The organism is Streptomyces sp. NPDC046977 (genome assembly GCF_040644455.1).
Lineage (GTDB): Bacteria > Actinomycetota > Actinomycetes > Streptomycetales > Streptomycetaceae > Actinacidiphila.
Genome location: NZ_JBEYWO010000018.1, coordinates 115,343 through 173,013 on the forward strand (window position 1 = coordinate 115,343; position 57,671 = coordinate 173,013).

Annotated in this window: 48 protein-coding genes (2 of these 48 running past the window's edge); 26 read left to right on the forward strand and 22 right to left on the reverse strand. The window is 71.7% G+C overall.

Annotation, left to right across the window (positions count from 1 at the left end):
- From glgB to ABZ883_RS25315, 3 genes are all read left to right on the forward strand, one after another.
- Positions 1-2,098: the 3' portion of a 1,4-alpha-glucan branching enzyme gene (gene glgB / locus ABZ883_RS25305; protein ID WP_360909766.1), read on the forward strand. The gene continues 578 nt to the left of window position 1, outside the view; the window shows 2,098 of its 2,676 coding nt (coding positions 579-2,676); the start codon falls outside the window, past its left edge; its stop codon occupies positions 2,096-2,098.
- Positions 2,099-2,302: 204 nt separating this feature from the next.
- Positions 2,303-3,199, forward strand: a complete 897-nt coding sequence (locus tag ABZ883_RS25310; RefSeq protein WP_360909768.1) for a DUF4231 domain-containing protein — start codon at positions 2,303-2,305, stop codon at positions 3,197-3,199.
- A 56-nt stretch (positions 3,200-3,255) separates the two neighbouring features.
- Entirely contained in the window at positions 3,256-4,146 is an 891-nt protein-coding gene (locus ABZ883_RS25315) for an alpha/beta hydrolase (RefSeq protein WP_360909770.1), read from the forward strand.
- Positions 4,147-4,153: 7 nt separating this feature from the next.
- On the opposite strand, the gene fxsT is transcribed toward ABZ883_RS25315, so the two are convergent.
- The 7 genes from fxsT to ABZ883_RS25350 all read right to left on the reverse strand — a co-directional run bounded on the left by fxsT (position 4,154) and on the right by ABZ883_RS25350 (position 15,644).
- Positions 4,154-8,071 carry an FxSxx-COOH system tetratricopeptide repeat protein gene (gene fxsT, locus ABZ883_RS25320; RefSeq protein ID WP_360909772.1) on the reverse strand — a complete coding sequence of 1,306 codons (3,918 nt, stop codon included), beginning with the start codon at positions 8,069-8,071 and terminating at the stop codon, positions 4,154-4,156.
- Positions 8,055-9,401: a TIR-like protein FxsC gene (locus ABZ883_RS25325; RefSeq protein ID WP_360909774.1), complete on the reverse strand. Its 1,347-nt coding sequence runs from the start codon at positions 9,399-9,401 to the stop codon at positions 8,055-8,057. Before ABZ883_RS25325 ends, fxsT begins: the two co-directional genes overlap by 17 nt.
- Positions 9,402-9,523: 122 nt before the next feature.
- Positions 9,524-10,309 (reverse strand): AAC(3) family N-acetyltransferase, encoded by a 786-nt coding sequence (locus tag ABZ883_RS25330; RefSeq protein ID WP_360909776.1) that lies wholly within the window; start codon positions 10,307-10,309, stop codon positions 9,524-9,526.
- Position 10,310: 1 nt separating this feature from the next.
- Complete coding sequence (locus tag ABZ883_RS25335; protein WP_360909778.1) at positions 10,311-12,674, reverse strand: FxsB family cyclophane-forming radical SAM/SPASM peptide maturase; 2,364 nt, start codon at positions 12,672-12,674, stop codon at positions 10,311-10,313.
- Between the two features lie 34 nt (positions 12,675-12,708).
- Positions 12,709-12,906 carry an FxSxx-COOH cyclophane-containing RiPP peptide gene (gene fxsA / locus ABZ883_RS25340; protein ID WP_360909780.1) on the reverse strand — a complete coding sequence of 66 codons (198 nt, stop codon included), beginning with the start codon at positions 12,904-12,906 and terminating at the stop codon, positions 12,709-12,711.
- Positions 12,907-13,427: 521 nt separating this feature from the next.
- Positions 13,428-14,153 (reverse strand): poly-gamma-glutamate hydrolase family protein, encoded by a 726-nt coding sequence (locus ABZ883_RS25345; protein WP_360909782.1) that lies wholly within the window; start codon positions 14,151-14,153, stop codon positions 13,428-13,430.
- 126 nt (positions 14,154-14,279) lie between these two features.
- Positions 14,280-15,644, reverse strand: a complete 1,365-nt coding sequence (locus ABZ883_RS25350) for a cation:dicarboxylase symporter family transporter (RefSeq protein ID WP_360909950.1) — start codon at positions 15,642-15,644, stop codon at positions 14,280-14,282.
- Positions 15,645-15,786: 142 nt separating this feature from the next.
- Here ABZ883_RS25350 and ABZ883_RS25355 point away from each other — a divergent pair, with 142 nt between their 5' ends.
- Positions 15,787-17,427 carry a sensor histidine kinase gene (locus tag ABZ883_RS25355; protein ID WP_360909784.1) on the forward strand — a complete coding sequence of 547 codons (1,641 nt, stop codon included), beginning with the start codon at positions 15,787-15,789 and terminating at the stop codon, positions 17,425-17,427.
- Positions 17,424-18,107, forward strand: coding sequence for a response regulator (locus ABZ883_RS25360; RefSeq protein ID WP_360909786.1), 684 nt, complete (start codon positions 17,424-17,426; stop codon positions 18,105-18,107). Before ABZ883_RS25355 ends, ABZ883_RS25360 begins: the two co-directional genes overlap by 4 nt.
- A gap of 219 nt (positions 18,108-18,326) precedes the next feature.
- On the opposite strand, the gene ABZ883_RS25365 is transcribed toward ABZ883_RS25360, so the two are convergent.
- Entirely contained in the window at positions 18,327-19,352 is a 1,026-nt protein-coding gene (locus ABZ883_RS25365; RefSeq protein ID WP_360909788.1) for an ATP-dependent 6-phosphofructokinase, read from the reverse strand.
- A 176-nt stretch (positions 19,353-19,528) separates the two neighbouring features.
- Between ABZ883_RS25365 and pta the strand changes: the two genes are divergently transcribed.
- From pta to pyk, 3 genes are all read left to right on the forward strand, one after another.
- The gene (pta, locus tag ABZ883_RS25370; RefSeq protein ID WP_360909790.1) at positions 19,529-21,655 is read left to right on the forward strand and encodes a phosphate acetyltransferase; all 2,127 of its coding nucleotides are present in this window, start codon (positions 19,529-19,531) and stop codon (positions 21,653-21,655) included.
- On the forward strand, positions 21,652-22,803 hold the full coding sequence (locus ABZ883_RS25375) for an acetate kinase (protein WP_360909794.1): 1,152 nt from the start codon (positions 21,652-21,654) through the stop codon (positions 22,801-22,803). Before pta ends, ABZ883_RS25375 begins: the two co-directional genes overlap by 4 nt.
- A gap of 108 nt (positions 22,804-22,911) precedes the next feature.
- Entirely contained in the window at positions 22,912-24,336 is a 1,425-nt protein-coding gene (gene pyk, locus ABZ883_RS25380; protein WP_360909796.1) for a pyruvate kinase, read from the forward strand.
- A gap of 100 nt (positions 24,337-24,436) precedes the next feature.
- Here pyk and ABZ883_RS25385 read toward each other — a convergent pair whose 3' ends face one another.
- The 4 genes from ABZ883_RS25385 to ABZ883_RS25400 form a co-directional block, all read right to left on the reverse strand.
- On the reverse strand, positions 24,437-25,762 hold the full coding sequence (locus ABZ883_RS25385) for a hydrogenase expression protein HypF (protein WP_360909798.1): 1,326 nt from the start codon (positions 25,760-25,762) through the stop codon (positions 24,437-24,439).
- Positions 25,752-26,351 carry a DUF6114 domain-containing protein gene (locus ABZ883_RS25390; protein ID WP_360909800.1) on the reverse strand — a complete coding sequence of 200 codons (600 nt, stop codon included), beginning with the start codon at positions 26,349-26,351 and terminating at the stop codon, positions 25,752-25,754. The genes ABZ883_RS25385 and ABZ883_RS25390 overlap by 11 nt, the downstream gene beginning before the upstream one ends.
- Before the next feature lie 89 nt (positions 26,352-26,440).
- On the reverse strand, positions 26,441-27,064 hold the full coding sequence (locus ABZ883_RS25395; protein WP_360909802.1) for a DUF6230 family protein: 624 nt from the start codon (positions 27,062-27,064) through the stop codon (positions 26,441-26,443).
- Positions 27,065-27,702: 638 nt separating this feature from the next.
- A complete protein-coding gene (locus ABZ883_RS25400) occupies positions 27,703-28,659 on the reverse strand; it encodes a tetratricopeptide repeat protein (RefSeq protein ID WP_360909804.1) in 957 nt (318 codons plus the stop codon).
- Between the two features lie 189 nt (positions 28,660-28,848).
- On the opposite strand from ABZ883_RS25400, the gene ABZ883_RS25405 reads away from it, so the two are divergent.
- Both ABZ883_RS25405 and ABZ883_RS25410 read left to right on the forward strand, forming a co-directional pair.
- Positions 28,849-29,463 carry a TetR/AcrR family transcriptional regulator gene (locus ABZ883_RS25405; RefSeq protein WP_360909806.1) on the forward strand — a complete coding sequence of 205 codons (615 nt, stop codon included), beginning with the start codon at positions 28,849-28,851 and terminating at the stop codon, positions 29,461-29,463.
- Between the two features lie 303 nt (positions 29,464-29,766).
- A complete protein-coding gene (locus ABZ883_RS25410; protein ID WP_360909808.1) occupies positions 29,767-30,930 on the forward strand; it encodes a DUF3103 family protein in 1,164 nt (387 codons plus the stop codon).
- 91 nt (positions 30,931-31,021) lie between these two features.
- On the opposite strand, the gene ABZ883_RS25415 is transcribed toward ABZ883_RS25410, so the two are convergent.
- The 3 genes from ABZ883_RS25415 to ABZ883_RS25425 form a co-directional block, all read right to left on the reverse strand.
- Complete coding sequence (locus ABZ883_RS25415) at positions 31,022-32,722, reverse strand: methylmalonyl-CoA mutase family protein (RefSeq protein ID WP_360909811.1); 1,701 nt, start codon at positions 32,720-32,722, stop codon at positions 31,022-31,024.
- Positions 32,723-32,881: 159 nt separating this feature from the next.
- Positions 32,882-33,217 carry a DUF3817 domain-containing protein gene (locus ABZ883_RS25420; protein WP_360909813.1) on the reverse strand — a complete coding sequence of 112 codons (336 nt, stop codon included), beginning with the start codon at positions 33,215-33,217 and terminating at the stop codon, positions 32,882-32,884.
- Between the two features lie 76 nt (positions 33,218-33,293).
- Complete coding sequence (locus tag ABZ883_RS25425; protein WP_360909815.1) at positions 33,294-33,800, reverse strand: MarR family transcriptional regulator; 507 nt, start codon at positions 33,798-33,800, stop codon at positions 33,294-33,296.
- Between the two features lie 413 nt (positions 33,801-34,213).
- Here ABZ883_RS25425 and ABZ883_RS25430 point away from each other — a divergent pair, with 413 nt between their 5' ends.
- The gene (locus ABZ883_RS25430) at positions 34,214-35,839 is read left to right on the forward strand and encodes a M4 family metallopeptidase (protein ID WP_360909817.1); all 1,626 of its coding nucleotides are present in this window, start codon (positions 34,214-34,216) and stop codon (positions 35,837-35,839) included.
- Between the two features lie 57 nt (positions 35,840-35,896).
- On the opposite strand, the gene ABZ883_RS25435 is transcribed toward ABZ883_RS25430, so the two are convergent.
- Positions 35,897-37,114: an MFS transporter gene (locus ABZ883_RS25435; RefSeq protein ID WP_360909819.1), complete on the reverse strand. Its 1,218-nt coding sequence runs from the start codon at positions 37,112-37,114 to the stop codon at positions 35,897-35,899.
- Between the two features lie 84 nt (positions 37,115-37,198).
- Here ABZ883_RS25435 and ABZ883_RS25440 point away from each other — a divergent pair, with 84 nt between their 5' ends.
- Positions 37,199-38,173 (forward strand): DUF5937 family protein, encoded by a 975-nt coding sequence (locus tag ABZ883_RS25440; protein ID WP_360909821.1) that lies wholly within the window; start codon positions 37,199-37,201, stop codon positions 38,171-38,173.
- Between the two features lie 83 nt (positions 38,174-38,256).
- Here the strand turns inward: ABZ883_RS25440 and ABZ883_RS25445 are convergent, their stop codons facing one another.
- Together ABZ883_RS25445 and ABZ883_RS25450 are read right to left on the reverse strand one after the other, a co-directional pair.
- The gene (locus ABZ883_RS25445) at positions 38,257-38,553 is read right to left on the reverse strand and encodes an MTH1187 family thiamine-binding protein (RefSeq protein ID WP_360909823.1); all 297 of its coding nucleotides are present in this window, start codon (positions 38,551-38,553) and stop codon (positions 38,257-38,259) included.
- Positions 38,550-38,912, reverse strand: a complete 363-nt coding sequence (locus tag ABZ883_RS25450; protein ID WP_360909825.1) for a DUF3817 domain-containing protein — start codon at positions 38,910-38,912, stop codon at positions 38,550-38,552. Before ABZ883_RS25450 ends, ABZ883_RS25445 begins: the two co-directional genes overlap by 4 nt.
- A gap of 223 nt (positions 38,913-39,135) precedes the next feature.
- Here ABZ883_RS25450 and ABZ883_RS25455 point away from each other — a divergent pair, with 223 nt between their 5' ends.
- From ABZ883_RS25455 to ABZ883_RS25475, 5 genes are all read left to right on the forward strand, one after another.
- Positions 39,136-39,981, forward strand: coding sequence for a DUF2127 domain-containing protein (locus ABZ883_RS25455; RefSeq protein ID WP_360909827.1), 846 nt, complete (start codon positions 39,136-39,138; stop codon positions 39,979-39,981).
- A gap of 3 nt (positions 39,982-39,984) precedes the next feature.
- Entirely contained in the window at positions 39,985-40,623 is a 639-nt protein-coding gene (locus ABZ883_RS25460) for an AIM24 family protein (RefSeq protein WP_360909829.1), read from the forward strand.
- Positions 40,623-41,273 carry an AIM24 family protein gene (locus ABZ883_RS25465; protein WP_360909830.1) on the forward strand — a complete coding sequence of 217 codons (651 nt, stop codon included), beginning with the start codon at positions 40,623-40,625 and terminating at the stop codon, positions 41,271-41,273. The genes ABZ883_RS25460 and ABZ883_RS25465 overlap by 1 nt, the downstream gene beginning before the upstream one ends.
- A complete protein-coding gene (locus ABZ883_RS25470; RefSeq protein WP_360909832.1) occupies positions 41,270-42,049 on the forward strand; it encodes an AIM24 family protein in 780 nt (259 codons plus the stop codon). The genes ABZ883_RS25465 and ABZ883_RS25470 overlap by 4 nt, the downstream gene beginning before the upstream one ends.
- A 64-nt stretch (positions 42,050-42,113) precedes the next feature.
- Positions 42,114-42,590, forward strand: a complete 477-nt coding sequence (locus ABZ883_RS25475; protein WP_360909834.1) for a MarR family transcriptional regulator — start codon at positions 42,114-42,116, stop codon at positions 42,588-42,590.
- A 52-nt stretch (positions 42,591-42,642) separates the two neighbouring features.
- On the opposite strand, the gene meaB is transcribed toward ABZ883_RS25475, so the two are convergent.
- Both meaB and ABZ883_RS25485 read right to left on the reverse strand, forming a co-directional pair.
- Positions 42,643-43,599, reverse strand: a complete 957-nt coding sequence (gene meaB / locus ABZ883_RS25480; RefSeq protein WP_360909836.1) for a methylmalonyl Co-A mutase-associated GTPase MeaB — start codon at positions 43,597-43,599, stop codon at positions 42,643-42,645.
- A gap of 304 nt (positions 43,600-43,903) precedes the next feature.
- On the reverse strand, positions 43,904-45,079 hold the full coding sequence (locus ABZ883_RS25485) for an acetyl-CoA C-acetyltransferase (protein ID WP_360909952.1): 1,176 nt from the start codon (positions 45,077-45,079) through the stop codon (positions 43,904-43,906).
- Positions 45,080-45,251: 172 nt separating this feature from the next.
- Between ABZ883_RS25485 and mce the strand changes: the two genes are divergently transcribed.
- From mce to ABZ883_RS25520, 7 genes are all read left to right on the forward strand, one after another.
- Positions 45,252-45,680, forward strand: a complete 429-nt coding sequence (gene mce, locus ABZ883_RS25490; RefSeq protein ID WP_360909838.1) for a methylmalonyl-CoA epimerase — start codon at positions 45,252-45,254, stop codon at positions 45,678-45,680.
- Between the two features lie 178 nt (positions 45,681-45,858).
- Positions 45,859-49,755 carry a polarized growth protein Scy gene (scy, locus tag ABZ883_RS25495; RefSeq protein ID WP_360909954.1) on the forward strand — a complete coding sequence of 1,299 codons (3,897 nt, stop codon included), beginning with the start codon at positions 45,859-45,861 and terminating at the stop codon, positions 49,753-49,755.
- A gap of 103 nt (positions 49,756-49,858) precedes the next feature.
- Entirely contained in the window at positions 49,859-50,791 is a 933-nt protein-coding gene (locus tag ABZ883_RS25500) for a cellulose-binding protein (RefSeq protein ID WP_360909840.1), read from the forward strand.
- 115 nt (positions 50,792-50,906) lie between these two features.
- Positions 50,907-51,917: an ABC transporter ATP-binding protein gene (locus tag ABZ883_RS25505; protein ID WP_360909842.1), complete on the forward strand. Its 1,011-nt coding sequence runs from the start codon at positions 50,907-50,909 to the stop codon at positions 51,915-51,917.
- A 1-nt stretch (position 51,918) separates the two neighbouring features.
- A complete protein-coding gene (locus tag ABZ883_RS25510; RefSeq protein ID WP_360909844.1) occupies positions 51,919-52,689 on the forward strand; it encodes an ABC transporter permease in 771 nt (256 codons plus the stop codon).
- Positions 52,690-52,892: 203 nt separating this feature from the next.
- Entirely contained in the window at positions 52,893-53,981 is a 1,089-nt protein-coding gene (locus ABZ883_RS25515) for an ABC transporter ATP-binding protein (protein ID WP_360909846.1), read from the forward strand.
- On the forward strand, positions 53,978-54,850 hold the full coding sequence (locus ABZ883_RS25520) for an ABC transporter permease (protein WP_360909848.1): 873 nt from the start codon (positions 53,978-53,980) through the stop codon (positions 54,848-54,850). Before ABZ883_RS25515 ends, ABZ883_RS25520 begins: the two co-directional genes overlap by 4 nt.
- A gap of 16 nt (positions 54,851-54,866) precedes the next feature.
- On the opposite strand, the gene ABZ883_RS25525 is transcribed toward ABZ883_RS25520, so the two are convergent.
- On the reverse strand, positions 54,867-55,190 hold the full coding sequence (locus ABZ883_RS25525; RefSeq protein ID WP_360909850.1) for an ATP/GTP-binding protein: 324 nt from the start codon (positions 55,188-55,190) through the stop codon (positions 54,867-54,869).
- A gap of 214 nt (positions 55,191-55,404) precedes the next feature.
- On the opposite strand from ABZ883_RS25525, the gene ABZ883_RS25530 reads away from it, so the two are divergent.
- Entirely contained in the window at positions 55,405-56,430 is a 1,026-nt protein-coding gene (locus ABZ883_RS25530; protein ID WP_360909852.1) for an LLM class flavin-dependent oxidoreductase, read from the forward strand.
- A 54-nt stretch (positions 56,431-56,484) separates the two neighbouring features.
- Here ABZ883_RS25530 and ABZ883_RS25535 read toward each other — a convergent pair whose 3' ends face one another.
- Complete coding sequence (locus ABZ883_RS25535; protein ID WP_319659947.1) at positions 56,485-56,877, reverse strand: SCO5389 family protein; 393 nt, start codon at positions 56,875-56,877, stop codon at positions 56,485-56,487.
- A 186-nt stretch (positions 56,878-57,063) separates the two neighbouring features.
- Between ABZ883_RS25535 and nucS the strand changes: the two genes are divergently transcribed.
- Positions 57,064-57,671: the 5' portion of an endonuclease NucS gene (nucS, locus tag ABZ883_RS25540; protein WP_360909854.1), read on the forward strand. 55 nt of this gene lie beyond the right edge of the window; 608 of the gene's 663 nt are visible here — the first part of the coding sequence; its start codon is at positions 57,064-57,066; the stop codon falls past the right edge of the window.

Sequence of the window (57,671 nt, forward strand, 5' to 3'; positions counted from 1 at the left end):
GGTGGCGGACGGCGTGGTGGTGCGCGCCCTGCGCCCGTACGCGCAGGCGGTGGCGGTCGTCACCGGCGACGGGACGCGGGCGGCACTGCGCGACGAGGGCGACGGACTGTTCGCCGCGGTGCTGCCGCCGACGGACGCATCGGCCCACCGGCTGCTCGTGACGTACGACGGCCAGGAGCAGGAGGTCCACGACCCCTACCGGTTCCTGCCCGCGCTCGGCGAGTTCGACCTGCACCTGATCGGCGAGGGCCGGCACGAGCAGCTGTGGAAGGCACTCGGCGCCGAGCCGATGACCCACGACGGGGTGACGGGCACCCGCTTCACCGTCTGGGCGCCGAACGCCCGCGGCGTGCGCGTGGTCGGCGACTTCGACCATTGGGACGGCACGGCCTTCCCGATGCGCTCGCTGGGCTCCTCCGGTGTGTGGGAGCTGTTCCTGCCCGGCGTCGGCGAGGGGCAGCGCTACAAGTTCGACATCTGCGGCCCGGACGGCGCCCACCGCCTCAAGGCCGACCCCATGGCCCGCCGCACCGAGACGCCGCCCGCCACGGCCTCGGTGGTCACCGCCTCGCACCACGCGTGGCAGGACGCCGAGTGGATGGCCCGGCGCGGCGACGTGCCCGTGCACGAGGCGCCGTTCTCGGTGTACGAGGTGCACCTGGCCTCCTGGCGGCCGGGGCTGTCGTACCGCGAACTCGCCGAGCAGCTCCCGGCGTACGTCCGCGACCTGGGCTTCACGCACGTGGAGCTGATGCCGGTCGCCGAGCACCCCTTCGGCGGCTCCTGGGGCTACCAGGTCACGTCGTACTACGCGCCGACCGCGCGGATGGGCACCCCCGACGACTTCAAGTTCCTGGTGGACGCCCTGCACCGGGCGGGCATCGGCGTGATCATGGACTGGGTGCCGGCCCACTTCCCCAAGGACGAGTGGGCACTGGCGCAGTTCGACGGCGCGAACGTCTACGAGCACGCCTGGCGCGGCGAGCACCCGGACTGGGGGACGCTGGAGTTCGACTTCGGCCGCACCGAGGTCCGCAACTTCCTCGTCGCGAACGCGGTCTACTGGTGCGAGGAGTTCCACATCGACGGGCTGCGCGTCGACGCCGTCGCCTCGATGCTCTACCTGGACTACTCGCGCGAGGACGGCGACTGGGCGCCGAACGTGTACGGCGGGCGGGAGGACCTGGACGCGGTCGCCTTCCTCCAGGAGATGAACGCGACCGTCTACCGCCGCTGCCCCGGCGTGGTCACCATCGCCGAGGAGTCCACGGCCTGGGACGGCGTCACCCGCGCCACCCACGAGGTCGGCCCGACCGGCTTCGGCGGGCTGGGCTTCGGCCTGAAGTGGAACATGGGCTGGATGCACGACTCGCTGGAGTACGTCAAGCACGAGCCCGTGCACCGCAAGTACCACCACAACGAGATGACCTTCTCGATGGTGTACGCCTACAGCGAGAACTACGTGCTGCCGATCTCGCACGACGAGGTCGTCCACGGCAAGGGCTCGCTGGTGAACCGGATGCCGGGCGACTGGTGGCAGCAGCGCGCCACCCACCGCGCCTACCTGGGCTTCATGTGGGCCCACCCGGGCAAGCAACTGCTCTTCATGGGGCAGGAGTTCGCCCAGGGCGCGGAATGGTCGCACGATCACGGCCCGGACTGGTGGCTGCTCGACGAGACCTACTCCGCCGCCGGCGACCACCGGGGCGTGCGCGACCTGGTGCGCGACCTCAACACGGTGTACCGGGGCACGCCCTCGCTGTGGCAGCGCGACACCTCGCCGGAGGGGTTCGCCTGGATCGACGGCGGCGCGGCCGAGGACAACGTGTTCTCCTTCGTCCGCCTCGACGCGGCCGGCGACCCGCTGATCGCGGTCAGCAACTTCTCGCCGGTGGTCCGCCAGGGCTACCGGATCGGTGTCCCGGACGGCGTGGAGGCACTGCGTGAGGTGCTGAACACCGACGCCGCGGCGTACGGGGGCGGCGACGTCACCAACGCGGAGCCGCTGAAGTCCGAGCCCGTCGGCTGGAACGGCCGCCGGCAGAGCGTGCAGCTCACGCTGCCGCCGCTGGCCACGGTCTGGCTGCGGCCGGCGTAGCGGGCCGCTTCACGGGGAGAGTGCCGGGTGCTCGCGGCGGCACCCGGCGCGCTCCCCGCCCCGCACGGCACCACGCCCGCGCGCCTTCGCCCCCAAGCCCCCCGCGAACAGGCGCAGTTCGGCCGAACGCATACTGGGCGGCCGACCCCGATGCCCCCATACTGGGACGACGCGGGATTCAGCGAGTGCGGGGGGCCGCTGTCGATGGTGAGTGAACGCGATTTGCTCCCGGAACTGTTCCGGGCCGCGGACCGGGCGTCGCTGCGGGGCCAGGCGCAGACCGTACGGCTGTCACGGCAGCAGCTCGGCCTCCTCACGGTGGCCTCCGTCTTCAGTTCGTTCGACCCCACCGCGGGCCGCCTGCACTGGGCCTCATGGCTCGCGGCGATCCTGTTCGCGCTCGCCGCGTGGACCACCTGGGTGATCCACCGCCAGAATCCGCAGGCTCTCTGGTACGAGGGCCGGGCGCTGGCCGAGTCCATGAAGACGCTCGCCTGGAAGTACTCGATCAGGGCCGACCCCTTCACACCGCCCGGCGACGAACGCGCCCCGGACGCCCTGTACCGGCTCCAGCTCGGTGACGTCCTGCACACCTTCCGGCGCAGCAGGGCTCTTCCCTCCCACGTCGACAGGGACATCACGCCGGCGATGCGGCGGCTGCGGGACGCGCCGCTGCGCGTACGGCACGACGTCTACCTGCGGGAGCGCATCCGGATCCAGCACGAGTGGTACAAGGTGAAGGCGGCCCGCTGCGAGGTGAACGGACGGCGGGCCGGGCATCTCGCCATGGCGTTCCCGCTGCTCGGCGTCCTCTTCCTGATCATGCGGGCGGGCGGCTGGTCCCCCTTTGACACGCTGGGTTTCGTGTCGGCCATCACGGCATCGGTCGCGGCCTGGGCGCAACTGCGCCAGTACAGCCCACTGGCCGCCGCATACCGGGTGGCGGCCGATGAACTGGAGTTGATCCGTGTCCAGTTGACGTCGCTGGACCTGGACGACCCGCATGCCGAGCACCTGTGGTCGCAGCTCACCCGGGACGCCGAGGACGCGGTGTCCCGGGAGCACACCACCTGGCAGGCACGGCGCGAGATGCGCGTGTGAGGACCGGCGGCGGAACACGGGGAACACACGGGAACGCGGGAAGGGGGCCGCTCGGAGTGCGCGTGGTACGGGCGGGGGACGGCAGGCAACTGGCGGTGGAGACCCTGGGCGATCCCCGGGGCAGACCCGTCTTCCTGCTGCACGGCAGTCCCGGCAGCAGGCTCGGCCCGCTGCCGCGCAGTGCGGTGCTGTACCGGCTGGGGGTGCGGATGATCTCCTTCGACCGGCCCGGGTACGGCGGTTCCGAGCGGCTGCCCGGCCGGCGGGTCGCGGACGCCGCGGCCGACGTCGCGGCGATCGCCGATGCCCTGGCCCTGGACGAGTTCGCGGTGGTCGGCCGCTCGGGCGGCGGACCGCACACGCTCGCCTGCGCCGCGCTGCTGCCCGGCCGGGTGACCCGGGCGGCGGTACTGGTCGGGCTCGCGCCCCGGGACGCTCAAGGGCTCGCCTGGCATGCGGGGATGACCCGGTCCAATGTGCGTGACCACACCTCGGCGGACGCGGCGCAGCGGCGGCTCGCCGCCCGGCTGGAACTGCGGTCGCGCACCATCCGCGACGACCCGGCCAGTCTGCTCGCCCTGCTCCGGCCGGAGATGCCCGAACCGGACCAGCAGGTGATCGCGGACGCGGGCCTGCGCATGATGCTGCTGCGCACCTACGCGGAGGCGCTGCGCACGTCGGCCGACGGCTGGATCGACGACACCCTCGCGTTCAACCGGAGCTGGGGGTTCGGCCTGGACCGGATCGCGGTGCCGGTGCTGCTGTGGCACGGCGAGGCCGACGTGTTCTCGCCGGTGGCGCACTCCCGCTGGCTGGCGGAGCACATCCCCGGCGCGATCATGGTGGTCCAGCCGGGGGCCGCGCACTTCGCGGCCCTGTCCGTGCTGCCCCGCATCCTGGCCTGGGCTGCCGCCGGGGGCGGTCAGGCGCGCTCGGTGCCCGCCTGACCGCCGCTCACACCGGCTGGGGTTCCAGGTCCCGGTTGACCCGGAACCACTCGCGGGCCGCCCGGCTGAGGGGGTGCTCCTCGCCCAGCAGCCGTACGCACTCGGGCAGCACCCTGCCGCGGATCTGCTGTGCGCGGGCGTGCCGGCCGGACTGCCGCAGGGCGTACGCGAGGTTGATCTCGCAGGCCAGGGCATCGGGGTGTTCGGGCCCGTACCGCTCGGTGAGTCCCCGCAGGGCGGTCTCCAGGAGGGCCACGGCGCGCTCGCTGTCGCCGAGTTCGCCCTGCGCGTTACCGAGGTTGATCATGCAGTTCAGCGTGTACGGGTGGCGTGCGCCCACCGCGCGCTCCAGCCGGGCCAGGGTGTCGGTGCCGACCGCCACGGCCTCCGCCGCGTCGCCGCTGCCCCGCAGGTAGATGGCGAGGTTGTTGCGGCAGGCCAGGGTGAACGGATGGTCGTCGCCCAGCAGGCGCCGGTAGGAGGACAGCGCGTCGAGGGCCAGGTCGCGGGCCTTCACCTTGTCGCCGGCCGCCGAGTACTCGGCGGCGAGGTTGAGCGCGCAGGCCAGTGTGTCGGGCACGTCGGGACCGTACCGCTCCAGGTAGCGGTCGTAGGTCACCTGGGTGAGCCGCATCGACTCGGCGGCGCGGCCCGCCTTGCGCAGCGAGACGGCGAGGCTCTTGGAGTTGCGCAGCGTCTCCGGCACGTCGGGGTTGAGGACGTCCTGGAAGACGTCCATCACTTCTTCGAGCATGGCGACGGAGCCGGTGTAGTCGCCGATCTCCCGCAGGTCGCGGGCGAGGTTGGCCTTGGTGGACAGGGTGTACGGATGGCGGTCGCCGAGCATCGGGCTGCGCCGGTCGACGGTCTCCTGGTCCAGGCGCCTGGCGAGCTCGGAGTCCCCGGTGAGCCGGTAGTCGATGGCGAGGTTGTTGGCCGCGACGAGGGAGCGCGGGTGCTGCTCGCCGAAGATGTCCTTGAAGCCCGCGTAGATCTGCTCGTCGCGTTCGCGGGCCTCCTGGAAGCGGCCGAGCGCCCGCAGGTCCGCGGCGAGGCTGCCGCCGGTGATCAGGGTGTGGGGGTGGCCCTCCGGCAGCAGGGAGGTCTGCCGGGCGAGGGTGTCCTCGTCGTACTGCCGGGCCTCCTGGTACCTGCCCTGCGAGCGCAGCACGTTGGCGAGCTCGAACTGCAGGTTGAGGGTCTGCAGGTCGTCCTCGCCGAGGGACTGCTTCCAGTTGTGCAGCAACTGCTCGGCCAGGATCCGGGCCTGCTCCAGCGCGCCGCTCTTCCACAGGTAGCGGACGCGGTTGACCAGCAGCTGCCGCGGCTTCTCCTCGCGGCAGTCCTCGGCCTGCGACGGTGCCAGGTGCGGCCAGATCAGCTCGAAGCCGGGCCAGTTCGCCGGGTCGTTGATGGCGTCCTCGGGAGGCCGTGCCTCGGCGAGGATGCGGTGCACCTCGTGCATCGTCTCCTGCTGGTCGTCGTCGGACATCTCCGAGCGCACGGCCGCCTGCACCAGCCGGTGCACCTGGATACTGCTGTCGGCCGGGTCGACCTTGGCGAGCGCGAAGCGGTTGACGGCCTGGATGACCTTGCCGAGCATGTAGCGGTCGCGGAGCTGGGGGTCGTACGGGAGCAGCGCCTGGATCATGGAATCGCTCTCGATGAGGGTCATCGAGATCGGCTCCGCCGCGAAGAACGCGCACAGCTCCAGCAGCCGGACGGCGGCCTTGGACTGGTTGCGCAGCCGGCTGATGGAGATGCTCCAGGTCGCCCCGACCTCCCGCGGGTAACCGGCCGCCGTGGTGACCGACAGCGCCTTGGTGGTCTGCTCCTTGAGCTGCTGCACGTAGACGTCCACCGGCGTCGCGGTCTCGGCCAGCCACGCGGCGGCCACCTCGACGGCCAGCGGCAGGTCCCCGACCGCCTCCGCCACCTGCGCCGCGTCCTCGCGGCTCATGCCACCGACGCGCCGGCGCAGGTGCTCCACGCTCTCCGCGCGGTTGAAGACCTCGATCTCCAGCGGCTCGGTCGGACCGGTCGGCGGCTTGTTCCGGGCGGTGACCACGATGTGGCCGCGCCCTCCGGGGAAGAACCGGCGGACCCGCTCGGGGTCCTCGACGTTGTCGAACACCAGCAGCCAGCGCGCGAACCGCGTGCCGGTCATCAGCTCCTCGCGGGCCGCCTCGGCCGCCTCGGACACACTGTCGCCGACCCTGAGCTCCAGCCTGCGGGCGAGCTCGGCCAGGGAGGGCGCGATCCGGTCCTCCTGCTCGGCCTCGATCCACCACACGAGGTCGTAGTCGGCCTTGAAGCGGTGCGCGTACTCCAGCGCCACCTGGGTCTTGCCGACGCCGCCGAGACCGTGGAGGGTCTGGGGGAACGGCTGGACCGAGGGGTTGCCGCCGCCCAGGCGGTCGCGCAGCCGGTCCAGCACGGTGGAGCGGCCGGTGAAGAAGGTGTTGCGGGGCCGGAGGTTGGACACCTTGGGGTCGCCGACGGGATAGCGCGGGCCGCCCGCCATCGAGGCCTGGTTCAGGTCCGTGTCGTCGCGGCCGAGGGCGCGCAGCAGCGTGGAGGCGGCCGCCTCGTGGTCGAGCCGCACCAGGCTCACCGGGCTGCGCTGGGCCAGCGGCGGGCCGGGGCGCACGTCGCCGACCCGGATCGGCAGCAGCTGGTGCTGCTGGCCCGAGTGGTCGGTGCCGGAGTTCGACTCCCACACCCGCATGGCCCGGCGCGAGCGCAGATAGGCGGCCGAGAGCACGATGAGCGTACGGGAGGAGGAACCGGCTCCGACGGGTTGTTCCGCCGGGGCGGCATGGGTCTCCACGTCCCAGGGCACGACCCGGAAGCCGGCCCGGGTGAGGAGCCATTCGATCCAGTCCGCCCACATGCGGTCCTCGGGCACGTACGCCAGGACGAGACCGGACGGCGGTACGGGCCGGCGCCGGGTGAACTCCGCCGCCCAGCGCAGCCGTTCCGGCTCGGGGAGCGGGGGCAGCGAGGTGACGGCGCCGCCGGAGACCATGGCGGTCAGGCGCTCGCAGGCGGAGAGCATCGAACTGGACAGGCCGGGCGCGTCGCCGAACGTCGCCAGGATCTCCTCGTAGGCGTAGAAGGGCCGGTACGGGATCTCCACCGACCCCCAGTAGGCGATGCGCTCCTCGTCCCCGAGGCCGGCCGGGAGCCCCTCGAACTGGGTGCGGGCCAGCGCCCGCCCCGCGTCGGCCTTCTCCTTCTCGCCGTCGTCGATACGCATGGGCACGGGGAAGATGCGGATGCCGCGGCCGCTGTACCGCTCCTCGATGTCGCGGGCGACGGCGGCGGCACCGTAGATGCTCTGGTCGCTGAGGGTGAAGCAGACCACCAGCTCGTCGGGCATGTGGACGGTGCAGATGTCGGCGATGTCGCTGAGGCCGGTGCGGCTGTCGATGAGGACGTAGTCGTAGTGGCGCCGCATGTCCGCGCGCATGGCGTCCAGGAACTGGCCGCCCCCGAAGCGGTCGTAGAACACGTCCCAGTCGATGCCGGTCAGCGCGGTGGAGTAGTTGCGGTCCTGGCGGCCCGCGGACAGGTAGTCCAGGCTCCCGCCGTCGGGGAACCCCCAGTTGAGGGATATCGCGTGCGGGCGTACCCGGGCGAACTGGCGGTGCCAGTCGGGCGGGCGCGGCACATCGCGCAGCGCCTCCTCGCGGTACTCGGTGATCAGGTCGATCATGCCCGTGGTGGCCGCCAGCGCCGAGGAGTCCAGGAAGGGATGGAAGAAACGGAAGAGCCCCGGCGCTTCGAGGTCCCAGTCCACGGTCAGCACCCGGTGGCCGTTGGCCGCGAGGATCCAGGCGGTGTTCGCCAGGGCCATGGTGCGACCGGTGCCGCCCTTGTACGAGTAGAACGTGATCACACGTCCGTTACGGCTCTCGGTCATCCTGGCCCTCCGGTTTGTCGGGTTCCGTGGTGCCGCGGTCGTCGTACAGGCCGTACGGGGAGGAGCGTTCGGGTCCGTACGCTCCGGCGGAGGGGCCGCGCAGCCGGGGGCGCGCGCTGTGCGGCCCCTGCGGCGGGAACGCCGGGGCGTGGGCGGCGTAGTGCTTGGCGGCCAGCCCCACGGCCTTCGGCACGTCGTCGCTGAACGCCTCGAGGCTGGGGATGCTGTTGCGGAGGAAGCGCAGGCCGCCGGGGCCGTCGGTCCGGCCCGGTTCCAGGGCCTCGTCGGCGATGCGGCGCAGGCCCTCCTCGTGGCCATTGGAGTCGGGGTCCGCCCTGTTCCAGGGCACGAGGACGCTGATCCAGGGCCGCCGCCCGTCGCCGAAGCGGGTCAGCATCTCGCGCCGGTCCGGGGAGCCCATGGCCCAGCGGTCGAGCAGCAGCAGTCCGGGAGCGGTGGGCGTCGGGTCCAGCAGCCGGTCCATCTCCTCCTCGAACACCCCGACCGTGACCCGGTAGTCGAGGTTGCGCGCGAGGTCGGCCGCATGGTCGGCGAGCGGCCGGCTGCTCTGCGGGTGGTACGGGTTCCAGTCGCGGGGCGAGGGCCCGTAGCAGGTGCCGCTGCGGCCTTCCGGCAGCTCCTCCGAGTTGCAGCAGGCGAGTACCGTCACACGCAGCGGCCGGCTGGCGCCCGGGGGCCCGAAGGCGCTGGGGACGTGGTGGTAGTCGACGTGCCGCCCCTTGGCGATCTTGGTCTCCTCGACCACCTGCACGATGCGCTGCGCGAGGCGGTAGACGGCGCGCTCGTACTCGTGCTTGAGGTAGCTGAGCTTGATCAGCCCGTAGAAGCCCTCGGCGGCGTAGTCCTCACCGAAGTCCGCGTGGTTGAACTGCAGCCCCTCGGCCGGGCCGGGCATGTCGTTCGCGGCCACCGGCACCCACAGCGCGGGCACGATGCCGGATATCGGGCCCTCGTGCACGGCCCGGTGGTACACCGCGCGCTGCGAGAAGGCGTACCACTCCTTGCCGCACTGCTGGCTGCGGAAGTAGCGGGGCGAGTACAGCGGGACGAAGACCCTGCAGTGCGCCAGCGCCTCGGCCAGCGATTCCGGCCAGCCCTCACCGACGTTCATCCCCCGGTCCATGAAGCCCGCCTTGACCCCGGCGGGCAGGGTCGTCATCTGCAGGATGTGCGCGCACAGGTCGTTGTAGAGCTTGGCGACCCACAGGTCGGGATCGGGATCCGAAGGGTCGTTCCTGGGGGTGTGCGCGTAGCTGAGAAAGAAATAGGGCTTGTCCGAGGCGTCTCCCTGCCCCACGGGTAATGCCATGCGCCATCTCCCCCGCCCCGACCCACAGGTTCCCGTCCCGCCCCTCGTGAGGGAACCTCAGTGTAGGAACCGCTGTTTCTCCTGCGGAATAGCGCATGACCATCAATTTTCCGGACGAGCGGTCAACGAGGGTTTTCCGCAAGCCATTTGGCGATGACATCCACCGCGTCCGCGATGGGCACCAGATGGCAGGACGCGTCGCCGAACGACCCGTTCAGCACCGCGCACTCGCGTGCCACCACCGGGACGAGACGCGGGAAGTGACGGTCGTCGATGTCCGCCGCCTCGAACGACACCCACTCCTTGCCGCCGTCCGCGCTCCGCACCAGGGCCTGGTAGGGGCGGTCCGGCGGCGGGACGGCGCGGTAGTCGGCCAGGTGGTAGGCCGTGCACACCCACAGGTCCACGCCGATGAGCAGGGCCCGGCCCCGCAGGTCGTAGAGCCGGGCCGTGGGCGACTCCTCGCCCAGATGGCTCTCCAGCGCGTGGCCCTCGGTGATGGTGCGGGCCGCGGGGCCCACGGCGGTGAACGAGGTGTGCGGGTGCGCGCTGCGCAGCGCTCCCGGGGTGAGGCGGACCTCCTCGGCCAGCCTCCCCACACTGGGCGACACGGGCGTGGTCAGCGGGTCGAACGGCTCCATCGCCTCGCGGTACGCGGCCAGTTCCGCCGCGTTCAGGCCCGCCGTGCGCTGCCGGTCGAGCCGCGAGGTGATCGAGTTCTCCGGTGTCGCCGCGTACGCCACCAGCGTCCCCCGGTCGCCCAGCGCCGCCCGCAGCGCCTCGACCACGGCGCGGCCGCCGCCCTCGACCGGGCCGACCGCCCGCAACGAGCCCTGGACCAGCAGCACGTCGCCGGGTGCGACGCCGAGTGCGCGCAGGTCGTCGGTCAGGCTTTCCCGGGTGTGCACCTCAGTCCCCGTTCACTTCGCGGAGCCATGGCGCGACGGTGCCGGCCATCCGGGCCGCGAAACGCTCGCCGAGCGGGGTGAGCGAACCGCTGCCGGCGAGCCGGTCGATCGCCTCGGCCGTCTCGCGGGTCCAGCGGGCGAAGCTTCCGGCCGCCCCCGGGGCGCCCTGACGGGCCAGCACCCGCCAGTACTCGGCGACGGCGATGTGCGCGTACGTCCCCTGGAGCAGCCCCTCCAGCGGGCGCGGGTCGGGCCGCCACGGCGCGTGGAAGAGGCGGGTGTCGTCCGGGTCGAACAGGTCCATCAGGTCCAGCACGGCACCGAGCTTCACGTGCTGGAACTCGTGGGCCAGCAGCAGGGCCAGCGTGACCGGCGTCGCGGGCCGCGCGATGCCGACCGCGCCGAACGCCTGCCGGGCGGCCCCGCTGACGTCGCTGCCGTCGCCCGGCGGCACCAGCGGGGTGACGGTCCCGAGCCCGGCGGCCAGCCCCGGGACGTAGCGCGGCAGTTCGCGGTCGAGGAAGTCCCAGGCCGCGACCAGGTCCTCGTGCCAGGCCTTGACCTCGGCATCGTCCTGCCGGGTCACCGGCGGCCACTGGTGTTCGTCGCGTCGGGGATCGGTGTCCTCCAGCGCCACGGTCCGGCCGGCCGGGCCGACCCGGCGCACGGGCTGCCACCACGCGTCCGCCGGGCCCTGAGCGGCGATCCGCAGCGTCCGGCCCCCGGCGCTCACGCTGAACCCGGCGGCGTCCCCGGTCACGTCCGCCTCGTCGCCGTCGGCGGCGTCGACCAGCACGCGGCCGAGACCCGGCAGCCGTACCGCCCCGTCGCGTACGGGGACCCGCACGGTCGCGGGATACCGGCCCGCCGACCGCACCACGGAGGCGGCCGCCACCTCGGCGAGCCCGGCGACGTCCGCGCCGCCGTCGCCGCCCGTCTCCAGGCAGTGCCGGGCCCACGGCCTGACGTACGGATGGGCCAGCACGGTGTCCACGGCGTCCGGCGCGGCCTGGTCGGCCTCGGCCAGCACACGCCAGACGGCGGCGGTCCTGCTGTCCCGGGGGGCGCGCTCCCAGACCGCGGTGAGCAGGCCGCGGGTGATCTCCAGCTGTTCGGCGGCGAGCGCCGCGACCGTGTCCGCGTCGCCGTACCCCGCGGCCAGTTGGTCGATCCGGTCCTCCGTCAGCGGGGACCGGTCCTGCTGCCCGGGTAGCGTGGTCACCGAATTCTCCCGATCCACTTCCTCGTCCTCGGCGTCGCGGATGCCGAGGATCAACTCCATCAGGTCGGCGCAGTACGCGGACGGATTCGCGAATCCGTTCCCTGTGCGGTAGCGGTGCGCGTACAGTCCCCCGCCGCAGACGTCGACGACCGGGCACCTGCGGCACTCGTCGCTCAGTCCCGCCTTGCCCTGCCGGCGGGCGGCGATCCCGGGGTGGGCGGCCACCTCGTCCAGCGAGTGCGTGAACACGTCCATCCCGGTGGCCGGGGCCCCGTCGTACGCGGTCTTCAGCGAGTCGGCCTGCTCGAAGGTCCCGTCGGTCTCGATCACGACGAGGTCGACCGGGTCGGTGCCGATCGACTCCACGAGGCTGCTCTCGCCGCGCAGCATCCGGCGTACGGAGTCGAAGACCCGCACGGGCACCGGGCGGCCCTGCTCCGTCCAGCGCCGGTGGATCGTCAGCAGCCAGTCCGCGTAGGGCGCACGGGCGCCGCCGGGGCGCGCGGGCGGCGCGTCGTGGGTGGCGTGGGGCAGCAGGAAGTCGATACGGGGCGGTTCGAGCTCCATGAGGGCGTCGTACACCGCGAGAGGGTCGTTGTCCACGTCGATCGTGCAGAGCAGGCCACCGTACAGATGGCGGTAGCGCGGCTCACGGAGGAGGCCGATCGACCGCACCACGCGGTCGTAGCTGCTCCGCCCGTCCGCGAACCGCCGGTGGCGGTCGTTCTCGGCCCGGCCGCCGTCCAGGGAGACCCCGACCGAGATGCCGAACTCGTCGAAGACGTCGCAAAATCGCCCGTCCAGGAGGACGGCGTTGGTCTGGATGCCCAGATCCAGGGCGCAGTGTCCGTCCAGCGCCCGGCGCAACGCCTCGGCGGCCCGCCGAATGCGTGCCGGACCGGCCAGCAGGGGCTCTCCCCCGTGGAACACCACCTGGACGGAGTCCAGGTGGTGCGCCGCAGCATGGTCGGCGATCCGTGCCGCCACACGTTCGAACACGTCGTCCGGGGTCGCCCGGACCCGCTGCTTCCAGCTTGTGTCCGCATGCTCGTACACATAGCAGTGATCGCATGCCAAATCACACCTACTGTGCAATTTGAGGACAAACTGCGATAACGGCCTGATCGGAGCCGATGTTTCCATGACCGCGGCGCCCGGACTCCCCGAGTGAGCCGACCTACTTGCTGCTGAACGACTGGAAGGCCGCGACCGGCACGTTCCCGGCCGAAGCCGCGGCGGGCATCACGCGCCCGAGGGCCGGAGAGGCCACGGAGCTGCCGCGGGAGGCCAGCTCCGCCAGCGGGATCCTCCGCCGCGTCTGCGGTTGTGCGGTCACGGCGTCACGGTCGGCCTGCACGATGAGGGTGGCAGTCATAGCGGGGTCCTCGATCACTAAGGTGCGTTGGGGGGCGCACGCCATATGTCCGAAATACGGCAAAATCATCTCATCCCGGACAAAAAAGGGCGATGCAGCACGCTGGTGAACGATGCAGGCAGCCCCCAGGGCGCGTGTAAACGCGCCGCAAGGGCGTGAATTACGCCAAATGCAGCAGACGCACGTGCTCCCCCACCCCAACGCCGGGCTGTGTGATTATCTCCCGTGCGGGGAGCGGGAGTTGGCCATATTCGGGAACTCAAACCAACTTCTTGGAGCACTTCGCGCGCCGTCCCGTGCCCAGTGCCTCGCCGCACTCTCCGGCGCATCGATCCCCATGCCGTACGCGGGCGTCCGAGCCTTGCACACCGGCCCCCCCAACACGCCTCGAGGGGAGAGGGGCCGGGTGCTGTCCGGGTCCCCGGTTCCTCTCCCCACAGCGATGGTCGCACAGAAAAGTTCAGATTTGAACGATCTCTCTGTGGTGCTGCTCACGCCCGGGAGACCACGTCGACGTGCCGTCAGGACGCGGTGGCCGCGATGGCCGCACGGGCCGCGCCGACGAAGCTCCAGAAGACCGGCCGCGTCGTGCTCCCCCTCCCGGCACGGGTGTTGACGGCGAACATCGCGGCGCGCAGCGGGGCGGTGATCTCCAGTTGGGCCCCGCGGCCGCGCCGGGTGCGGTTGCAGATGTTCGCGGCGGAGCGGCCGGCGAGTCCCTTCGTCGCCGAGGCGTCGACGGCGTGGATGCCGGCCGCGGTGAGGGCCGCCCCCAGCCGTTCCGCGAAGTGGGTGTCCGCGCCGCCGACGAGGACGGCACGGGCGCCGTCCGGGAGGCCCGCCTGCGCGGGGGTGCAGCCGTGCAGCGCGAGCACGCGCAGGCTGTCCGCGGCCAGCGAGCGGGCGACGGGGTCGTCGCAGTGGGTGGAGGTGACGTGGAGGGCGCCGTTGCCGGTGAGGCGCAGGCCCTCGAACATCCAGTAGTCGTACACCGGGCCGCCGGCCGGGGTGGGCGCGAGGTCCGCGGGGTGGTAACCGGCGACGGCGAGGCAGAGTTCGGAGGTGCCGGCCTCGATGCCGCCCGCGTGCGGGGCGAGGACCACGGTGTCGCCCGGCCGTTCGGCGGCGTGGCGGCGGAAGCGCCGGGCCCAGTCGGTGCCCTCGGTCAGGGCGGTGTCGGCGTACAGCGCGGTGTTGGTGGCGTACCTGTCGGATGCCGCGGAGGCGTACCCGGTGTGCGTCGGCATGAGGCGATCATCACGCACCGGCGGCCCCGGCTCCTGCCGGAAGCCCGGGACCGCCGGAAGCGGAACCTGCGGTCCCGCCGGGCGACGGGGGGGAAGGGCCCGGCGGGACGTGAGGGGGGCGGCCGGTCAGGCCGCCGGGGCCGGCTCCTTCTCGGTGGACACCGGCGCGGACGGCTCGCCGTGGCCGTCGTCGACGAGCGTGGTCTCGTCGAAGGGCAGCTCGCCGGCGAACACCCGCTCGGCGCGCTCGCGGTCGAACTCCTTGGTCCAGGTGCCGATGAGGACGGTGGCGACCGCGTTGCCCGCGAAGTTGGTGACGGCGCGCGCCTCGCTCATGAAGCGGTCGATGCCGACGATGAGGCCGACTCCGTCGACGAGGGCCGGCTTGTGGGACTGGAGGGCGCCGGCCAGCGTCGCCAGGCCCGCGCCGGTGACGCCGGCCGCGCCCTTGGAGGCGATCATCATGAAGAGCAGGAGCGTGATCTGCTGGCCGATGGACAGCGGCTGGCCCATCGAGTCGGCGATGAACAGCGAGGCCATGGTCAGGTAGATCATGGTGCCGTCGAGGTTGAAGGAGTACCCGGTGGGCACGGTGATGCCGACGACCGGGCGGCTGACGCCGAGGTGCTCCATCTTGGCGATGAGGCGGGGCAGCGCCGACTCCGAGGAGGAGGTCGAGACGATCAGCAGGAACTCCCGGCCGAGGTACTTCAGCAGCTGGAAGAGGTTGACCCCGGCGACGAGGCGCAGGATCAGGCCGAGCACGACGACGACGAAGATCAGGCAGGTGACGTAGAAGCCCAGCATGATCGTGGCCAGGGCCTTGAGCGCGTCGACGCCCGCGGAGCCGACCACCGCCGCGAGGGCGCCGAAGGCACCCACCGGCGCCGCCCACATGATCATGGACAGCACGCGGAAGACCAGCTTCTGGATGTGCCCTATGCCGCGCAGCACCGGCTCGCCCGCGGAGCCCATGGCCTGCAGACCGAAGCCGACGAGCAGCGCCACCAGCAGGGTCTGCAGCACCTGGCCCTCGGTGAACGCCGAGACCAGGGTGACCGGGATGATCGAGAGGATGAAGTCCGGCAGCGACTCGGCCGGGGCGTCCTTGGCCTGGGCCTGGCCCGCGTCCTTCAGGGCGTCGGTCAGGTGCAGTCCGTCGCCGGGCTGGAGGATGTTGCCGACGACGAGGCCGATGGCCAGCGCCACGAAGGACATGGCGACGAAGTAGCCGAGGGCGAGCCCGCCGACCTTGCCGACCTTGGCGGCCTTCCGTACCGAACCGACGCCGAGCACGATCGTGCAGAAGATGATCGGCGAGATCATCATTTTGATCAGGTTCACGAAGCCGGTGCCGATCGGCTTCAGTTCGACCGCCGCGTCGGGGGCGACAAGGCCGAAGACGGCGCCGGCGATCGCGGCGACGACCACCGCGATGTAGAGGTAGTGGGTACGGTCCCTTCGACCCTGGCTGCGGCTCTGCACCGGCACTGACACCTTTGTCTCCTCGGTCCAGCCGGACGCCGTCCCGGGCGCCCGCCATCGGATAACTCCCGGTGACTATGCGCCCGCGCAGTGAGCCAGGTCACGTTTGCGTTCATTGAGTTCGCGGCCCGCGTGCACACTGGTGGGCATGCCGGTCCTCACCCCCTTCCGCAGCCCCGGATCGCGGCGGCGCGCGCGCCCGCGCAGCCTCGCGGGGCAGCTCTTCGCGATGCAGGTCGTCATCGTGGCCATGGTGGTCGCGGGCATCGCCGTGCTCGTGTACGTCAACGCCGGCGGCCGCGCGGTCGCGGCGGCCGAGGACCGGGTGACGGCGGCGGCGCGGGCGGTCGCCGACGCGCCCTCCGTCGCGGCGGCGATCCGTGGCCCGGACCCCACGCTCGCGCTCCAGCCGTACGCCGAGCAGGTCCGCAAGGACACGGGGGTCGCCTTCGTGACGATCATGAGCCCGGCCGGCATCCGCTGGACGCATCCCGACCCGCGCCAGATAGGCCGGCCCTTCCTCGGGCACATAGGCCCGGCGCAGCACGGCCGGACGTTCACCGAGACCTACACCGGCACGCTCGGCGCGTCCGTACGCGTGGTCACCCCCGTCCTCGACGGCGGCCGGATCGTGGGGCTGGTGAGCATCGGCATCACCGTCCAGGCCATCACCGGCCAGGTGCGCGACCAGTTGACCGCCCTGATCGGGTTCGCGCTGGCGGCGCTGACGGTCGGCGGCGTGGGCACCTACCTCGCCAACGCGCGGCTGCGCCGGCACACCCACGGCATGGCCGCCGACGAGCTGAGCCGGATGTACGACTACCACCAGGCGACGTTGCACGCGGTGCGCGAGGGCCTGATCCTGCTGGACGCGGACCGCAGCGTGGCGCTCTGCAACGACGCGGCGCGCGAACTGCTCGGGCTGCCCGAGGACGTGGTCGGCGCGTACGTCGCCGAACTGGGCCTGCCGACCTCGCTGACCGGCGCGCTGCTGGCCGCGGAACCCCGCGTGGACGAGGTGCACCTGACCGCGGAGCGGGTCGTGGTGGTCAGCACCGCACCGGTGCTCGGCGGCGAACGCCGGGGCACCGTGGTCACCTTGCGCGACCACACCGACCTCCAGGCGCTGACCGGCGAACTCGACTCGGTGCGCGGCTTCGCCGAGGCGCTGCGCTCACAGGCCCACGAGGCCTCCAACCGGCTGCACACGGTCGTGTCGCTGATCGAACTGGGCCGCGCGGGCGAGGCGGTGGAGTTCGCGACCGCCGAACTGGAGCTGGCGCAGGCGCTGACCGACCGCGTGGTGGCGGCGGTCGGCGAACCGGTGCTGGCGGCACTGCTGCTGGGCAAGGCGGCCGAGGCGAGCGAGCGCGGCGTCGAACTGACCGTCAGCGAGGACAGCCGCATCGACGACGGCGTGCTCCCCGCCGCGCTGGCCTCCCGCGACCTGGTGACCGTCCTGGGCAACCTGATCGACAACGCCATCGACGCGGCGATCGAGGGCGCCGGCCGCAGCCCGGCCCGCCCGCACGTGGGGGTGACCGCCCGTGCGGACGGCGGTGTGCTGCTGCTGCGGGTCACCGACAACGGAACCGGCGTGGACCCGGCCACGGTGCGCGAGGTCTTCCGGCGCGGCTGGACCACCAAGAGCGAGGGCCGCGGACTGGGCCTGGCCCTGGTGGAACAGGCGGCACGGCGGGCCGGCGGCACCGTGGACCTGGACCGGGCCGAGACCGGCGGGGCCGCCTTCACCGTACGGCTGCCGCTGCGGCAGGGGGTACCGGCGTGATCAGGGTGCTGGTGGTCGAGGACGACCCGGTGGCGGCCGACGCGCACCGGCTGTACGTGGAGCGGCTGCCCGGCTTCGAGGTCGTGGCCGTCGCGCAGTCCGGCGGGGCGGCGCTGCGCGCGCTGGAGCGGCACCAGGTGGACCTGATCCTGCTCGACCTCAACCTGCCGGACGGGCACGGGCTCCAGGTGGTGCGCAAGCTGCGGGCCGCCGGGCACACCGCGGACGTGGTGGCCGTGACCTCGGCCCGCGACCTGGGGGTGGTGCGGCAGGCCGTCTCGGTGGGCGTGGTGCAGTACCTGCTCAAGCCGTTCACCTTCCCGGCGCTGCGCGACCGGCTGGAGCGCTGGGCCCGCTACCGCGAGGACCTGGCGGGCGGCGAGGCGACCGGGCAGGACGAGGTGGACCGCGCGCTGGCGGCGCTGCGCAGCCCCGAGACCTCGGCACTCCCCAAGGGCCTGAGCGGTCCGACGCTGGAGGCGGTGACCGCCGCGCTGCGCGATGCCGGGGAGGGACTGTCGGCGACCGCCGCCGCACAGCAGGTCGGCGTCTCCCGCATCACGGCCCGCCGCTACCTGGAGCACCTGGTCGACGTCGGCAGCGCCGTGCGGGCCCCGCAGTACGGCCAGGTGGGACGCCCCGAACTCACCTACCGCTGGGCGAGCGCCCGCAGGAGCTGAGCGCCCCTGCGGTGCGGACCGGCGGGCCCGCGCGGCCTCGACGGCGTGCCGACGGAAAGCACCCGCAGGAGCACGTGTTGACGACCCGTCAGAACACGGACTCCGCCTCCGCCTGCGGCACCGGCCCGATCGCGGCCCCGCGCGACGCCGTCATGCTGCCGAAGGCGCGCGCGGCCTCGACGGCACACCGGCCGACAGCACCCACTTCATGACGGAACGTCAGAACACGGACTCCGCCTCCCGCATACGGTCCTCCGGGACCCGCTTGAGCACCGTCACCGCCTCCGCCAGCGGCACCAGTTCGATCGCGGTGCCGCGCAGTGCCGTCATGCTGCCGAAGGCGCCCTTGTGCGCGGCCTCGACGGCGTGCCAGCCGAAGCGGGTGGCCAGGACCCGGTCGTACGGGGTGGGGACGCCGCCGCGCTGGACGTGGCCGAGGATGACCGGGCGGGCCTCCTTGCCCATGCGCTGCTCCAGCTCGACGGCGAGCCGCGTGCCGATGCCCGCGAAGCGCTCGTGGCCGTACGCGTCGATCTCGCCGTGCACGTACGGCATCGTGCCCTCGGCGGGGTGGGCGCCCTCGGCGACGCAGACGACGGCGAACTTCTTGCCCCGCGCGAAGCGCTCCTCGACCATCGCCACGAGGTCGGCGGGGTCGAAGGCCCGCTCGGGCAGGCAGATGCCGTGGGCGCCGCCGGCCATCCCGGACTCCAGGGCGATCCATCCGGCGTGCCGGCCCATCACCTCGACGACCATGACGCGCTGGTGCGACTCGGCGGTGGTCTTCAGCCGGTCGATGGCCTCGGTGGCCACGGTGACGGCGGTGTCGAAGCCGAAGGTGCGGTCGGTGGCCGAGATGTCGTTGTCGATGGTCTTGGGGACGCCCACGACCGGCATGCCCGCCTCGGCGAGCAGCCGGGCCGCGGTGAGGGTGCCCTCGCCGCCGATGGGGATGAGCACGTCGAGGCCGTAGTCCGCGCACACCGTGCGCCAGTTGTCGGCGGCCTCGTGCAGCCGGGAGCGTTCCAGACGGGTGGAGCCGAGCACCGTGCCGCCGCGGGCCAGGATGCCGCTCACGGAGTTCAGGTCCAGGGTGCGGTAGCGGCCCTCCAGCAGTCCCTTGAAGCCGTCCTCGAACCCGATCACCTCGTCGCCGTGGTACGTCAACGCGCGATGGGTCACCGAACGGATGACTGCGTTGAGCCCCGGGCAGTCGCCACCCGCGGTGAGGACTCCGATACGCATGGCGCTCCGCGCTCCCTCCGGTAGCGTCCCAGGTCGCCTCTTTCGCATCGTAGATCCGTGTCTGACCCACCGCGCGTCTTACGCACAGCGGACTGTAATGTCAAGAGGCATCCCTCACCCGAATGGGTGCGGTGCGAGCGACCAGAGATGCTGCCCGGCAGGAACGGAGAGAGCGCGTGACGCGCAGCGTGTACGTAACCGGGGTCGGCCGGGGGGACGGCAGGCAGGTCGTCGAGCTCGGCGTCATGGAGCTGCTCACCCGCCAGGTCGACCGCGTGGGCGTGTTCCGCCCGCTGGTGCACGACACCCCGGACCGGATGTTCGAGCTGCTGCGCAGCCGCTTCCGGCTCACCCAGGACCCGGCGACCGCCTTCGGCCTGAGCTACGAGGAGGCCGCGGCGCTCCAGGCCGAGCAGGGCCGGGACGCGATGATCGCCGTGCTCGTCGAGCGCTACCACCTGGTGGCCCGGGAGTACGAGACCGTGCTCGTGCTCGGCTCGGACTTCCACGAGACGAACCTGCCGGGCGAGATGGGCATCAACGCCCGCCTCGCCAACGAGTTCGGGGCCTCGGTGGTCCCGGTGGTCGGCGGGCGCGACCAGACCGCCGAGTCGGTGGTGGACGAGGTGCGCAACGCCCACCAGTCCTACAGCGGCTTCGGCTGCGACATCGTCGCCATGATCGCCAACCGGGTGCCCCGGGAGGCTCTGGACGAGGTCGCAGGGCGGCTGCGCCGGCTGCTGCCGGTCCCCGCGTACGTACTGCCCGACGAGCCCGCGCTGTCGGCGCCCACCGTCTCCCAGATCGTCGAGACCCTCGGCGCGGAGGTGCTGCTCGGCGACGCCGGCGGGCTCTCCCGCGACGTTCTCGGCTTCGTCTTCGGCGGCGCGATGCTGCCCACCTTCATCCGTGCGCTGACCCCCGGCTGCATGGTGATCACCCCGGGCGACCGCGCCGACCTCATCATCGGTTCGCTCGCCGCGCACTCGGCCGGCTCCCCGCCCATCGCGGGCATCCTGCTCACCCTCGACGAGGTGCCCGGCCCCGAGATCATGGCGCTGGCCGCCCGGCTCGCCCCCGGCACCCCGGTGATGTCCGTGCCGACCGGCAGCTTCCCGACGGCCGCCGAGCTGTTCGCGCTGGAGGCGAAGCTCGGCGCGGGCACTCCGCGCAAGGCCGAGACGGCGCTCGGCCTCTTCGAGACACATGTCGACAGCGCCGAGCTCAGCGAGCGGCTGTCGGTGGTCCGCGGCGAGCGCGTCACCCCGATGATGTTCGAGCACGAGCTCATCGAGCGGGCCCGCTCCGGCCGGCGCCGCGTCGTGCTGCCGGAGGGCGCCGAGGAGCGGATCCTGCACGCGGCCGAGGTGCTGCTGCGCCGTAATGTGTGCGACATCGTGCTGCTGGGGAACGAGGACGCCATCCGCCGGAGGGCCGGCGAACTCGGCATCGACGTGGACGTCCCCGGCCTGGTGCTCACCGATCCGCAGACCTCGCCGCTGCGCGAGAACTTCGCCGAGCTGTACGCCAAGCTGCGCGCCCACAAGGGCGTGAGCTACGAACTCGCCTACGACGTCGTCGCCGACGTGTCGTACTTCGGCACGCTCATGGTGCAGCAGGGCCTGGCCGACGGCATGGTCTCCGGCGCGGTGCACTCCACCGCGGCGACCATCCGTCCGGCGTTCGAGATCATCAAGACCGTGCCGGAGGCGTCGATCGTCTCCTCGGTCTTCTTCATGTGCCTGGCCGACAAGGTGCTGGTGTACGGCGACTGCGCGGTCAACCCCGATCCCGACGCCGAGCAACTGGCGGACATCGCGATCCAGTCGGCAGAGACCGCCGCCCAGTTCGGGGTGGAGCCCCGGGTGGCGATGCTCTCGTACTCCACCGGGACCTCCGGCTCGGGCGCCGATGTCGACAAGGTGCGCCGGGCCACCGAACTGGTCCGCGAGCGCCGCCCGGAGCTGCTGGTCGAGGGCCCGATCCAGTACGACGCGGCGGTGGACGCCCAGGTCGCCGAGACCAAGCTGCCCGGCTCGAAGGTGGCGGGCAAGGCCACCGTGCTGATCTTCCCGGACCTCAACACCGGCAACAACACCTACAAGGCGGTGCAGCGTTCGGCCGGCGCCGTGGCCGTCGGCCCCGTGCTGCAGGGCCTGCGCAAGCCCGTCAACGACCTGTCGCGCGGCGCGCTGGTGCAGGACATCGTCAACACCGTCGCCATCACGGCGATCCAGGCCCAGGGCGAGCAGGCGGCGCCCGGCCAGGCCGCCGCCCCGACCGATCCAAGGAAGGCACCGTGACCGCCACCCGCGTCCTCGTCCTCAACTCCGGCTCCTCGTCGGTGAAGTACCAGCTCATCGACATGGCCGATGGCAGCCGCCCGGCGGCCGGGATCGTGGAGCACATCGGTGAGCCCGGCGGGGCCGTCGGCCACGCGGAGGCGCTGAAGACCGTCGCGGACGAACTGGCCGCCCGCGGCCTCGGCCTGGACTCCCCCGAACTGGCCGCCGTGGGGCACCGCGTGGTGCACGGCGGCACCCGGTTCACCGAGCCGACGCTGGTCGACGACGCCGTGCTGGCGGCCGTCGAGGAACTCGTGCCGCTGGCCCCGCTGCACAACCCGGCGAACATCACCGGCATCAAGGTGGCCCGCGCGATGCGCCCGGACCTGCCGCAGGTGGCGGTCTTCGACACCGCCTTCCACTCGACGCTGCCGGAGTCCGCGTACCGCTACGCGATCGACCGGGAGACCGCCGACGCCCACCAGGTGCGCCGCTACGGCTTCCACGGCACCTCGCACGCGTACGTCAGCCGGGCCACGGCCGCGCTGCTGGGCAAGGACCCCGCCGAGGTCAATGTGATCGTGCTGCACCTCGGCAACGGCGCCTCCGCCTCCGCGGTGCGCGACGGCGTGTGCGTGGAGACCTCCATGGGCCTGACCCCGCTGGAGGGCCTGGTCATGGGCACCCGCTCGGGTGATGTGGACCCTGCCGTGGTCTTCCACCTCACCCGCGTGGGCGGGATGTCGGTGGACGACGTGGACGTCCTGCTCAACAAGCGCTCCGGGCTGCTGGGCCTGTCCGGAGACAACGACATGCGGGAGATCGGCCGGCGGATGGCGGAGGGCGACGAGGCGGCGCAGCTGGCCTTCGACGTCTACGTGCACCGGCTGCGCAAGTACGTCGGCGCCTACACCGCCGTCCTGGGCCGGGTGGACGCGATCGCCTTCACCGCGGGCGTCGGGGAGAACTCCGCCGCCGTGCGGGAGGCCGCGATGCGGGGCCTGGAGGTCCTGGGCATCGAACTGGACGGTGTGCGCAACGCGGTGCGGGCGAGCTCCGCGCGGCTGGTGTCGGCCGCCGGCAGCACGGTGGCGGTGGCGGTGGTCCCGACCGACGAGGAGCACGAGATCGCCCGGCAGACGTACGCGCTGGTGACCGGTCGGTGACGTCTCCAGGTCACCTGGAGGCTCTAGTCTATGGCCGCCGTCCGCACCGTCCACGACTCCCCCGCACGGGAAAATTCCGGAGCGGAACAAATTGATAGGATCGTCCTCATGCGCCGAGCGAAAATCGTCTGCACCCTGGGTCCCGCCGTCGATTCCTACGACCAGCTGAAAACGCTGGCCGAAGCCGGGATGAACGTGGCCCGTTTCAACTTCAGCCACGGCAGCCACGCCGAGCACGAGGAGCGCTACCACCGGGTGCGCAAGGTCTCGGAGGAGACCGGGCGTGCCATCGGTGTGCTGGCCGACCTCCAGGGCCCCAAGATCCGCCTGGAGACCTTCGCGGACGGCCCCGTGGAGCTGGTCGCCGGTGACGAGTTCACCATCACCACCGAGGACGTGGCGGGCGACAAGACCATCTGCGGCACCACCTACAAGGGCCTGCCCGGCGACGTCCGGTCCGGCGACCCCGTCCTGATCAACGACGGCAACGTCGCGCTGCGCGTGACCGAGGTCGACGGCGCACGCGTGCGCTGCCTGGTCGTCGAGGGCGGTGTCATCTCCGACCACAAGGGCATCAACCTGCCCGGTGCGGCCGTCAATGTCCCGGCGCTGTCCGAGAAGGACATCGAGGACCTGCGCTTCGCGCTGCGGATGGGCGTCGACATGGTCGCGCTGTCCTTCGTGCGCGACGCCAAGGACATCCGCGACGTCCACCGCGTGATGGACGAGGTCGGCCGCCGCGTGCCGGTCATCGCCAAGGTGGAGAAGCCGCAGGCGGTCGACAACATGGAGGACATCGTCGCGGCGTTCGATGCCGTCATGGTGGCCCGTGGCGACCTGGCGGTGGAGTACCCGCTGGAGAAGGTCCCGATGGTGCAGAAGCGGCTCATCGAGCTGTGCCGCCGCAACGCCAAGCCGGTGATCGTGGCGACCCAGATGATGGAGTCGATGATCACCAACTCCCGTCCCACCCGCGCCGAGGCCTCCGACGTCGCCAACGCGATCCTCGACGGCACCGACGCGGTCATGCTGTCCGCGGAGTCCAGCGTCGGCAAGTACCCGATCGAGACCGTGAAGACCATGTCGCGGATCATCGAGGCGGCCGAGGTCGAGCTGCTCAAGCAGGGTCTGTGGCCGCTCAACGGCCGCAAGCCGCGCACCCAGGGCGGTGCCGTCGCCCGTGCCGCCGCCGAGCTCGCGGACTACCTGGACGCCAAGACGCTCGTCGCCTTCACCAAGTCCGGCGACACCGCACGCCGGCTGGCCCGCTACCGCGTGCCGCAGCCGGTGGTCGCGTACACGACCGACGAGTCGACGCGCAACTACCTCGCGCTGACCTGGGGCGTGCAGACCACCGTCGTGCAGTACGTCAACACCACCGACGAGATGGTCGAGATCGTCAACGAGGAGATGCTCAAGCTCAGCGACTACACCGAGGGCGACACGGTGATCATCACCGCCGGCTCGCCTCCCGGTGAGGCCGGCACCACCAACCTGGTGCGCGTGCACCACCTCGGCCACCGCGCCGTCTGAACCGTTCAGGCTGTTCCAGGGAAACGGCCGGAGGGCGCCTCCCCCGAAAGGGGTGGGCGCCCTCCGCCGTGTGCGGCTCCCGAAAGGGTCCGGGGCTCGGTCAGTCCGGGGTGTTGTAGACGCGCATCCCCGGGATCGTGAGGGTGCCGCCGAACTGGCCGGCCTGCTTCACCGTGACATTGGTGAAGAAGGCGACCGGCACATTGACCGGCGGCGGGGTGTCGGGCGTGAACTCGACCGGGATGAGCCCGAAGAGGTTGCCCTTCAGCGACTCGGTGTACATCGTCACCGTGCCGCCGCGGATCGTGGACGTGCTGCCCTTGCGGGCCCCGACATGCCCCACGGTGCCGTTCGGGCCGACGACCTCCTGGTGCAGGTCCTTGATGTCCAGGGTGGAGGCCGTGAACTTCAGTACCGGCTTGACCTTCCCGCTCCAGGTCTTCACCTCGACGATGCCCTTGTAGTCCAGGCCCGTGAGGGTCAGCACGCTGCTGTGCAGTGTCCAGGCGTCGTCCGCGAGGAGCGCGGGAGTCTCCTGGTACGCGGCGTCGGCCAGAGCCTGTGCGTCGTGCGTCGGGCACGGGAAAGGGGTCTTCCCGTCCGCCGACGTGACCAGGGGGCTCGGGGTGTCGGCCGGCTTGTGCGTCGCCTTCCCGGTGGCGTCGTCCGCGGCCTCGGTGGCCTCGGACAGCACCTTCCTGACCGCGTCGGCTGTGTCCTTGACGGTCTTGCCGGGCTTGACCGTCTTGACGGGCTTGCCGGTCGGCTTGTCCGTGCTGCCGGCCTTCGGGGTCTGCGACGTGGCGCTCGGGGTCGGCGTGGCGGTCGCGGAGGGCTCGGTGTCCGCCGCGGCGGAGTCGGTGCCCTTCTTGTTGACGCCCAGCAGGTCGCCCAGCGCGTCGCCGAGGCCCAGCGGGTCCAGCGGCTTGGAGGAGGACGGCTTCACCGACGGGGTCGCGGGCGTGGACGGGGTGCCCGTCGTACCCGTCGAACCACCGCTGCCGGTGTCGTCCTTGCCGTCGCCGGAGCCCGTGCCGGAACCGGAGTCGGACGGACCGGTCGTCGGGGTCACCGAGGGCTTGGGCGTCTCCGGCGTTTCCGGCTTCTCCGGCGTCTCGGTCTTCGTGTCACCGCTCGGCGTGCTGCTCGTCGGCGTCGAGGACGGCGAAGGCTCGTCGGGCTGCTCCACGCACTTCGTACCGGAGAACGGGTTCCTCGGCAGTTCGTCGGCAGAGGCCAGCCTCGGGGTCAGTCCCATGCCCATCAGGACCGCCGTCGGCATCGCGGCCAGGGCTATCGCCTTGCCCGCCGGCATCTGCAGCTTGGTCAGCAGCGACTTCCGCGGGGCCGCGTGCCGCGGCCCCGGTCTCACACGCGTGCCGTTCCCAGCGGCAGCGGAAGCCGGCTGATCCTCATCACCCCGCACTGTGCCTCCCGTTCGCGTCTGCGGTTCGCTCTGTGCCGTCCTCCGGCTCCTGCGCAGCGCTGCCGGCCGGCGCCTCGGCCGGGTGCCCGCCGTACGCCTTGGCGTAGGGGGAGTCCGGCGGGGGCACGTAGCCGGTGTCGCCGTCGCCCTCGCCGCCACCGGGCAGTTCCGCCGCCTGCGGTCCGCCCTCGGCGGGCGCGACACCCGGGGCCCAGGCCACGGAGAGCGCTCCGCCGACCAGCCCGAGCACGAAGCCCATGAAGAAGCCGCCGAAGTTGGAGACCACCAGGGAGACCAGGGCGAGCAGGATCGACGCGATGCCCGCGAAGACCCGGACCTCCGACTGGAACCACATGGTCAGACCGAGGACGACCAGCAGCACGCCGATGATCAGCGAACCGGAACCGGCCGTGGTGGCCATGGTCAGGCTGAGCGAGCCAAGGGTGATGTTGGCGTACGGGAAATAGGCGATGGGCAGTCCGGCCAGAACCGTCAGCAGGCCCGCCCAGAACGGCCGCTGCCCGCGCCATACGCGGAACCGGAACCGCCAATAGTCGAACCCGCTCAGTCCATGTGTCTCGGCGCTCATGGAAAACTGCTCCCTGGGACTGACGTTTCTACAAAGAGTGGGGTGAGGAAGGTGAGGGACATCCCATGCCCCCCACCCCCCTGGTCAGGCTAGAAGCACTCGTACTTCTTGCCGGAACCCATCTTCACCGACATGCTCAGCCCGCTGAGCTTGAAGGTGCCCGCGCTGGTCGCCCACGCGGTCTGGGTCACATCGGTGAGGTGCGCCTTCCGGGCCTCCTGCGCGAAGGAACCGGGGTCGGTCTTGTCACCCGACTTGATCCCGGGGCCTTGCTCCGTGTCACCGGCGGCGACACCGATGTTGATGTCGGTGAACTCCGCCTCGGCGTCGAGCTGGTCGAGGTCGATGTAGAGGTTCTTCGCCTCGACCTTCTTGCCGCCGTTGCCGGCGCCCAGCTTCAGCGTGACGTCGCCGATCGGCGTCGGCACGACGACGGACTGGCACAGACCCGTGATGGTGGCGGTGTCGAACGCCGACACCGCGACCGGGACCGGCTTGCCGCCGTGCTGGACGTCGATGGCCCCGTACTGGACGAAACCGTCACCGTCGAGGTCCTGCGCCGCCACCTTGAACTGCTGGCCGGACACGCTGAACGACGCGGCAAGCGCGCCCTGGCCCAGGGCCACGCCTATCGCGGCGGTGGCCGCGACGCTCGGCACCATGACAACGGCGAACCGCTTCCATCTGGTACCGCCGCGAATGAGCGACTCCATGACTTTCCTCCTTCTCGGACGTACATCTCCGGCCGGAATCGTGGGGATTGCGGCGGGATGGGAGAAGAGCTACGTCCTCGGGAAGGAGAGCGCCGTACAGACGGCCGTCACGCGGGATGGCGGACGGCGTTGTCCGGAAATCGGCGATCACCCCCGAGCGACAACCACTGGCCACGCTCTCGCGCAACCTGCTGGACAGGCCCTGCCGGGTGGCAGAGACCCCCCTGTCCACGTGACGCGACCGCTGCTGGCACAGCCTTCGCGTCCCGGCCCGGTGGGGATCCGTGCGACGAGTGGGCGGCTGGATGCCGACACCTCGGCAACGGACCGAGCTTGGCCGATCGTGGTCCATTCGGGGCCGCTGCACAAGGGGCTTCGTTACTAGCGGGTAACGGTGCGATAACCCAGCCAACATGGTCTGGACCAGATCGACTACGCAGGGTAGTTGCGATGAGGGTGTGAAATTGCCTCAAGGGGTGATAGATCCGGACAGACGTCCGTCACTCTCTTACCGGAAGTAACATCGGCCGCACTTCATCAAGATTTGGTAAAGCGCGGCCGATGCCACATTCGGCTCGAAAGGTCTTTCGAGGTGGGGACGGTCGGCGCGACCTGACGCGATCAAGGGCGCGACAGGATCAGAAGAGCACCCGGGCCAGTGCCGAGCGGGCCGCGGTCACCCGCGGGTCGTCCGGTCCGATCACCTCGAAGAGCTCCAGCAGCCGCATCCGGGCCGCGTCACGATCCGTACCCGCGGAGCGGCGCACCGCGTCCACCAGCCGTCCGAAGGCGTCCTCCACATGTCCGCCCACCAGGTCCAGATCGGCCACGGCGATCTGCGCCTGCACATCGCCCGGGTGGTCCGCGGCGGCCTTGCGCAGCGCGTGCGGGTCGGCACCCTCCACCCGCTGCAGCAGCTCCGCCTGGGCCAGACCCAACTTCGCCTCGACATTGCCCGGCTCCCCGGACAGCACATTGCGGTACGCCTCGATCGCGCCACCGAGGTCGCCCTGGTCGAGCGCGTCGTGCGCGGCGGTCAGCGCCAGTTCCTGCGGGCTCGGCGGCCGCTCCTCGGCGGGCGCGGCGGGCACCCCGCCCTCGACCGGGGTGCCGACGATGCCGAAACGCTGCTCGGCGACGGCGACCAGCTGGTCCAGCACCTCGCGGATCTGGTCCTCCGGCGCCGCGCCCTGGAAGAGCGGCATGGCCTGGCCGGCCAGCACCGCGAACACCGCGGGAATCCCCTGCACGCCGAACTGCTGCACCAGCAGCTGGTTCGCGTACACATCGATCTTGGCGACGACGACCCGGCCCGCGTACTCGGCGGCGAGCCGCTCCAGCGCGTCCTGCAACTGCACGCTGGCGTCCGCACGGTCGGTCCAGAAGTGGACGACGACCGGGACCTCGGTGGAGCGCTGCAGGACGTCGGTCTCGAAGGTGGCCTCGGTGACCTCGGTCACCAGGGCGGGGGCGGGTACTCCCCCGGTGCGGGCGGCTTCCGCACGGGCCTGTTCGGCCTTCGCCTTGGCGTCACCGGCCGCCTTCACCGCGGCGAGGTCGACCACGCCGCTCATGGACATGTTCCGTGGCTGCATGGACCAATCCTCCCCCCTCGTCGCGGTTCCCGGGGAATCGCCCCCCGGAAGCGCCGCCGTGGCGCGTCTTGACGGCGGAAGCACGACGCGGGGTCCCCGCCCACGCCTCGTGGCTGCCGCCTGTTTCGATACGCGCCGTAGCGTAACTCCATGGTCGCGCACAGCGCAACGGGGATAGGGTGCCCAGCCATGTGCCCGCGTGAAACAGGACGACGGACCGGCCGCCCCCGCAGTGCGGAGGCCGACCGGGCGATCCTGGACGCCGCGCGGCAGGCGCTGGTCGAGACGGGCTGGTCCAAGTTGACCATGGGCGACGTCGCGGCGCGGGCCAAGGTGGCCAAGACCACTCTCTACCGCCGCTGGGCCGGCAAGAGCGAACTCGTCGTGGACGCGGTGGCCGCGCTCTTCGACGAACTCGAACTCCCCGACCGCGGCAGCCTGCGGGCCGATGTGGAGGGCGTGGTCCTGCAGTTCGCGGCCCTGCTGGAGCAACCCGCCACCAAGACCGCGCTGATGGCGGTGGTCGCCGAGGCCACGCACGACGAGGCACTGCGGCAGCGGATCCGCGACGCGATCGTGGACCGGCAGAAGCGGCTGGTGGTCGAGGGCCGGCAACGCGCCCAGGCCCGCGGCGAGATCCCGCCCGACGAGGGCGACCCGGCGCCGCAGGTCGACCTCGTCTTCGACGTCATCGCCGGGGCCGTCGTGCACCGCACGCTCGTCTCCTGCGAGCCGGTGGACGCCGACTGGGCGGCGCGCTTCACCGCGGTCCTGCTCGGCGGGCTGTCGGCCGCCACCGGCTGATCGTCCCGGGCTGCCGCACCGCCGACGCAACTCCCTTGCGTTCGCCCGCCGTTCGGCAGGACGTCTTCCTGCGGGCGTTCCCGGAAGTTCATCAATCCCGCGGCGCCGGGGTCTTGCCGCGATGTCATGGCACCGCCATGCTTACCCGCGGGTATCTACTCGCATAGATTCCTCACCGGTTCCGCACAGTTCCACGCATTTCCGCACAGCTTCATGAAGTTCTGCCCAGCTCAGCACAGTTGCGCACTGCTTCGACCTGACAGTGCGTCAGTTGATCGCTCGCCCCCAGGAGGATCGATCCACGTGAGACGTCATCACCCTCGTCGGCGCGGCGCCGTCGTCTCCCTCGCCGCTTCACTGCTCGCCCTGACGGCCGGCCAGACCGTGAACGCCCTTCCCGCCACGGCCGCTCCCCACCCCCACACGCCCGCCTCCGCGGTCTCCGCGGCCGAGGAGCAGGCGGCTCGTGCGATCGCCGGCTCGCTCACCGACACCGCCTGGCGCGCCCGGGTGGGCAAGGCCGCGCTCGCCTCCGACGACGTCGCCGTCACCACCCTGGCCGGCCAGGCCCGGGGCTCCCTGAAGACCGAACTGGCCGCCGCCGACCGGCGGATCGCCGCAGCCAAGGGCCTGGACGCCGGCGTCGGACCGCTGCTGCGGCTCCGCCTCGGCGACGACTCCATGCGCGCGGCGCTGGCCGCCGGTGCGGCGCCGTGGGTGACCGCGGCCTCCCTGGACGACGACGCCGCCACCGTCACCGCCTGGGACAGCCAGGGCCGTACCCACACGCTGGACGCGCGCAAGGCGCCCACGCACCCGGTGTACGTCGTGGACATCGACGGCTCCAAGGCGCTGGCCGCCGGCCTGGCCGTGATGAACAAGGAGCTGACCCGCTACGGAGTGGCCTCCGCCAAGGCCACCCCGTCCCGCGCGCAGGCCCCGGCGGCCGGCTCGCGGGCGCAGGCGGCGGCCACGGGCGGCTTCTGGACCACCCGGATCACCTCGGTCGAGCTGTCGGACGACGAGGAGCCCTGGGTCAAGGGCGACGCCGAGATCTACACCCTGGTCACCGGCTTCGGGCAGGACGGCGCCGTGCGCGTCGACCCCGTCGACATGCCGTACCTGGACAACGACGGCACGGTCTACCGGCCCAACCAGATCCTGGTGAACTGGTCGAACTACAAGTACAACCTCGCCGACGCGGTGATGATGGAGGAGGACGGCAGCACCAACTACCGCGACCTGGCCAAGGCCATCGCCACGGTGCTGCTCACCGTCACCGACCAGGGCACCTACATCCCGCTGGTGAACGCGGTCCTGGACGCGATCCCGGACGACTGGTGGACCGACGACCCGGACTACGTCGACTCCTGGTACACCCTGGCGCAGAGCGACAACGGCACCCGCTACGGGGCCCGCGGCAACGGCTGGATGACCGTCGAGCCGTACTTCGTGCAGCAGTTCTGAGTCGTAGCGGCGCCGCGGCGCCGCGATGACACGAGGCCGGCGGGAACCCCCGGGTTCCCGCCGGCCCTCGGCGTTCGCGCCGCCGATGTGCTCAGAAGCGCGCGGGCTCGGTGTAGCTGCCCCATTCGTCGCGCAGCACGCCGCAGATCTCGCCGAGTGTCGCCTCGGCGCGCACGGCCTCCAGCATCGGCTCGATCATGTTGGTGCCCTCGCGGGCGGCGGTGAGCATCGCCTCCAGGGCCTTGCGCACGGCGGCGTCGTCCCGCCGCTCCTTGCGGGCGGCCAGGACCCGCACCTGCTCGCGCTCCACCTCGTGGCTCACCCGCAGGATCTCCAGGTCCCCGGTGACGGAGCCGGTGTGGCAGTTGACGCCGACGACCCGCTTGTCGCCCTTCTCCAGGGAACGCTGGTACTCGAAGGCGGCCTCGGCGATCTGGCCGGTGAAGTAGCCGTCCTCGATGCCGCGCAGGATGCCGGAGGTGATCGGGCCGACCTCGTGCCGCCCGTCGGGCACGGCGCGGGCGCCCAGTTCCTTGATCTTGTCGAAGATCTTCTCCGCGTCCGCCTCGATGCGGTCGGTCAGCGCCTCGACGTACCAGGAGCCGCCGAGCGGGTCGGCGACATTGGCGACGCCGGTCTCCTCCATCAGCACCTGCTGGGTGCGCAGCGCGATCTCCGCGGCCTGGGCGCTGGGCAGCGCCAGCGTCTCGTCCAGGGCGTTGGTGTGCAGGGAGTTGGTTCCGCCGAGCACCGCCGCCAGCGCCTCGACCGCGGTGCGCACGACGTTGTTGTACGGCTGCTGGGCGGTGAGCGAGACGCCCGCGGTCTGGGTGTGGAAGCGCAGCCACTGCGCCTTGTCGGACGTCGCCCCGTACACGTCGCGCATCCAGCGCGCCCAGATCCGGCGCGCCGCGCGGAACTTGGCGATCTCCTCGAAGAAGTCGAGGTGCGCGTCGAAGAAGAAGGAGAGCCCCGGGGCGAAGGTGTTGACGTCCAGCCCGCGCGACAGGCCCAGCTCCACATAGCCGAAGCCGTCGGCGAGGGTGTAGGCGAGTTCCTGCGCGGCCGTGGAGCCGGCCTCGCGGATGTGGTAGCCGGAGACCGACAGCGGCTTGTACGCGGGGATGCCCTTCGCGCAGTGCTCCATCAGGTCGCCGATCAGGCGCAGGTGCGGCTCGGGCTCGAAGAGCCACTCCTTCTGCGCGATGTACTCCTTGAAGATGTCGGTCTGCAGGGTGCCGTTGAGCACCGCGGGGTCGACGCCCTGGCGCTCGGCGGCCACCAGGTACATGCAGAAGACCGGCACCGCGGGACCGGAGATCGTCATCGAGGTGGTGACGTCGCCGAGCGGGATGTCCCGGAAGAGGACCTCCATGTCGGCCGCGGAGTCGATGGCCACACCGCAGTGGCCGACCTCGCCCAGCGAGCGCGGGTCGTCGGAGTCCCGGCCCATGAGGGTGGGCATGTCGAAGGCGACGGACAGACCGCCGCCGCCCGCCTCCAGGATCATCTTGTAGCGCTCGTTGGTCTGCTCGGCGTTGCCGAAGCCGGCGAACTGGCGGATGGTCCAGGTGCGGCCCCGGTAGCCGGTGGCGTGCAGACCGCGGGTGAACGGGTACTCCCCGGGCCAGCCGATCCGCTCGAAGCCGGGTACCTCCGCGCCGGCCGGCGGCCCGTACACCGGCTCCACGGTGTCCCCGGAGAGCGTGGTGAAGTCCGCCTCGCGCTTGCGGGAGGCGTCGTAGCGCGCCTGCCAGCGGCTGCGCCCCTCGTCAATGGCTGCAGCGTCCATGCCGGTGTCCGCCTCTCATCGGTGCGGGGCCGTCCTCGCACGTCCTTGTACAAGGAGGTCTACCCCTGTGGGGCGAAAATACTAGGACGTCCTAGTATTTGTCGACGGCAAAACCCCCCGTCCGCGCAGGGAGGGGGGTATCCGCAGGTCAGGCGGTTGTCAGACCTTGACGGGTTCACCCGTGGGGAGCACCAGCGGCGCCACCTCGCGGGTCACCCTGCGCTCGACGAAGAACGCCGCGGTGGGAACGGTCCCGGCCAGCAGCACCCACAGCAGCTTGCCGAAGGGCCACTTCGCCTTGGATCCCAGATCGAAGGCGAAGACCAGGTACAGGACGTAGAGCCAGCCGTGCGCGATGGCGACGACCTGGGTGAAGCCCGCGGCGCCGTCGATGTGCAGCAGGTACTTGGCGATCACGCCGACGGTCAGCAGGACCAGCAGCACACCCGTCACATAGGCGAGGGCGCGGTACCGGGTCAGGACACTCTGCTTCATGCGCCGAAGCCTAACCGGTGCGCTTCGGGCGCTTTCCCCCGGGCCGCCCCGGAGCGGGCCGCGTCCCTGCGCGGGCCTACGACTCGAAATCCCCCGCGGATATCCGCAGCGGCCGCAGCAGGGCGAAGATCTCCGCGCACTCGTCGTCGTCGTACGCCTGGAGGCCGAATTTCATCCCCGTGAGGTCGTCGGTGGCGGCCTCGCACACCTCGCGGCCCTTGGCCGTGATGGAGGCCAGCGTGCCGCGCCCGTCGTTGGGGTTGGGGCGCTTGGCGACGAGTCCGGCGGCCACCAGGCGGTCGACGGTGTTGGTGACCGACGTCGGGTGCACCATGAGGCGCTCGCCGATCTTCGACATCGGCAGCTCGCCCTCCTTGCTGAAGGCGAGCAGCACCAGCGCCTCGTAGCGGGCGAAGGTCAGTCCGTAGGGCTTGACCACGGCGTCGACCTGGCTCAGCAGGATCTGCTGGGCGCGCATGATCGACGTGATCGCGACCATGGACGGCACGCGACCCCAGCGCCGGGTCCAGATCTCGTCGGCGCGGGCGATCGGGTCGAAGGGCAGGCTGAGCGGCTTGGACACAGGGCCGAGCCTACCCGCCGGTCACATGGCGGGCAGCCACGTCTCGCGGGGCGGGACGACGGCACGTCAGGCCCGCCGGGGCACCGACGTACCCGCCACCCGCCGCACCTGTGTGAACGCAGTGTTTCAGCCACCCCGGCCAGGGGTTCCGACTGAAAACCCCACCCTCCCGGGGAGGGTTTCCCCTACTCCCGGGCCGGACTTGCCACCCTTTGGCCCGGATGACCCGGGACGTGACGCCGGTCACGCTCACGACAACCGGCCAATCGATGAAATGCACCTGTCATTAATGCCCTGTTCGGTGCGAGGCTCCTTACCGCGCGGAACACCGCGCACCCCCCACATCCCCCGGGTGCGGTTCCGCCCGGGGACCACGCCTGCCGTCCCCACACGGCGGGACCCAAGGAGTCACATTGCGCAAGAAGCTGGCACTCGGCACCCTCGTGGCCACATCGGCGCTCCTGGCCGGCGGCCTCCAGTCCTTCGCGGCGACCGCACGGCCCGCACCCTCCGCCACCGCGCTCGCCGCCTCCCACGCACAGGCCCTCACCGACGCCCGCGGCCAGGCGGGCGCCCTGGCCGGCGCCCTCGGCCTGGGAGCCCAGGAGCGGCTGACGGTCAAGGACGTCGTCGTCGACCCGGACGGCACCCGCCACCTGCGCTACGACCGCACCTACGCGGGCCTGGAGGTGCTCGGCGGCGACCTGGTGGTCCACCAAGGCAGCGACGGTGCCACCCGGTCCGTCTCGCGGGCCGTCACCGCGGGCATCGCCCCCGCCACCCTCACCCCCGCCGTGACGCCGTCCGCCGCCCGCGACAAGGCCGCCGCCACGGTCAAGGGCCTGCTGAAGACACCGCTGGTCAAGGGCGAGGAGCCGCTGAAGACCGTCGGTACCGCCGCCACCCCGCAGAAGGTCGTCTGGGCGGTCAGCGGCACGCCCCGGCTCGCCTACCGGACCGTCGTCCACGGCACCCAGGCCGACGGCACTCCCAGCGAGCTCAACGTGATCACCGACGCGAGCACCGGCGCGGTGATCCAGCAGTACGAGGGCATCCAGACCGGCACCGGCACCGGCGTCCACGTGGGTTCGGTCACCCTCACCACCACCAAGTCCGGCAGCACCTACACGCTGAAGGACGCGAGCCGCGGCGGCATCTCCACCACCGACCTGAACAACCGCACCAGCGGCACCGGCACCACGTTCACCGACACCGACGACGTGTGGGGCAACGGCTCCGCCTCCAACCGCCAGTCGGCGGGCGTGGACGCCCAGTTCGGCGCCGCGGCCACCTGGGACTTCTACAAGAACACCTTCGGCCGCTCGGGCATCAGGAACGACGGCAAGGGCTCCGTCTCGCGCGCCCACTACGGCAGCAACTACGTCAACGCCTTCTGGGACGACAGCTGCTTCTGCATGACCTACGGCGACGGCTCGGGCAACACCCACCCGCTGACCGCGCTCGACGTCTCCGGCCACGAGATATCCCACGGCGTGACCAGCGCCACGGCCGGCCTGACCTACTCCGCCGAGTCCGGCGGCCTCAACGAGGCCACCTCCGACATCTTCGGCACCATGGTCGAGTTCAACGCCAACCTCGCCTCGGACACCCCGGACTACCTCATCGGCGAGAAGATCAACATCAACGGCAACGGCACCCCGCTGCGCTACATGGACAAGCCGTCCAAGGACGGCGCCTCCGCCGACTACTGGTCCTCCTCGGTGAAGAACCTCGACGTGCACTACTCGTCGGGTGTGGCCAACCACTTCTTCTACCTGCTCTCCGAGGGCAGCGGCGCCAAGACCATCAACGGCGTCAGCTACAACAGCCCCACGAAGAACGGCTCCACCGTCACCGGCATCGGCCGCGCCAAGGCCGCGGCCATCTGGTACCGCGCCCTGACGGTGTACTTCACCTCGTCCACCAACTACGCCAAGGCCCGCACCGCGACACTGAACGCGGCCAAGGACCTGTACGGCAGCGGCTCCGCCGAGTACAACGCGGTCGCCGCCGCCTGGACCGGGGTCAACGTCGCCTGACGGCGCGCCGGTGCAGCCCGGTGACCCGTTGACCCGATGACCCGGCCGGCACCCCGATCACTCGCGGTGCTGCGGACCGCCCCATACGGTCCGCAGCACCGCGAGGACGCACAAGGTGCCGATCACGCAGGACCACCCGTTCACCACATGGACGGGCACGAACTCCGCGGCGGCGCCTGCCGCCGCCATCCCCGCGCCCTGGACCGTCATCAGGCCCGCCGACTGCACGGTCATCGCCCGGCCGCGCAACTCCTCCGGAACGGCGTCGACGAACCACTGGTCCACGCCCAGCGTCCAGGCGCCGGTGAGCCCGGCGACGAACATCGCGGCCAGGGACCAGGGCAGCGACGGCCGCAGCAGGAAGGCGGCGTAGGGCAGCAGGGTGCACGCCACCAGCGGGCCGGCGATCCGGCCGCGGACCGCCGGGCTCAAGTACCCGCCCGCCAGGGCCTCCCCGAGGATCATGCCGACCGGCATCGCCGCCATGAAGAGGCCGAGCCCCGTCGTCCCCGCCCCCACGGACTGCGCGTACGGCGCCGCGAGCGCCTCCGGGACGACGCAGAAGAACGACGGCACCCACGCGAGCAGCAGGAGCCCGCGCACCCGGCGGTGGGCCAGCAGCCGTCCCGTACCCCCGCCGTCACCGCGGTCACGCGCGCCGCGTGCCGGCCGCCGCCTCGTCCCCAGGCGCAGCAGCAGCGCCGAACCGAGGAACGCGGCCGCGGTGAGCAGCAACGCGGCCCGCGGCGTGACCACGACCAGCAGCAGTCCGCCCAGCCCAAAGCCGACGACCTGAGCTCCCTGCGCCACGATCCGGATCAGCGACCGCCCGAGGACGAAGGCGTCACCCGGGAGGATGTCGGCCAGGCTCGCCGCGCGCGTCCCGGTGAAGACCGGGGCGATCACCGCCATGACCGCGCGCAGCGCGAGCAGGACGGCGATCGGCGTCCCCGGCAGCACCATCCCGGCCGCGCACGCCGCGCACAGCAGGTCGCAGACCACCAGCACCCGCCGCGGCGGGAAGCGGTCGGCGACCCCCGCCAGCAGCGTCCCGCCCACGGCGTACGGCACGAAACCCAGCGCGAAGGTGAGCGCCGACAGCAACGGCGACGCGGTGAGCCGGAACACCAGCACGGACAGCGCGATCTGGGACACGACGGTGCCCTGCAACGACAGCACGTGCGCCGCGAAGACGGCCCGGAACTCCCGCACGGCGAAGACGGCACGGTAGCCCCCGGACGCGGCGGCGGGGACGGCGTCGGCATTGAGCGTCATGGACCGCAGCGTGGCGGCCGGAACCCCACCGCCCGTAGTCTTTCGGCTCCAGCCGAAACAAGGGTGCCCGGGAGGAGGCCGCCAGTGCCGCTGCACATGCGGTTCGGGCCGGACGACCTGCTGCGCTGCCGGTTCGGGATATCCCCGCTGTGGGAGGTGACGGGCGCGGTCCGCGCCCTCAAGGAGCCCCGGCTGCAGGCCTACCACCTGCCCTGGCTCCGGCAGACGCAGCCGGCGGCGCGGGAGCTGGACCTCACGCCGCTGTGGCTGCTCATGCCGCGCCGCGGCCACACCCCGGACTTCCTCTCCCCGCCGCCGGACAGCCCCCTGACCTCCATCGAGCAGGACCTGGCCCGCGTACGGGCCACCGACCCCGGCACAGCCCGCGACGACCTCGCCCGCGCCCTCGCCGACACCCCGGGCGCGGCGGACACCCCGTCCGGCCGCGCCATGCTCGCCGATCCGGCCCGCGCCACAAGGGACTTGGCGGACCTGTGCGAACAGGCCTGGCACGCGCTGGTCGCCCCGTACTGGCCGCGCGTGCGCGCCGTACTGGAAGCCGACATCGCCTTCCGCGCCCGCCGGCTCGCGGACGACGGGCTGACCGGGCTCTTCGCCGATCTGCATCCCTCGCTGAGCTGGGCGAACGGCACCCTGACGCTGCACCGGCCGGCGCAGCACGACCGCGACCTCGGCGGCGACGGCCTGGTCCTCGCGCCCAGCGTCTTCGTCTGGCCCGACGTGGCATCGGGCTTCGACCCGCCCTGGCAGGGCACCGTCGTCTACCCGGCGCGCGGCATCGGCGGCCTCTGGCAGACCCCGCGCGCCGACTCGGACGCCCTGGTCCGGCTGCTGGGCGCCAACCGGGCCGCCATCCTCAGCGGTCTCGGCGAACCGGCGACCACCACCGCGCTCGCCCACCGCCACGGCCTCGCCCTGTCGTCCGTCTCCTCGCACCTGTCGGTACTCCGCGACGCGGGCCTGCTCACCTCACGCCGCTACGGCCACCAGGTCCTCTACGAACGCACCCCCCTGGGCACCGCCCTGTCGACGGACTGAACGCCGCAAGCTCCGACACAAAAAGACGCCGGGCGGGCTGGAGATCCAGCCCGCCCGGCGTTCGTTGCGGGAACGCCCCGCGGCTACTCGCCCGCGAGGTACCGCTCGACGGTGGCGACCTTGGAGGTCAGGCCGTCGGTGACGCCGGGGCGGATGTCGGCCTTGAGGACGAGGGAGACGCGTCCGGCGCGGGCCTCGACGGCGGCGACGGCGCGGCGGACGACGTCCATCACCTCGTCCCACTCGCCCTCGATCGAGGTGAACATCGCGTCGGTGCGGTTGGGCAGCCCCGACTCGCGGACCACACGGACCGCGTCCGCGACATACTCGCCGACGTCCTCGCCGACGCCGACCGGGCTGACGGAGAACGCGACGATCATGCCTCGACCGCCCCTCGGCCGACGTCCTTGAGCTCCTTGCGGGCGCGGGCCGCGATGACGCTGTCCTCGGCCTCGCGGCGCAGCATGCGCTCGGCGAAGAAGCCGCCGGTGGGCAGCACGGAGAGCAGGAGGTAGAGCGCGGCGCGGCCGAGCGGCCACTTGGCGCGGAACCACGCCCACGCCCAGAGCGCGACATAGAGGACGAACAGGACGCCGTGCACCATGCCCATCACGGGCACCGCGTTGAAGTCCGTGGTGCGCTTGAGCACCGAGCAGATCAGCAGCAGAAGGAAGGACACCGCCTCCGGGGCGGAGACCAGGCGGAGCCGGTTCAGGGCGGATGCGGTCTTGATGTCCACGGGACCTCTCTTACGGGACTCGACTGCGGGCTCTTGCACGGTACGGCTGTCGGGCGCCGACAGCCCTTGTGAACACGATCACAAAGGGTGTCACCATTATCACCCGCCCGTTCCCGCGCCCCGGCGCCGGGGTCCGGGAACATGTGAACCATCCGGCGGCGGGCCGCGTCCCCCTCCACGACGACCGACGACCGACAACTCGCCCCCTCGAGGAAGAAACGGGATGAAGCTGGACTGGGACCGCCGGCACTGCGCCCGGCGCGGGCATGTCACCTACGCGCCCGACGAGACGCACCTGCGCGAGCGGCTGCGCGCCGAGACCGCGCTCGGCGAGGTCTGGCGCTGCCTGCGCTGCGGGGACTTCGCACTCGGCGACCCGCACGGTTCGGGCCCCGCCGACCAGGCGCCCGAGGTGCCGCGCGGCCGCGCGCTGCGTGATCTGTTCATCCTGCGCTTCCTGGCCGTGGAGCGGCTGCTGCGCGGCCTGTTCATCGTGCTGGCGGCCTGGGCGGTGTGGCGCTTCAGCAACTCGCAGGACGCGGTGCGCCGCTTCTTCGAGGAGAACCTGGCCGTCTTCCGCCCGGTCTTCGAGCACTTCCACTACGACCTCGACCACTCCCCCGTGGTCGACACCATCCGCAGGACCTTCGAGTACCGGCACTCCACGCTGCTGATCGTGGCCGGGGCGCTGCTGCTGTACGCCCTGATCGAGATCGTCGAGGCGTTCGGCCTGTGGGCGGGCAAGCGCTGGGCGGAGTACCTCACCGTGGTGGCGACGGCGGCGTTCCTGCCGCTGGAGATCTGGGAGATCACCGAGAAGGTCAGCTACCTGAAGATCGGCACGCTGCTGCTCAACATCCTCGCCGTCCTCTACATCCTGCTGTCCAAGCGGCTGTTCGGACTGCGCGGCGGGCACGCGGCCTTCGAGGCCGAACGGCGCGGCGCCTCCCTGCTGGAGGTCGAGGAGGCCGCGGGTACGGCGGGCGCCTCCGGCACCTCCGGCACCTCCGGCAACAATCATGTGACGCGGACCCTGGTGACGGGTTCCTCCCGGACGGATACGGTCTGACCCGTGGCTCAGTTTCGATTGCAGGGCAGCAAGGTGCTCGCCGTGGACATGGCCGGCGACGCCGTGAAGGCGAAGAACGGGGCGATGGTCGCCTACGACGGCCAGATGCAGTTCAAGAAGATGTCCGGTGGCGGCGAGGGTCTGCGCGGCATGGTGACCCGGCGGCTCACCGGCGAGTCGATGGAGGTCATGGAGGTACGGGGGCAGGGCACCTGCTACTTCGCCGACCGCGCGAGCGAGATCAACCTCGTCCGCCTCAACGGCGAGAAGCTGTACGTCGAGGCCAGCAATCTGCTGGCGACCGAGGCGACGCTGCGCACCGGCACCACCTTCACCGGGCTGCGCGGCGCCTCCCAGGGCAACGGGCTGTTCACCACCACGGTGGAGGGCATGGGCCAGGCGGCGATCATGTCCGACGGACCGGCCGTGGTGCTGCGTGTCTCCCCCGGCATGCCGCTCCAGGTCGACCCGGGCGCCTATGTGGCGCACACCGGCCGTCTGCAGCAGCACTTCCAGGCCGGCATCGGCTGGCGCGCCATGATCGGCGAGTCCGGCGGCGAGTCCTTCCAGATCCGCTTCGAGGGCGACGGCCTGGTGTACGTCCAGCCCAGCGAGCGCAACACGATCGGGGGGCAGGTCTGATGCCGTTCACCCGGATCAACTCCAAGATGGTCGAGGCCCAGGTGCTGCCCGGGCAGCGGATGTTCAGCCAGCGGGGCGCGATGCTCGCCTACCGCGGGAACGTCTCGTTCACCCCGAACATGCAGGGCGGGCAGGGCGGCATCGGGTCGATGATCGGCCGCCGGATGGCGGGCGAGGCGACACCGCTGATGACCGTCGAGGGCCACGGCTCGGTGATGTTCGGGCACGGCGGCCACCATGTGCACTGCATCGACCTGACCGGCGACACCCTGTACGTCGAGGCGGACCGGCTGCTCGCCTTCGACGGCACACTGCGGCAGAGCACGATGTTCATGGGCTCCCAGGGCGGTGTCATGGGCGTCATCCGCGGCCAGGTGACGGGCCAGGGCCTGTTCACCACGACGCTGCAGGGCCAGGGCGCGGTGGCGGTCATGGCGCACGGCGGCGTGATCGAGCTGCCGATCACCCCGCAGCGTCCGGTGCACGTCGACCCGCAGGCGTACGTCGCCCACCGCGGCGACGTCCGCAACAAGCTGTCCACCGCGCTCGGCTGGCGCGACATGGTGGGCCGCGGCTCCGGCGAGGCGTTCCAGCTGGAGCTGTCGGGGCAGGGCACGGTCTACGTCCAGGCGAGCGAGGAGAAGCTGTGACCGCGAACGGCCCGGTCGTCCACGACCCGTACACCCTGCCGGTCGACGACAACGTCAACCCGTACGCCTTCAGCGTCGACCTCAAGGGGCAGTGGTTCCTGCAGAAGGGGAAGATGATCGCCTACTACGGGCAGATCTCCTTCCACGGCATCGGCCACGGCGCCCTCGACGGCCTGATCCGCGCCAACTTCCACTCCCCGCTGCACGCTTCGGACTGGGTGGTCGCCGAGGGCCAGGGCAAGATGATCCTCGCCGACCGCGCCTTCGACGTGAACTCCTACGACCTGGAGGACGGCAACCTCACCATCCGGTCGGGGAACCTGCTGGCCTTCCAGCCGGGGCTGGCGCTCAAGCAGTCGATCATCCCGGGCTTCCTGACCCTCATCGGCACGGGCAAGTTCGTCGCCGCGTCCAACGGCGCGGTGCACTTCGTCGAGCCCCCGGTCCGGGTCGACCCGCAGGCCCTGGTGGGCTGGGCGGACTGCCCGTCGCCCTGCCACCACTACGACCACGGCTACATGCGCGGCGTGCTGGGCGGCCTGCGGGCGCTGACCGGCATCGGCGGCACCTCGGGCGAGGAGCACCAGTTCGAGTTCGTGGGCGCGGGCCAGGTGCTGCTGCAGTCCACGGAGGTGCTGATGCCCGAGCAGGCGACCGGCGCGGTCCCGCACGAGGCCGGCGTACCGGGCGCGGGGGCCGGTGCCCACGGCGGCGCACCGGGCGCGCCGCGACTGCCGGGTCAACTGGGCGACCTGCAGCGCCGTTTCGGACTGTGACCGCGCGGACACGCAACCGGACCCCAATTAATACGGATTTCAACATCCTGGGTATAATTCCAGCATGGAGACTGAGAACGGCACCATCTGGCTGACCGGCGACGAGCAGCGCACCTGGCGCACCCACCTGGAGGTCAGCAAGCTGCTGACCCACCAGCTCGAACGGGACCTGCAGCCGTTCGGTCTGACGTACAACGACTACGAGATCCTGGTCAACCTCTCGGAGTCGCCCGAGCGCCGCATGCGGATGAGCGACCTGGCCCGCGCGACCCTCCAGTCCAAGAGCCGGCTGTCCCACCAGATCAGCCGCATGGAGACCGCGGGCCTGGTCCGCCGCGAGAACTGCGAGTCCGACCGGCGCGGGCTGTACGCCGTCCTCACCGAGGAGGGCTGGGAGACCATGCGCAAGGTCGCCCCGCACCACGTGGCGGCCGTACGGGAGCACTTCATCGACCTGCTCCCGGCGGAGGACCTGGCGGCGCTGCGCAAGGCGCTGGCCCCGGTCGCCGAGCACCTGCGCGCGGTACGCGGACGCGCCTGACCGGCCGGCCCGGGCGGCCCGTTCCCGGGGCCGCTCGGTCAGGCCTGCTCGGTCAGGCCTGCTCGGTCAGGCCCGCGACCAGCTCGTCGGCGGCGGCGTACGGATCCAGCGCGCCGGCGACGATGCGTTCGGCCAGGGCGCCGAGCCGGCGGTCACCGTGCAGGTCGCCGATCCGCTCGCGCAGCGCCGTGACGGCGATGTGCTCGACCTCCAGGGCGGCGCGGCGCAGCCGCCGCTCCGCCAGCACACCGTGCTCCTCCATCCAGGCCCGGTGCTTCTCCAGCGCCTCGACGAGCTCGTCGGTCCCCTGACCGCGGGCGGCGACCGTCTTGACAATCGGCGGGCGCCAGTCGCCCGCCTGCCGGGCCTCGCCCAGGCCCAGCATGTGGTTGAGCTCGCGGGCGGTGGCGTCGGCGCCGTCCCGGTCGGCCTTGTTGACCACGTAGACGTCGCCGATCTCCAGGATCCCCGCCTTCGCCGCCTGGATGCCGTCCCCCATCCCGGGCGCGAGCAGCACCACGGAGGTGTCCGCCTGGGCCGCGATCTCGACCTCCGACTGCCCGACGCCGACGGTCTCCACGAGGATCACCTCGCAGCCCGCCGCGTCCAGCACCCGGATCGCCTGCGGCGCGGCCCACGCCAGGCCGCCGAGGTGGCCGCGGGTGGCCATCGAACGGATGTAGACCCCCGGGTCCGAGGCGTGGTCGCTCATCCGGACCCGGTCGCCCAGCAGGGCGCCCCCGCTGAACGGCGACGAGGGGTCCACCGCGAGCACCCCGACCCGCTTCCCGGCCCGCCGGTAGGCCGAGACCAGCGCCGAGGTCGAGGTCGACTTGCCGACACCGGGCGAGCCGGTCAGCCCGACCACGTACGCGCCGCCGGCGAGCGGCGCGAGGGCCGCCATCACCTCACGCAGTTGCGGGGACGCCCCCTCCACCAGTGAGATCAGCCGCGCGACCGCCCTCGGGCGGCCCTGCCGCGCCTGCTCCACCAGGGTGGGGACGTCCATCGTGCTCCTTCTTCTTTGAGGGCTCGGTTCGCCTCCGGTTCGCTCAGCCGGTGTCGACGGTCGACCGTGCTCGCCTGCTCGTTCCTCACAGGCTCCGCGCGCTCTCCCTTTCGACACCGGCCGCTCCCCTTCGGCTCACTCGCCCACCGAATCTGCCCACATGCCGCCCGGACAGCCCACAAATGATCAACTTCGGCCGAAGTCACTCCGCTTCGGCTCACTCGCCAACAGGGTCTGCCCACATGCCGCCCGGACAACCGAGCGGCACGCGGATGATCAACCGTCCGCGCGTCCGCGGGGCGAGTCAGTTGGCGGGGACGCGGATGATCAGGGCGTCGCCCTGGCCGCCGCCGCCGCAGAGGGCCGCCGCGCCGGTGCCGCCGCCGCGGCGCTTGAGCTCCAGCGCCAGGTGGAGCACGAGGCGGGCGCCGGACATGCCGATCGGGTGACCGAGGGCGATGGCACCACCGTTGACGTTCACCTTTTCAGGTGTCACGCCCAGGTCCTTCATCGACTGCACGGACACCGCGGCGAACGCCTCGTTGATCTCGATGAGGTCCAGGTCGGCCACGGTGAGGCCGCCCTTCTTCAGCGCGTGCGCGATGGCGTTGGACGGCTGCGACTGCAGCGAGTTGTCCGGGCCCGCCACGTTGCCGTGGGCGCCGATCTCGGCAAGCCACTCCAGGCCCAGTTCCTCGGCCTTCTCCTTGCTCATCACGACCACCGCGGCGGCGCCGTCGGAGATCTGCGAGGAGGTGCCGGCCGTGATGGTGCCGTCCTTGCTGAAGGCGGGGCGCAGCTTGCCCAGGGACTCGACCGTGGTCTCGGCGCGGATGCCCTCGTCCTTGCTGAAGACCACCGGGTCGCCCTTGCGCTGCGGGACCTCCACCGGGGTGATCTCGGCGTCGAAGAGGCCGTTCTTCTGGGCGGCCGCCGCGCGCTGGTGGGACAGGGCGGCGATCTCGTCCTGCTCGGCGCGGGCGATGCCCAGGCGGGTGTTGTGCTTCTCGGTCGACTCGCCCATGGCGATGTTCTCGAACGAGTCGGTCAGGCCGTCGTGGGCCATCGCGTCCAGCATCTGGACGGCGCCGTACTTGAAGCCCTCGCGGGTCTTGGGCAGCAGGTGCGGGGCGTTGGTCATGGACTCCTGGCCGCCGGCCACCACGACGTCGAACTCACCCGCGCGGATCAGCTGGTCCGCCAGGGCGATCGCGTCCAGTCCCGACAGGCAGACCTTGTTGATGGTGAGCGCCGGGACGCTCATCGGGATGCCGGCCTTGACCGCGGCCTGGCGGGCGGGGATCTGCCCGGCGCCGGCCTGCAGCACCTGGCCCATGATCACGTACTCGACCTGGTCGCCGGCGATGCCGGCCCGGTCCAGGGCCGCCTTGATGGCGACGGCGCCGAGCTCGGCGCCGGAGAAGCTGCGGAGCGAGCCGAGCAGGCGGCCCATCGGAGTGCGGGCGCCCGCGACGATCACGGACGTACGTGCCTGGCTGGTCATGACGCGGCCCCTTTGCACGGAGGGTGGGTTAACGATGGTTTCACGAGGGTGGTGTCAATGTACTGAGGGGTACGGCGGCGGTCACGAGGCGGACGGTGTGATCGCGGGCACGTTGCGTGACCATGCGTCCCGGCGGTCCACTGGACTCATGCTGACTCGAATCGATCACATCGGTATCGCTTGTTTCGACCTCGACGCGACCGTCGAGTTCTACCGTGCCACGTACGGCTTCGAGGTGTTCCACACCGAGGTCAACGAGGAGCAGGGCGTCCGTGAGGCCATGCTGAAGATCAACGAGACCTCCGACGGGGGCGCGTCCTACCTCCAGCTGCTGGAACCGACCCGCGAGGACTCCACGGTCGCGAAGTGGCTGGCCAAGAACGGTGAGGGCGTCCACCACATCGCCTTCGGCACCGACGACGTGGACGGGGACGCCGCGGCCGTCCGCGACAAGGGCGTGCGGGTGCTGTACGACACCCCGCGCACCGGCACGATGGGGTCCCGGATCACCTTCCTGCACCCCAAGGACTGCCACGGCGTTCTCACGGAGCTGGTCACCTCGTCCAAGGAGCACTGACCGGACGCGACTCGCCCCGGTAGAGTGGCGGGGCGACCCCGGGGTGGGCTGGGGTACCTGCCCGCGCCTCGGCGTGGGATCGGACACAATTCTCCGTAAGGCTCCGCGGTGAACGGGGCCCCGGGGAATCTCACTCGGTTGGCGGGTGGGTACACCAGGAGACGGATGGGACCGCGGAGTGCGGGGCTACGACCGCTACGAGGTTGAGGAAGACCACCTCTCGCAGTTCGAGGCCGAGATGGAACGGCTTCGTAAGGAGCGGGACAAGGTCGTCCAGCATGCCGACGACCTCGGATACCAGGTCGAGGTGCTGCGCGCCAAGCTGCACGAGGCGCGACGCAATCTGGCGACCCGTCCTGCCTACGACAACATGGGCCTGCAGGCGGACCAGCTGCTGCGCAACGCCCAGATCCAGGCCGACCAGCTGCGTGCCGACGCCGAACGGGAGCTGCGCGAGGCCCGCGCCGCCACCCAGCGGCTGCTGCAGGAGCAGGCCGAGCACCAGTCGCGTGCGGAGGCGGAGTGGCACGCCGAGGCCGTGGCCCGGCGCCGTCGACTCGACGAGGAGCTGGCCGAGCGCCGGACCAACGTCGAGAGCCACGTCAACGAGAACGTCGCCTGGGCGGAACAGCTGCGCGCCCGCGCCGAGTCCCAGGCCCGGCGGCTCATGGAGGAGACCCGGGCCGAGTCGGAGTCGGCGCTGGCCGCCGCCCGCACCGAGGCCCAGCGGATCGCCGAGGGCGCCCGCGACCGGCTGGAGTCGGAGGGGGCGGCCGCCCGCGCCGAGGCGGAGCAACTGCTGCGCCGCGCCCGCGCCGACGCCGAGCGCCTGCTCAACGCCGCGGCCAGCCAGGCCCAGGAGGCCACGTCCCAGGCCGAGCAGCTGCGTACGTCCACCCGCAGCGACACGGAGAGCGCCCGCACCCAGGCCGCCGAGCTGACCCGGGTCGCCGAGGACAAGCTGCGGGACGCCGAGGAGAAGCTCCGCGAGGCGCAGAGCGAGTCCGACCGGCTCCGTGAGGAGGCGGCGAGCAACGCCGCCAAGCGGCTGTCCGTCGTGGACGCCGACAACGAGCAGCGCACCCGCACCGCCAAGGCCGAGGTCGCCCGCCTGGTCGCGGAGGCGACCAAGGAGGCGGAGGCCGCCAAGTCCGAGGCCGAGCAGGTCGTGGCGGACGCCAGGGCCGAGGCCGACCGCGTGCTGGCCCAGGCCCAGGAGACCGCCAAGTCCGAGGCGGCCGAGGACGCGGCGGCCGCGCTGGCCAAGGCGGCCCGCACCGCCGAGGAGGTCCTGACCAAGGCCACCGAGGACGCCCGGGCCACCACTCGCGCCGCGAGCGAGGAGGCCGAGCGCATCCGCCGCGAGGCGGAGTCCGAGGCGGAGCGGCTGCGCGGCCAGGCCGAGGAGTCGGCCGAGCAGCTGCTGGGCACGGCCAAGGACGACACCAAGGAGTACCGCGCCAAGACGGTCGAGCTGCAGGAGGAGGCGCGCCGGCTGCGCGGCGAGGCCGAGCAGCTGCGCGCCGAGGCGGTCGCGGAGGGCGAGCGCATCCGCGGCGAGGCCCGGCGCGAGGCCGTCCAGCAGATCGAGGAGGCGGCCCGCTCCGCCGAGGAGCTGCTGACCAAGGCCAAGGCGGACGCCGCCGGGCACCGGCAGACCGCCAACGCCGAGTCCGACCGGGTCCGTACCGAGGCCATCGAGCGCGCCGCGGGGCTCCGCCGCCAGGCCGACGAGCTGCTGGAGCGGGCCCACGGCGAGGCCGGGCAGGTGCGCGAGGAGGCGCAGGCGCAGGCCGACCAGGTCCGCGAGGACGCCGAGGCGGCCGGCGCGGCGCTGCGCGAGGAGGCCGAGCGGGGCGCCGAGCGGCTGCGCGACGAGGCCGAGGCCGATCTGGTCCGGCAGCGCGACGAGGCCGAACGGCGCATCACCGCCGCCGAGGAGGCGCTGCGCGACGCCCGTACCGAGGCGGACCGGCTGCGCCGGGAGGCCGCCGAGGAGGTCGCCGCGCTGCGCGCGGAGGCGGCCGAGCGGGTGCGCACCCTTCAGGAGCAGGCCGAGCAGGACACCCTGCGGCTGCGCGACGAGGCGGCCGCCGACGCCTCGCAGAGCCGTGCCGAGGCCGAGCAGGCCGCCGTCCGGCTGCGCGGTGACGCCGCCGCCGAGGCAGAGCAGCTGCGCGTCGAGGCGCAGGAGACCGCCGACCGCGTACGGGCGGAGGCCCAGGAGACCGCGGGCCGGCTGCGGGCCGAGGCGGCCGAGGCGCTGTCCGCCGCCCAGGAGGAGGCCGGCCGGCGTCGCCGGGAGGCCGAGGAGCTGCTGGGTTCGGCGCGCGGCGAGGCCGAGCAGGAGCGGGCCCAGGCCCGTCAGGAGAGCGACGAGCTGCTGGCCAGCGCCCGCAAGCGGGTGGAGGAGGCCGGTGCCGAGGCGGAGCGCCTGGTGGCCGAGGCCGAGCGGCACGCCGCGGAGCTGATCGGTGCCGCCGAGACGACGGCCCAGCAGGTCCGGGACTCCGTCAATGGGCTGCACGAGCAGGCCGAGGAGGAGATCGCCGGGCTGCGCTCGGCCGCGGAGCACGCGGCGGAGCGCCTGCGCGGCGAGGCCCAGGAGGGCGCCGACCGGCTGCACGCGGAGGCCAACGCCGAGCGGGAGCGGGCCGGCGAGGACGCGTCCCGGATGCGTCGTGAGGCGCAGGAGGAGGCGGAGTCCGCCCGTCAGCTGGCCGATCGCACCGTCACGGAGGCGATCGAGGAGGCCGACGCGCTGCGTGCGGAGACCCGCGAGGAGGCCAACCGCCTGCGGGTGGACGCCGCCGAGCAGGTGGACCGGCTGCTGTCGGAGGCCGTCGAGGAGGCCGACCGGCTGCGGGCCGAGGCCGGCACGCAGGCCGAGGAGATGCTCGGCAAGGCGCAGCGCGACGCGGAGCGCCTGGGCATCCTCGCCAAGGACGCGCTGGAGGGCGCCGAGCGGGACGCGGTGGAGCGCCGCAGGGCCGCCGAGGAGGCACTGGGCACCGCCGAGTCGGAGGCCCGCCGCCTGCTGGACGAGGCGAGGAACGAGGCGAACAAGCGCCGTACGGAGGCCGCTCAGCAGGCCGACCAGCTCATCGGCAAGGCGCGGACGGAGGCCGAGCGGCTGGGCATCCTCGCCAAGGACGCGCTGGAGTCGGCGGAGCGGGACGCGGAGGCGGCCCGCGCGGAGTCCGACCGGATGCGCGACGAGGCCCGCGAGGACGCCAACAAGCGCAGGGGCGAGGCCGCCGCGCAGGCGGACGAGCTGATCTCCGGGGCGCAGGCGGAGGCGCGGAAGATCGGCGCCTCGGCCGAGGAGCAGGCCGACACCATGGTGGGCGCCGCCCGCAAGGAGGCCGACCGGCTCGTCAACGAAGCCACCAACGAGGGCAACGGCCTGGTGGAGCGGGCCCGTACCGACTCCGACACCATGCTGGAGGAGGCCCGCCGGGACGCCACCGCCATAAGGGAGCGGTCGCAGGAACTGCGGCAGCGCGTCGAGTCCGAGGTCGAGGAGCTGCACGAGCGGGCCCGCAACGAGGCCGCCGCGACGATGAAGTCGGCGGGCGAGCGGGTGGACAAGCTGGTGGAGGCCGCAACCGAGCAGCTGTCCAAGGCCGAGGCGAAGGCCCGTGAGCTGGTCACCGACGCGGAGGCGAAGGCCGAGGAGACCCGGTCGACCGCGAGTGCCGAGGCCAGCAAGGTCCGCATCGCGGCGGTGAAGAAGGCGGAGGAGCTCCTCAAGGGAGCCGAGCAGAAGAAGGTCGACACCGAGCGGGACGCGGAGCGGATGCGCGCCGAGGCGCGGACCGAGGCCGAGCGGATCGTCACGGAGGGTAAGCGCGAGCTGGAGGTGCTGGCCCGGCGGCGCCAGGACATCAACGCGGAGATCACCCGCGTGCAGGATGTCCTTGAGGCACTGGAGTCATTCCAGACGCCGCTCGACGGGGGAAAGGGCAACAGTCAGAACGGCACACAGAACGGTAAGAACACGGTCGCTGCCGGGGCGGCGTCCGGAACCACCCGAACAGGGGGCAAGCGGTCCGACGATGCACCACTCGATTGAGCGGTCATTGTGCACAGTTACTGGACACTGACTCGATGACACGCCGCCCCGGCCCCTAGGATTCCCTCTAACACCCCACCCGGTCTGAATTGACAGGAACCCCATGAGCGACACTTCCTCCCCTTTCGGCTTCGAGCTCGTGCGGCGCGGATACGACCGCGGGCAGGTGGACGACCGCATCACCAAGCTGGTCGCCGACCGTGACAGCGCACTCGCCAGGATCAATGCGCTGGAGAAGCGCATCGAGGAACTGCACCTCGAGACCCAGAACGCTCAGGCGCAGGTCAATGACGCCGAGCCGTCCTACGCGGGTCTGGGCGCACGCGTCGAGAAGATCCTCCGCCTCGCCGAGGAGGAGGCGAAGGACCTGCGTGAGGAGGCGCGCCGCGCCGCCGAGCAGCACCGCGAGCTGGCCGAGTCCGCCGCCGCCCAGGTGCGCAACGACGCCGAGTCCTACGCGACCGAGCGCAAGGCCAAGGCCGAGGACGAGGGCGAGCGCATCGTCGAGAAGGCCAAGGGTGAGGCCGGCCAGATGCGCGCCGACGCGCAGAAGGACGCGCAGGCCAAGCGCGAGGAGGCGGACGCCCTCTTCGAGGAGACCCGCGCCAAGGCGGCCCAGGCCGCGGCCGACTTCGAGACCAACCTCGCCAAGCGCCGTGAGCAGTCCGAGCGCGACCTGGCGTCCCGTCAGGCCAAGGCCGAGAAGCGCCTCGCCGAGATCGAGCACCGCGCCGAGCAGCTCCGCCTGGAGGCCGAGAAGCTGCGCACCGACGCCGAGCGCCGCGCCCGCCAGACGGTCGAGACCGCGCAGCGCCAGGCCGAGGACATCGTCGCGGACGCGAACGCCAAGGCGGACCGCATCCGCAGCGAATCCGAGCGCGAGCTGGCGGCCCTCACCAACCGCCGCGACAGCATCAACGCCCAGCTGACCAACGTCCGCGAGATGCTGGCCACGCTGACCGGTGCCGCCGTCGCCGCGGCCGGCGCCCCCGCCGACGACGAGCCCGTCTCGCGCGGCGTCCCGGCCCAGCGCTGAACGCGCCCCGCGTCCGGACCGACGAGCCCCCTGCCCTCGGGTGGGGGGCTCGGGCACAATCGGGGGCCGGTATTCCGCGTGCACCGGCCGCCGGGGCACCAGTACCCTATGCGGCATGATCGAGCTGCAGGGGCTGACCAAACGGTACGGTGACAAGACCGCCGTGGACCACCTCACCTTCACGGTGCGGCCCGGCGTGGTGACCGGCTTCCTCGGTCCCAACGGCGCCGGCAAGTCCACCACCATGCGCATGATGCTGGACCTGGACAATCCGACCAGCGGCAGCATCCGCATCGACGGCAAGCACTATCGCGAGCTGAACGAACCGCTCAAGCACATCGGCGCGCTGCTGGAGGCCAAGGCCATCCACGGGGGCCGCACGGCGTACAACCATCTGCTGTGCCTGGCCCAGTCCAACCGCATCCCGGCCCGCAGGGTCGACGAGGTGCTGGAGACCGTCGGCCTCTCCTCGGTCGCCAAGAAGCGCTCCAAGGGCTTCTCACTCGGCATGGGACAGCGCCTCGGGATCGCCGCGGCGCTGCTCGGCGACCCCGAGATCCTGATGTTCGACGAGCCGGTCAACGGACTGGACCCCGAGGGCATCCACTGGATCCGCAACCTGATGAAGAGCCTGGCGGCCCAGGGCCGCACCATCTTCGTCTCCAGCCACCTCATGAGCGAGATGGCGCTGACCGCCGAGCACCTGATCGTGATCGGCCGCGGCAAGCTGATGGCGGACACGACGATGGCCGACTTCATCGCCGAGAACTCCCGCTCCTTCGTGCGGGTCCGCACCCCGGAGCCGGAGAAGTTCAAGGACGCGCTGACCGCGGCGTCGATCACGTCCGTGATCACCGACGAGGGCGCGTTCGAGATCGAGGGCGCGGAGTCCGCCAAGATCGGCGAGCTGGCCGCGGAGAAGCAGGTCGTGCTGCACGAACTCAGCCCGCAGCGCGCCTCCCTGGAGGAGGCCTTCATGCGGCTGACCGCCGAGTCGGTGGAGTACCAGGCGGGCATCCCCGGGCAGGCGGCGGACGAGTCCGTGGCGGCGGGCGCCGCCGTTCCCGCGGCGGCTCCGGGAGCGGCCTGGGGTGCCGACTGGCAGAACAAGAAGGAGAAGTCCTGACATGGCGGCAACGAGCGCGGTTCTGCAGTCCGAGTGGACCAAGGTCAAGTCGGTCCGCTCGACGGTGTGGACGCTGGCGTCCGCACTCCTCGTCACCGTCGTCATCAGCGGACTCATCTGCCTGCTGATCGCCTCCCAGTGGGGGAACGCCTCCGAGCAGGACCTCCAGAACTTCGACGCGACCAACACGAGCTTCGCCGGGCTGATCCTCGGGCAGCTGGCCCTGATCGTCTTCGGTGTGCTGGTCGTCACCGGTGAGTACAGCACCGGCATGATCCGCACCTCGCTGGCGGCGGTCCCGCAGCGCGCCACGTTCTACCTGTCGAAGGTCGCGGTCACCGGCGCCCTGGCCCTGGTCGTGGGCATGGCCACCAGCTTCCTGACCTTCTTCGTCGGGCAGGTGCTGCTCGGCTCGCACAGCACCTCCCTCTCGGAGACCGGGGTCCTGCGCGCCGTCGTCGGCGGCGGTCTCTACATGACGCTGATGGTGCTGTTCTCCGTGGGCGTCGCGATGATGCTGCGCAGCCCGATGCTGTCGCTGGGCATCCTGATGCCCTTCTTCTTCCTGGTCTCGTCGATCCTGGCGAACGTCCCCAAGGCCAAGAACGTCGCCCACTACTTCCCCGACCAGGCCGGCTCCAAGGTCCTCCAGGTGGTCGCGGTCGACGACGGACGTCCGTACGGGCCCTGGGCGGGTCTCGGCATCATGGCCCTGTGGGTGATCGCCGCGCTCATCGGCGGCTACCTGGTGCTGAAGAAGCGCGACGCCTGACCGGTGCCGGGCGCCGCGCCCGGACAGCGGCTCACGAAGGCCGCCGCACCCCGCCCGGGTGCGGCGGCCTTCGCCGTCCCGGGGCCGACGGCGGGAGAAACGTTTCCGCCCCGCCGGGACGGGAACCGTTTCCGCCCCGCCGGACTCCTCATCACCATGGGGGCGGGCACCCGCCCCGAGAACTGGTCGTCGAGGGGCGGAGCATGATCGAGGCAGTGGGCCTCACCAAGACCTACGGCAGCAAAACGGCCGTGTACAACCTGTCGTTCCAGGTGCGGCCCGGAGTGGTCACCGGCTTCCTGGGGCCGAACGGCTCCGGCAAGTCCACCACGATGCGGATGATCCTGGGACTGGACAGCCCGACCTCCGGCCAGGTCACCATCGGCGGTCAGCCGTACCGCAAGCTGCCCAACGCACCCCGCCGGGTGGGCGCCCTGCTGGACGCCAAGGCCGTGCACGGCGGGCGCAGCGCCCGGCACCACCTGCTCAGCCTGGCCCAACTGTCGGGCATCCCCGCACGCCGTGTCGACGAGGTGCTGGGCGTCGTGGGCCTCCAGGAGGTCGCCGGCAAGCGCTCCAAGGGCTTCTCCCTCGGTATGGGCCAGCGCCTGGGCATCGCCGCCGCGCTGCTCGGCGACCCCGAGGTGCTGCTCTTCGACGAGCCGGTCAACGGACTGGACCCCGAGGGCATCCACTGGGTGCGCCACCTGATGCGCAAGCTCGCCTCGGAGGGCCGTACGGTCTTCGTCTCCTCGCACCTGATGAGCGAGATGGCACTGACCGCCGACCACCTGATCGTCATCGGCCGCGGCCAGTTGCTCGCCGACATGAGCGTGAAGGACTTCATCGCCCGCAACTCGACGGGCTTCGCCCTGGTCCGCACCCCCGACGTCGACGCCGACCGGGAGAAGCTGACCGAGGCGCTGACCGGAGCCGGCGCCCAGGTGCAGCAGGAGCAGGACGGCGCGCTGCGTGTGACCGGCCTGGAACTGCCGCGGATCAGCGACCTCGCGCACGACACCGGTGTACGGCTGTGGGAACTGTCCCCGCACCAGGCCTCGCTGGAGGAGGCGTACATGCGGCTCACCAACGGCGCGGTGGACTACCGCTCCTCCGAGGACCCGCGGCAGGGCCTCCAGCAGCCGAGCGCGCCGGTGCCGGGCGGCTGGGGAGCCCCGCAGGCGTACCCCCCGCCGCAGCCCCGGCCGGACTCGTACGCACAGCCGATCCCGCAGCCGGCCCCATCCACCCTGCCGCCCCAGCCGGCCCTGCCCGTCGAGGACGCCCGATGACCGCCCCCGTCCAGCACCCGGCCCCGCAGTTCTCCTCGGCGATCCCCGTGCAGAAGACGCATCTGGGCCATGCGCTCGCATCCGAGTGGACCAAGATCCGGACCGTGCGTTCCACGTTGTGGACGCTCGGCGTGATGCTCGTGCTGGTTCTCGGCATCAACCTGCTGGTGGTCGGGGCGAGTTCCCATGACTACGTCACCGACCCGGTGCTCGCCTTCGGCCTGTTCGGCGTGCTGCTCGGGCAGTTGTGCGTCATCACGCTCGGCGTGCTCGTGATCAGCTCCGAGTACGGCACGGGCATGATCCGTACGACACTCACCGCCAGCCCGCAGCGCGGCCGGATCCTCGCCGCCAAGGCGATCGTCTTCTTCGCACTGAGCTTCACCGTCACCACCGTGGCCTGCACGCTCACCGCGCTCATGAACAACGCGGCCTTCGGCGGCCGGCCGGCGAACAACGAGGACGCCTTCTACAGCGGCTCGCATCTCGTCGTCGAGCACGGCCTCACCACCGCCAGCGGCTCCCAATGGCTCGGCGCCACTGTCGGCGTCGGCCTCTACGTGGCCCTGCTCGGGTTGCTCTCGCTGGCCGTGGGCACCCTGCTGCGGCACTCGGCGGGCGCGATCACGACGATGACGGGCGTGGTCCTGCTGCCGCTGATCGTCGCGATCTTCATGCCGGCCGGCCTTCACGCGCTGCAGGAGAAACTGATCGAGTACTCCTCCCCCAACGCCATCGCCTCGCTCTACCAGATGCCCATGCTGGAGAACGGCAGCGCCGACGGGGTGCGCCAGTTGATCGTGCTGGCGGTCGTCACCGCCGTGGCGCTGGGCGGCGCGTACGCGGTGCTCGCCAAGCGCGACGTCTGACCTGCGCTCCCGCGGCTCAGTGCCGCGGGGCGTTCCGGGACCGCTGGGGCCGCACGCCCCGGCGGTCTCTCGCGTTCCAGCAGGCGGTGTGCCAGTGCCGCCGGTCGTCCACGCCGCCGTACTCCGGCCAGACCACCAAGTGCCCCACGCCGGGCGGGATTTCCTGGTCGCAGCCGGGGCAGCGGTAGCGCTTGCCGCCGGAACTCCCCGCGAGCGGACGGACCGTCCACTCCTCGCCCTGCCAGCTCTCGGTGCGCTCCCCGCCGCGACCCCAGCCGGGGCCGTCCGTCTCCTGCGGACTGCCGGTGGTGCCTCGCGGGCGGTTTCGGCGCGGGGACACAAGCACACACCTCATGCGGGTCGGGGACAACGGACCTGCTGTCAAGCCTACGCGTAGCCCGGGGCGGCCCGGGTACGCGTCCCACAACCTCCCATTCCCGCCATCCCCTTGAAAATCATGAAATCGCGGCGGTTGGCCCGTGCCCTTGGCACGTGTCAGGCGTTAATGACGGTTAGGGGAGCCGCGTCGGCCACCGAGAAAGGTGTGAAGCACGATGCGCGTCGGTACTTTCGTTCTCGCCGCCCAGTTCCCGGGACAGGGGGCCGGGGAGGCACTGCACCGGGCGGTGCGCTCCGCGGAGGCGGCGGAGGCGGCCGGGCTGGACTCCGTGTGGCTCGCGGAGCACCACTTCGTGCCGTACGGGGTCTGCCCGTCGGCCGTGACGCTGGCCGCGCTGCTGCTGGGGCGGACCCGGCGGATCGGGGTGGGCACGGCGGTCAGCGTGCTGCCGACCGCCCATCCGGTGTCCCTGGGCGAACAGGCGGCGCTGCTGCACATCACGTCCGGCGGCCGGTTCACGCTCGGCGTGGGCCGCGGCGGCCCGTGGGTGGACCTGGAGGTCTTCGGGGCCGGCCTGGCCGCCTTCGAGAGCGGCTTCCCCGAGTCGCTCGACCTGCTGCTGCGCTGGCTGCGCGAACCCCGGGTGGGAACTTCGGGGGAACGATTCGCCTTCCGCGAGGTGGACGTCGTCCCCCGGGCCGACGAGTTCGAGGACCCCAGCGGCCCTCCGGTCGTGGTGGCCTGCACCTCGCCGTCCAGCGTGCGGCTGGCGGCACGGCGCGGCCTGCCGATGCTGCTCGGCATGCACTGCGGGGACGAGGACAAAGCGGCCATGGTCGCAATGTGGCAGGCCGAGGCGCGCGATGCGGGGCTTTCACCCGAAATGGTGGCGGCCGCGGAGCATGTGTCCGCGGGTGTGGCGCAGATCGCGGACCGCCGCGCGGACGCCGTCGAGGCGCTGACCAAGGCGATGCCCGGCTGGCTCCAGCAGGGACTGGCCGCCCATCGCACGGTCGACGGCCGGGCCCGCTCGATGCGCGACCCCCTCGCCTACACCGAACTCCTCTGCGACCTGCACCCGGTGGGGCCGCCGTCGCTGTGCGCCGACCGCCTGGCCGCCACCGCGGAACGCACGGGCATCCGCCGCTTCGCCCTGCTCGTCGAGGGCTCCGGGGACCTCGCGGCCACGGAGCAGAACGTGGCACGGCTCGGAGCGGAAGTGCTCCCGCAATTGGCCTGATTGAAACATCAAGGGGCAAAGCGTCGGCCACTTGCGGGAGCACTGTGGCCGGTCTCAGCAGTCCCGCAGCTCCGGGGACTGGTTCAGCAACTGTGCGCGTACGGAGGTGAACTTCGCGTAACGCTCATCGACCGCCGGGTCCAGCGGGAACACCGCGACCCGGTGGCAGTTCTGGAATGCCAGTCGCACCCCGAAATGCCGTTGAAGTGCCCCCCGGATCGCGTCACTCGCCAGAGCGCGGAGCAACTGCCCGCGTGCGTGCTCGTCCGGCGGCGGCACCTGGTTGTCGGCGAACTCTCCGCCGTCCACCTTGAGCTGCGCCGCCAGAGAGCTGATCATGTCCCATGCGTAAGGCAGGGAAGTCCGGACGCAGTCGACGAATTCCCGTTCGTCGACCTCGCCTCGCTCGGCCTGTTCGAGGAGGGCCGGTGAGACGTCGAGCGACATGAGTACTCCTCTCGTGACCCCCCTGTCCGAGGAGTCAGACGGACTACGGAGAGAAGCCGTCAAGTGTTCTCCCGCACGACGGCCTCCACTCACAACCGTAGGCGGAGAGGTCCCACGACACTAGGTGGGAGCGCTCACAACTGGCCATTTTCCAACCGCGCCCGGTAGCGAGTAGCGTTGCCGACCATGCGTCTCGTCATTGCCCGCTGCTCCGTGGACTACGCGGGCAGGCTCTCCGCCCATCTCCCCTCGGCGACCCGGCTGCTCCTGGTGAAGGCCGACGGCAGTGTCTCCGTGCACGCCGACGACCGCGCCTACAAGCCGCTCAACTGGATGTCGCCGCCCTGCACGCTCAAGGAGGGCGAGGACGGGGTCTGGACGGTCACCAACAAGGCCGGCGAGCAGCTGATCATCACGATCGAGGACGTTCTCCACGACTCCAGCCACGAACTCGGCGTCGACCCCGGTCTGATCAAGGACGGCGTCGAGGCGCACCTCCAGGAACTGCTCGCCGACCGCATGGAGGTCCTCGGCGACGGCTGGACGCTCATCCGCCGCGAGTACCCGACCGCGATCGGGCCCGTCGACATCCTCGGCCGGGACTCCGACGGCGCGACCGTCGCGGTCGAGATCAAGCGGCGCGGTGAGATCGACGGCGTCGAGCAGCTGACCCGCTACCTGGAACTGCTCAACCGCGACCCGCTGCTGGCGCCCGTCAAGGGCGTCTTCGCGGCCCAGGAGATCAAGCCGCAGGCCCGCGTGCTCGCCACCGACCGCGGCATCGGGTGCGTCGT

Coding starts and splice junctions, on each gene's coding strand:
- ABZ883_RS25465 (WP_360909830.1), top strand. CDS start 40,623: ATGCCGTTCACCCGGATCAACTCCAAGATGGTCGAGGCCCAGGTGCTG.
- ABZ883_RS25435 (WP_360909819.1), bottom strand. CDS start 37,114: ATGACGCTCAATGCCGACGCCGTCCCCGCCGCCGCGTCCGGGGGCTAC.
- ABZ883_RS25475 (WP_360909834.1), top strand. CDS start 42,114: ATGGAGACTGAGAACGGCACCATCTGGCTGACCGGCGACGAGCAGCGC.
- ABZ883_RS25310 (WP_360909768.1), top strand. CDS start 2,303: ATGGTGAGTGAACGCGATTTGCTCCCGGAACTGTTCCGGGCCGCGGAC.
- ABZ883_RS25325 (WP_360909774.1), bottom strand. CDS start 9,401: ATGGCATTACCCGTGGGGCAGGGAGACGCCTCGGACAAGCCCTATTTC.
- ABZ883_RS25390 (WP_360909800.1), bottom strand. CDS start 26,351: ATGAGCGCCGAGACACATGGACTGAGCGGGTTCGACTATTGGCGGTTC.
- ABZ883_RS25510 (WP_360909844.1), top strand. CDS start 51,919: ATGGCGGCAACGAGCGCGGTTCTGCAGTCCGAGTGGACCAAGGTCAAG.
- ABZ883_RS25395 (WP_360909802.1), bottom strand. CDS start 27,064: ATGGAGTCGCTCATTCGCGGCGGTACCAGATGGAAGCGGTTCGCCGTT.
- mce (WP_360909838.1), top strand. CDS start 45,252: ATGCTGACTCGAATCGATCACATCGGTATCGCTTGTTTCGACCTCGAC.
- ABZ883_RS25515 (WP_360909846.1), top strand. CDS start 52,893: ATGATCGAGGCAGTGGGCCTCACCAAGACCTACGGCAGCAAAACGGCC.
- pyk (WP_360909796.1), top strand. CDS start 22,912: ATGCGCCGAGCGAAAATCGTCTGCACCCTGGGTCCCGCCGTCGATTCC.
- ABZ883_RS25355 (WP_360909784.1), top strand. CDS start 15,787: ATGCCGGTCCTCACCCCCTTCCGCAGCCCCGGATCGCGGCGGCGCGCG.
- ABZ883_RS25335 (WP_360909778.1), bottom strand. CDS start 12,674: ATGGAAACATCGGCTCCGATCAGGCCGTTATCGCAGTTTGTCCTCAAA.
- ABZ883_RS25535 (WP_319659947.1), bottom strand. CDS start 56,877: ATGTCGCTCGACGTCTCACCGGCCCTCCTCGAACAGGCCGAGCGAGGC.
- ABZ883_RS25445 (WP_360909823.1), bottom strand. CDS start 38,553: ATGATCGTCGCGTTCTCCGTCAGCCCGGTCGGCGTCGGCGAGGACGTC.
- ABZ883_RS25365 (WP_360909788.1), bottom strand. CDS start 19,352: ATGCGTATCGGAGTCCTCACCGCGGGTGGCGACTGCCCGGGGCTCAAC.
- ABZ883_RS25530 (WP_360909852.1), top strand. CDS start 55,405: ATGCGCGTCGGTACTTTCGTTCTCGCCGCCCAGTTCCCGGGACAGGGG.
- ABZ883_RS25345 (WP_360909782.1), bottom strand. CDS start 14,153: ATGCCGACGCACACCGGGTACGCCTCCGCGGCATCCGACAGGTACGCC.
- ABZ883_RS25500 (WP_360909840.1), top strand. CDS start 49,859: ATGAGCGACACTTCCTCCCCTTTCGGCTTCGAGCTCGTGCGGCGCGGA.
- meaB (WP_360909836.1), bottom strand. CDS start 43,599: ATGGACGTCCCCACCCTGGTGGAGCAGGCGCGGCAGGGCCGCCCGAGG.
- ABZ883_RS25415 (WP_360909811.1), bottom strand. CDS start 32,722: ATGGACGCTGCAGCCATTGACGAGGGGCGCAGCCGCTGGCAGGCGCGC.
- ABZ883_RS25455 (WP_360909827.1), top strand. CDS start 39,136: ATGAAGCTGGACTGGGACCGCCGGCACTGCGCCCGGCGCGGGCATGTC.
- ABZ883_RS25405 (WP_360909806.1), top strand. CDS start 28,849: ATGTGCCCGCGTGAAACAGGACGACGGACCGGCCGCCCCCGCAGTGCG.
- ABZ883_RS25400 (WP_360909804.1), bottom strand. CDS start 28,659: ATGCAGCCACGGAACATGTCCATGAGCGGCGTGGTCGACCTCGCCGCG.
- ABZ883_RS25520 (WP_360909848.1), top strand. CDS start 53,978: ATGACCGCCCCCGTCCAGCACCCGGCCCCGCAGTTCTCCTCGGCGATC.
- fxsT (WP_360909772.1), bottom strand. CDS start 8,071: ATGACCGAGAGCCGTAACGGACGTGTGATCACGTTCTACTCGTACAAG.
- ABZ883_RS25505 (WP_360909842.1), top strand. CDS start 50,907: ATGATCGAGCTGCAGGGGCTGACCAAACGGTACGGTGACAAGACCGCC.
- fxsA (WP_360909780.1), bottom strand. CDS start 12,906: ATGACTGCCACCCTCATCGTGCAGGCCGACCGTGACGCCGTGACCGCA.
- ABZ883_RS25420 (WP_360909813.1), bottom strand. CDS start 33,217: ATGAAGCAGAGTGTCCTGACCCGGTACCGCGCCCTCGCCTATGTGACG.